The sequence below is a fragment of the Streptomyces sp. NPDC059092 genome (assembly GCF_042756365.1).
In the GTDB taxonomy this organism is placed as follows: Bacteria; Actinomycetota; Actinomycetes; order Streptomycetales; family Streptomycetaceae; genus Streptomyces.
The window spans coordinates 1-57,671 of the sequence record NZ_JBHZEJ010000003.1 but is presented as its reverse complement, the minus strand read 5'-3'; the positions used below and the strand labels follow the sequence as shown (position 1 = coordinate 57,671).

Annotated in this window: 44 protein-coding genes and 2 pseudogenes (1 of these 46 running past the window's edge); 23 read left to right on the top strand and 23 right to left on the bottom strand. The window is 72.8% G+C overall.

Annotated features, from left to right (window positions below; translation table 11 throughout):
- Positions 1–396: the 5' portion of a response regulator transcription factor gene (locus ACFXPL_RS02845; protein WP_384911389.1), read on the bottom strand. 486 nt of this gene lie to the left of the window's left edge; the window shows 396 of its 882 coding nt (coding positions 1–396); its start codon is at positions 394–396; the stop codon falls past the left edge of the window.
- Positions 397–500: 104 nt separating this feature from the next.
- On the opposite strand from ACFXPL_RS02845, the gene ACFXPL_RS02840 reads away from it, so the two are divergent.
- Positions 501–2,225, top strand: coding sequence for an AMP-binding protein (locus ACFXPL_RS02840; protein WP_384911387.1), 1,725 nt, complete (start codon positions 501–503; stop codon positions 2,223–2,225).
- Positions 2,222–3,838, top strand: a complete 1,617-nt coding sequence (locus ACFXPL_RS02835; protein ID WP_384911384.1) for an AMP-binding protein — start codon at positions 2,222–2,224, stop codon at positions 3,836–3,838. Before ACFXPL_RS02840 ends, ACFXPL_RS02835 begins: the two co-directional genes overlap by 4 nt.
- Positions 3,839–3,853: 15 nt before the next feature.
- Here ACFXPL_RS02835 and ACFXPL_RS02830 read toward each other — a convergent pair whose 3' ends face one another.
- The 3 genes from ACFXPL_RS02830 to ACFXPL_RS02820 form a co-directional block, all read right to left on the bottom strand.
- The gene (locus tag ACFXPL_RS02830; RefSeq protein ID WP_384911381.1) at positions 3,854–4,414 is read right to left on the bottom strand and encodes a GNAT family N-acetyltransferase; all 561 of its coding nucleotides are present in this window, start codon (positions 4,412–4,414) and stop codon (positions 3,854–3,856) included.
- A gap of 51 nt (positions 4,415–4,465) precedes the next feature.
- Positions 4,466–5,251: a hypothetical protein gene (locus ACFXPL_RS02825; RefSeq protein ID WP_384911379.1), complete on the bottom strand. Its 786-nt coding sequence runs from the start codon at positions 5,249–5,251 to the stop codon at positions 4,466–4,468.
- Between the two features lie 239 nt (positions 5,252–5,490).
- Entirely contained in the window at positions 5,491–6,333 is an 843-nt protein-coding gene (locus tag ACFXPL_RS02820; protein WP_384911376.1) for a TIM barrel protein, read from the bottom strand.
- Between the two features lie 90 nt (positions 6,334–6,423).
- Here ACFXPL_RS02820 and ACFXPL_RS02815 point away from each other — a divergent pair, with 90 nt between their 5' ends.
- Positions 6,424–6,954, top strand: coding sequence for an Lrp/AsnC family transcriptional regulator (locus ACFXPL_RS02815; protein WP_384911373.1), 531 nt, complete (start codon positions 6,424–6,426; stop codon positions 6,952–6,954).
- A gap of 123 nt (positions 6,955–7,077) precedes the next feature.
- Here the strand turns inward: ACFXPL_RS02815 and pcaD are convergent, their stop codons facing one another.
- The 6 genes from pcaD to ACFXPL_RS02785 all read right to left on the bottom strand — a co-directional run bounded on the left by pcaD (position 7,078) and on the right by ACFXPL_RS02785 (position 12,508).
- The gene (gene pcaD, locus ACFXPL_RS02810) at positions 7,078–8,238 is read right to left on the bottom strand and encodes a 3-oxoadipate enol-lactonase (RefSeq protein ID WP_384911370.1); all 1,161 of its coding nucleotides are present in this window, start codon (positions 8,236–8,238) and stop codon (positions 7,078–7,080) included.
- Positions 8,235–9,653 carry a 3-carboxy-cis,cis-muconate cycloisomerase gene (gene pcaB, locus ACFXPL_RS02805; protein WP_384911807.1) on the bottom strand — a complete coding sequence of 473 codons (1,419 nt, stop codon included), beginning with the start codon at positions 9,651–9,653 and terminating at the stop codon, positions 8,235–8,237. Before pcaB ends, pcaD begins: the two co-directional genes overlap by 4 nt.
- A gap of 68 nt (positions 9,654–9,721) precedes the next feature.
- Positions 9,722–10,315, bottom strand: coding sequence for a protocatechuate 3,4-dioxygenase subunit alpha (gene pcaG, locus ACFXPL_RS02800; RefSeq protein ID WP_384911367.1), 594 nt, complete (start codon positions 10,313–10,315; stop codon positions 9,722–9,724).
- Positions 10,315–11,055 carry a protocatechuate 3,4-dioxygenase subunit beta gene (gene pcaH, locus ACFXPL_RS02795; RefSeq protein ID WP_384911364.1) on the bottom strand — a complete coding sequence of 247 codons (741 nt, stop codon included), beginning with the start codon at positions 11,053–11,055 and terminating at the stop codon, positions 10,315–10,317. Before pcaH ends, pcaG begins: the two co-directional genes overlap by 1 nt.
- A gap of 38 nt (positions 11,056–11,093) precedes the next feature.
- Entirely contained in the window at positions 11,094–11,753 is a 660-nt protein-coding gene (locus ACFXPL_RS02790; RefSeq protein ID WP_384911361.1) for a CoA transferase subunit B, read from the bottom strand.
- Positions 11,750–12,508 carry a CoA transferase subunit A gene (locus ACFXPL_RS02785; RefSeq protein ID WP_384911359.1) on the bottom strand — a complete coding sequence of 253 codons (759 nt, stop codon included), beginning with the start codon at positions 12,506–12,508 and terminating at the stop codon, positions 11,750–11,752. The genes ACFXPL_RS02790 and ACFXPL_RS02785 overlap by 4 nt, the downstream gene beginning before the upstream one ends.
- 219 nt (positions 12,509–12,727) lie before the next feature.
- On the opposite strand from ACFXPL_RS02785, the gene ACFXPL_RS02780 reads away from it, so the two are divergent.
- The 4 genes and pseudogenes from ACFXPL_RS02780 to ACFXPL_RS02765 all read left to right on the top strand — a co-directional run bounded on the left by ACFXPL_RS02780 (position 12,728) and on the right by ACFXPL_RS02765 (position 14,614).
- Positions 12,728–13,186 carry a MarR family winged helix-turn-helix transcriptional regulator gene (locus ACFXPL_RS02780; protein ID WP_384911356.1) on the top strand — a complete coding sequence of 153 codons (459 nt, stop codon included), beginning with the start codon at positions 12,728–12,730 and terminating at the stop codon, positions 13,184–13,186.
- A gap of 102 nt (positions 13,187–13,288) precedes the next feature.
- Positions 13,289–13,792, top strand: a complete 504-nt coding sequence (locus ACFXPL_RS02775; RefSeq protein WP_384911353.1) for a peptidylprolyl isomerase — start codon at positions 13,289–13,291, stop codon at positions 13,790–13,792.
- 79 nt (positions 13,793–13,871) lie between these two features.
- Positions 13,872–14,114 (top strand): annotated as a pseudogene (locus ACFXPL_RS02770) (thiamine-binding protein); the annotation flags it as partial.
- Positions 14,115–14,257: 143 nt separating this feature from the next.
- Positions 14,258–14,614, top strand: a complete 357-nt coding sequence (locus ACFXPL_RS02765; protein WP_384911804.1) for a helix-turn-helix domain-containing protein — start codon at positions 14,258–14,260, stop codon at positions 14,612–14,614.
- A gap of 30 nt (positions 14,615–14,644) precedes the next feature.
- On the opposite strand, the gene ACFXPL_RS02760 is transcribed toward ACFXPL_RS02765, so the two are convergent.
- A complete protein-coding gene (locus ACFXPL_RS02760) occupies positions 14,645–16,030 on the bottom strand; it encodes a glycoside hydrolase family 43 protein (RefSeq protein WP_384911351.1) in 1,386 nt (461 codons plus the stop codon).
- A gap of 321 nt (positions 16,031–16,351) precedes the next feature.
- Between ACFXPL_RS02760 and uraD the strand changes: the two genes are divergently transcribed.
- The 3 genes from uraD (at position 16,352) to ACFXPL_RS02745 (ending at position 19,676) form a co-directional block, all read left to right on the top strand.
- Entirely contained in the window at positions 16,352–17,278 is a 927-nt protein-coding gene (gene uraD / locus ACFXPL_RS02755) for a 2-oxo-4-hydroxy-4-carboxy-5-ureidoimidazoline decarboxylase (RefSeq protein ID WP_384911348.1), read from the top strand.
- A gap of 7 nt (positions 17,279–17,285) precedes the next feature.
- The gene (gene pucL / locus ACFXPL_RS02750) at positions 17,286–18,239 is read left to right on the top strand and encodes a factor-independent urate hydroxylase (RefSeq protein WP_384911345.1); all 954 of its coding nucleotides are present in this window, start codon (positions 17,286–17,288) and stop codon (positions 18,237–18,239) included.
- 63 nt (positions 18,240–18,302) lie between these two features.
- A complete protein-coding gene (locus tag ACFXPL_RS02745) occupies positions 18,303–19,676 on the top strand; it encodes an 8-oxoguanine deaminase (RefSeq protein WP_384911342.1) in 1,374 nt (457 codons plus the stop codon).
- 77 nt (positions 19,677–19,753) lie between these two features.
- Here ACFXPL_RS02745 and ACFXPL_RS02740 read toward each other — a convergent pair whose 3' ends face one another.
- The 4 genes from ACFXPL_RS02740 to ACFXPL_RS02725 all read right to left on the bottom strand — a co-directional run bounded on the left by ACFXPL_RS02740 (position 19,754) and on the right by ACFXPL_RS02725 (position 23,881).
- Positions 19,754–20,560, bottom strand: coding sequence for a chitosanase (locus ACFXPL_RS02740; protein ID WP_384911339.1), 807 nt, complete (start codon positions 20,558–20,560; stop codon positions 19,754–19,756).
- Positions 20,561–20,731: 171 nt separating this feature from the next.
- Positions 20,732–21,328 carry a TIGR03086 family metal-binding protein gene (locus ACFXPL_RS02735; protein WP_384911336.1) on the bottom strand — a complete coding sequence of 199 codons (597 nt, stop codon included), beginning with the start codon at positions 21,326–21,328 and terminating at the stop codon, positions 20,732–20,734.
- 74 nt (positions 21,329–21,402) lie between these two features.
- A complete protein-coding gene (gene aceB / locus ACFXPL_RS02730; RefSeq protein WP_384911333.1) occupies positions 21,403–23,034 on the bottom strand; it encodes a malate synthase A in 1,632 nt (543 codons plus the stop codon).
- A gap of 148 nt (positions 23,035–23,182) precedes the next feature.
- Positions 23,183–23,881: an NTP transferase domain-containing protein gene (locus ACFXPL_RS02725; protein ID WP_384911330.1), complete on the bottom strand. Its 699-nt coding sequence runs from the start codon at positions 23,879–23,881 to the stop codon at positions 23,183–23,185.
- A 311-nt stretch (positions 23,882–24,192) separates the two neighbouring features.
- Between ACFXPL_RS02725 and ACFXPL_RS02720 the strand changes: the two genes are divergently transcribed.
- Positions 24,193–24,510, top strand: coding sequence for a DUF5955 family protein (locus tag ACFXPL_RS02720; RefSeq protein ID WP_384911327.1), 318 nt, complete (start codon positions 24,193–24,195; stop codon positions 24,508–24,510).
- 83 nt (positions 24,511–24,593) lie between these two features.
- On the opposite strand, the gene ACFXPL_RS02715 is transcribed toward ACFXPL_RS02720, so the two are convergent.
- The gene (locus ACFXPL_RS02715) at positions 24,594–25,406 is read right to left on the bottom strand and encodes an IclR family transcriptional regulator (protein ID WP_384911324.1); all 813 of its coding nucleotides are present in this window, start codon (positions 25,404–25,406) and stop codon (positions 24,594–24,596) included.
- Positions 25,407–25,700: 294 nt separating this feature from the next.
- On the opposite strand from ACFXPL_RS02715, the gene allB reads away from it, so the two are divergent.
- The 4 genes from allB to ACFXPL_RS02695 all read left to right on the top strand — a co-directional run bounded on the left by allB (position 25,701) and on the right by ACFXPL_RS02695 (position 30,277).
- Positions 25,701–27,065, top strand: a complete 1,365-nt coding sequence (allB, locus tag ACFXPL_RS02710) for an allantoinase AllB (RefSeq protein ID WP_384911321.1) — start codon at positions 25,701–25,703, stop codon at positions 27,063–27,065.
- 3 nt (positions 27,066–27,068) lie between these two features.
- A complete protein-coding gene (alc, locus tag ACFXPL_RS02705) occupies positions 27,069–28,232 on the top strand; it encodes an allantoicase (RefSeq protein ID WP_384911318.1) in 1,164 nt (387 codons plus the stop codon).
- A gap of 123 nt (positions 28,233–28,355) precedes the next feature.
- Positions 28,356–29,582 carry a sensor histidine kinase gene (locus ACFXPL_RS02700; protein ID WP_384911313.1) on the top strand — a complete coding sequence of 409 codons (1,227 nt, stop codon included), beginning with the start codon at positions 28,356–28,358 and terminating at the stop codon, positions 29,580–29,582.
- Positions 29,579–30,277: a response regulator gene (locus ACFXPL_RS02695; protein ID WP_384911310.1), complete on the top strand. Its 699-nt coding sequence runs from the start codon at positions 29,579–29,581 to the stop codon at positions 30,275–30,277. The genes ACFXPL_RS02700 and ACFXPL_RS02695 overlap by 4 nt, the downstream gene beginning before the upstream one ends.
- 46 nt (positions 30,278–30,323) lie before the next feature.
- Here ACFXPL_RS02695 and ACFXPL_RS02690 read toward each other — a convergent pair whose 3' ends face one another.
- Positions 30,324–31,328, bottom strand: a complete 1,005-nt coding sequence (locus ACFXPL_RS02690; RefSeq protein WP_384911307.1) for a Gfo/Idh/MocA family oxidoreductase — start codon at positions 31,326–31,328, stop codon at positions 30,324–30,326.
- A gap of 100 nt (positions 31,329–31,428) precedes the next feature.
- Between ACFXPL_RS02690 and ACFXPL_RS02685 the strand changes: the two genes are divergently transcribed.
- The 6 genes from ACFXPL_RS02685 (at position 31,429) to ACFXPL_RS02660 (ending at position 37,325) form a co-directional block, all read left to right on the top strand.
- Entirely contained in the window at positions 31,429–32,322 is an 894-nt protein-coding gene (locus ACFXPL_RS02685; protein WP_384911304.1) for a GntR family transcriptional regulator, read from the top strand.
- 150 nt (positions 32,323–32,472) lie between these two features.
- The gene (locus ACFXPL_RS02680; RefSeq protein ID WP_384911301.1) at positions 32,473–33,486 is read left to right on the top strand and encodes a sugar ABC transporter substrate-binding protein; all 1,014 of its coding nucleotides are present in this window, start codon (positions 32,473–32,475) and stop codon (positions 33,484–33,486) included.
- Positions 33,483–34,505, top strand: a complete 1,023-nt coding sequence (locus ACFXPL_RS02675; protein WP_384911298.1) for an ABC transporter permease — start codon at positions 33,483–33,485, stop codon at positions 34,503–34,505. The genes ACFXPL_RS02680 and ACFXPL_RS02675 overlap by 4 nt, the downstream gene beginning before the upstream one ends.
- Complete coding sequence (locus ACFXPL_RS02670; RefSeq protein ID WP_384911295.1) at positions 34,502–35,317, top strand: ATP-binding cassette domain-containing protein; 816 nt, start codon at positions 34,502–34,504, stop codon at positions 35,315–35,317. The genes ACFXPL_RS02675 and ACFXPL_RS02670 overlap by 4 nt, the downstream gene beginning before the upstream one ends.
- Positions 35,318–35,568: 251 nt before the next feature.
- Positions 35,569–36,726, top strand: a complete 1,158-nt coding sequence (locus tag ACFXPL_RS02665; protein WP_384911292.1) for an ROK family glucokinase — start codon at positions 35,569–35,571, stop codon at positions 36,724–36,726.
- Entirely contained in the window at positions 36,723–37,325 is a 603-nt protein-coding gene (locus ACFXPL_RS02660) for a hypothetical protein (protein WP_384911289.1), read from the top strand. Before ACFXPL_RS02665 ends, ACFXPL_RS02660 begins: the two co-directional genes overlap by 4 nt.
- Before the next feature lie 46 nt (positions 37,326–37,371).
- Here the strand turns inward: ACFXPL_RS02660 and ACFXPL_RS02655 are convergent, their stop codons facing one another.
- The 4 genes from ACFXPL_RS02655 to ACFXPL_RS02640 all read right to left on the bottom strand — a co-directional run bounded on the left by ACFXPL_RS02655 (position 37,372) and on the right by ACFXPL_RS02640 (position 53,776).
- A complete protein-coding gene (locus ACFXPL_RS02655) occupies positions 37,372–38,571 on the bottom strand; it encodes an FAD-dependent oxidoreductase (protein WP_384911286.1) in 1,200 nt (399 codons plus the stop codon).
- Between the two features lie 8 nt (positions 38,572–38,579).
- Positions 38,580–45,926 (bottom strand): amino acid adenylation domain-containing protein, encoded by a 7,347-nt coding sequence (locus ACFXPL_RS02650; protein ID WP_384911283.1) that lies wholly within the window; start codon positions 45,924–45,926, stop codon positions 38,580–38,582.
- Between the two features lie 111 nt (positions 45,927–46,037).
- Positions 46,038–52,343 (bottom strand): SDR family NAD(P)-dependent oxidoreductase, encoded by a 6,306-nt coding sequence (locus ACFXPL_RS02645; RefSeq protein ID WP_384911280.1) that lies wholly within the window; start codon positions 52,341–52,343, stop codon positions 46,038–46,040.
- A gap of 785 nt (positions 52,344–53,128) precedes the next feature.
- Positions 53,129–53,776 carry a TetR/AcrR family transcriptional regulator gene (locus ACFXPL_RS02640; protein ID WP_384911277.1) on the bottom strand — a complete coding sequence of 216 codons (648 nt, stop codon included), beginning with the start codon at positions 53,774–53,776 and terminating at the stop codon, positions 53,129–53,131.
- A 98-nt stretch (positions 53,777–53,874) separates the two neighbouring features.
- Here ACFXPL_RS02640 and ACFXPL_RS02635 point away from each other — a divergent pair, with 98 nt between their 5' ends.
- On the top strand, positions 53,875–54,942 hold the full coding sequence (locus ACFXPL_RS02635) for an SDR family oxidoreductase (protein ID WP_384911274.1): 1,068 nt from the start codon (positions 53,875–53,877) through the stop codon (positions 54,940–54,942).
- A gap of 21 nt (positions 54,943–54,963) precedes the next feature.
- Positions 54,964–55,635 (top strand): annotated as a pseudogene (locus ACFXPL_RS02630) (alpha/beta fold hydrolase); the annotation flags it as partial.
- Here the strand turns inward: ACFXPL_RS02630 and ACFXPL_RS02625 are convergent.
- On the bottom strand, positions 55,568–56,173 hold the full coding sequence (locus ACFXPL_RS02625) for a response regulator transcription factor (RefSeq protein ID WP_384911801.1): 606 nt from the start codon (positions 56,171–56,173) through the stop codon (positions 55,568–55,570). The pseudogene ACFXPL_RS02630 and the gene ACFXPL_RS02625 overlap by 68 nt on opposite strands.
- A 728-nt stretch (positions 56,174–56,901) precedes the next feature.
- Complete coding sequence (locus tag ACFXPL_RS02620) at positions 56,902–57,264, bottom strand: hypothetical protein (protein WP_384911271.1); 363 nt, start codon at positions 57,262–57,264, stop codon at positions 56,902–56,904.
- Positions 57,265–57,671: the final 407 nt, after the last annotated feature.

The following is a 57,671-nucleotide window of genomic DNA, read 5'->3' as shown; positions in this document are numbered from 1 at the left end:
CAGGGCCCCGTACAGGACGCCGCGCACCTTGCGCCGTACGACCACCGGCACCGCCAGCACCGAGCGCAGGCCCTCCGCCGCCACCGCCGCGTCGTACTCGTGGCTGATGTGGCGGGCCACCGCGTAGTCCGTCACCGCGCAGGGCCGCGACAGCGCCATGGACTTGCCGCCCAGGCCGTTGCCCGAGGAGATCGCCAGGGTGCGCAGCGCGCCGGTCGCCGTGCCGTTCAGCTCGGCGATCCGCAGGTGCCCCGACTCGGGCAGGAGCCCGCCGAAGGCGACGGGCAGCCCGGTCGTCCTGCGCAGCCGCCCCAGCGCGGCCCGCATCTCCACCGCCTCGGCCACCTCGGCCGCGCCGGTCGGCCGGGCAGCTCCGTCCCTGCCCTCTTCGGCCATCCCATTTCCTTCCGCCCGCGTCGCCACCCCCCCGTCCGGGGGTGGTGAGACCTGCGCCACTGGTTACACGATGTTAGTGAACGGTCCCGCGATAAGGAGGACATATGACGGCAAGGACACCGACCGGGCGCCCAGGTCCGCCCGGTGACACCGTGACCGACCGGTTCCGGGCCGCCAGGGACTTCCTCCTCGCGCACCGCGAGGACTACGCGACGGCGTACGAGGGGTTCACCTGGCCGCGCCCCGACCGCTTCAACTGGGCGCTCGACTGGTTCGACCGGATCGCCGAGGGCCCGGACGGACGGGGCAACGACCGGCTCGCCCTGCACATCGTCGAGGAGGACGGCAGCCGCACCCGCGTCACGTACGCGGAGATGGCCGCCCGCTCCAACCGGACGGCGAACTGGCTGCGTGAGCGCGGGGTGCGGGCCGAGGACCGGATCGTCGTGATGCTCGGCAACCAGGCCGAGCTGTGGGAGACCGCCCTCGCCGCGATGAAGCTGCGCGCCGTCGTCATCCCCGCCACCCCCCTCCTCGGCACCGCCGACCTGCGGGACCGGATCGAACGCGGCCGGGCCGCCCATGTGATCGTCCGAGCCGGGGACACCGGCAAGTTCGCGGACATCCCCGGCCGCTTCACCCGGATCGCCGTGGGCGGCGCCCCCGAGGGCTGGCACGCGTACGAGGACGCCCGCGACCGGTCGGCCGTCTTCGAGCCGGACGGGGTCACCCACGCGGACGACCCGCTGATGCTCTACTTCACCTCCGGGACCACCGCCCGCCCCAAGCTCGTCGAGCACACCCATGTCTCGTACCCGGTCGGCCATCTCGCGACGATGTACTGGATCGGGCTGCGGCCGGGCGACGTCCATCTCAACATCGCGTCGCCGGGCTGGGCCAAGCACGCCTGGTCGAATCTCTTCGCGCCGTGGAACGCCGAGGCCACCGTCTTCCTCCTCAACTACACCCGATTCGACCCCGCCCGGCTGATGGCGGAGATGGACGGCGCGGGCGTCACCAGCTTCTGCGCCCCGCCCACCGTCTGGCGGATGCTGATCCAGGCCGACCTCTCGCTGCTGCGCACCCCGCCGCGCGAGGCCGTCGCGGCGGGCGAACCGCTCAACCCCGAGGTGATCGAGACCGTACGCCGCGAGTGGGGGGTGACGGTCAGGGACGGCTTCGGCCAGACGGAGACGGCCGTCCAGGTCGCCAACTCGCCAGGACAGCTCCTCAAGGCGGGATCCATGGGGCGGCCGACGCCCGGCTTCAAGGTCGAGCTGCTGGACCCGGTCACCGGCGAACCGGGCGTCGCCGAGGGCGAGATCTGCCTCGACCTCGCCGCCCACCCGGTCGGCCTGATGACCGGCTACCACGGCGAGCCGGACCGTACGGCGGAGGCGATGGCCGGCGGCTACTACCGCACCGGTGACATCGGGGCGCGCGACGCCGACGGTTACATCACCTATGTCGGCCGCTCGGACGACGTCTTCAAGGCGTCCGACTACAAGATCTCGCCGTTCGAGCTGGAGAGCGCGCTGCTGGAGCACGAAGCGGTCGCCGAGGCCGCCGTAGTCCCCGCGCCCGACCCGCTGCGGCTGGCCGTGCCCAAGGCGTACGTGGTCCTCGCCGAGGGGTGGCAGCCGGGCCCGGACACGGCCAAGGTGCTCTTCGCCCACTCGCGCGCGCTGCTCGCGCCGTACAAGCGGATCCGCAAGCTGGAGTTCGCCGAGTTGCCCAAGACCGTGTCGGGGAAGATCCGCCGCATCGAGCTGCGTGAGCGGACGGCCGGGGGCTCCGGCGCCGAGTACGACGAGGGGGAGCTGCGATGACGGAGCGGCCGGCACGGTCGTACACGCACGGTACGGGGACGACGGAACTGCTGGACGACACCATCGGCGCCGGCCTGGACCGGATGGTCGCCGCCTTCCCCGACCGGGAGGCGCTGGTCGACGTGGCGTCGGGGCGGCGCTGGACCTACCGGGAGTTCGGCGTGGCGGTCGGGACGCTGGCGCGGGCGCTGCTCGGGCACGGGGTGGCCAAGGGCGACCGGGTCGGGATCTGGGCCGTCAACTGCCCCGAGTGGGTGCTCGTGCAGTACGCGACGGCGCGGATCGGCGCGATCATGGTGAACATCAACCCGGCCTACCGCGCGCACGAGACGGAGTTCGTCCTCAACCAGTCCGGGATCTCGGTGCTGTTCGCGTCCCTCGCCCACCGCACCAGCGACTACCGCGCCCTCGTCGACCAGGTGCGCGGACGCTGCCCCGAACTGCGCTCCGTGCACTACATCGGTGATCCGAGCTGGGACGAACTGCTCGACAAGGCGGGCGAGGTGACGGAGGAGCGGCTCCGGGAGCGGGAGGACGGACTCTCCTGCGACGACCCGATCAACATCCAGTACACCTCGGGCACCACCGGCTTCCCCAAGGGAGCGACGCTCTCCCACCACAACATCCTCAACAACGGCTATTTCGTGGGGGAGACGGTCGGCTACACCGAGCAGGACCGGGTCTGTCTGCCCGTGCCGTTCTACCACTGCTTCGGCATGGTGATGGGCAACCTCGGAGCCCTCTCGCACGGCGCGTGCGTCGTCATCCCCGCGCCGTCGTTCGACGCCGCCGCGACCCTCGACGCGGTCCAGCGGGAGCGCTGCACCTCGCTCTACGGCGTACCGACGATGTTCCTGGCCGAGCTGGACCTGCCCGGTTTCGCCGCGTACGACCTGTCGTCCCTGCGCACCGGGATCATGGCGGGCTCGCCCTGCCCGGTCGAGGTGATGAAGCGGGTCGTCGGCGAGATGAACATGCGGGAGGTGTCCATCTGTTACGGCATGACCGAGACCTCACCGGTCTCCCTGCAGACCCGGCGCGACGACGACCTGGAGCGCCGTACGGGCACGGTCGGGCGGGCGCTGCCGCACATCGAGGTCAAGGTGATCGACCCGGCGACCGGGGTGACGCTGCCGCGCGGCGTGCCGGGGGAGCTGTGCACCCGTGGCTACAGCGTGATGCTCGGCTACTGGAACGAGCCGGAGCGCACGGCCGAGGTGATCGACGCCGGGCGCTGGATGCACACCGGCGATCTCGCGGTGATCAGGGAGGACGGTTACGCGCAGATCGTCGGCCGGATCAAGGACCTGATCATCAGGGGCGGCGAGAACGTCTATCCGCGCGAGATCGAGGAGTTCCTGTACGGCCATCCCAAGGTCGCCGACATACAGGTGATCGGGGTCCCCGACGCGAAGTACGGCGAGGAGATCGTGGCCTGTGTGATCCCGCGCGACCCGGCGGACCCGCCGTCGCCGGACGAGATCGTGGCGTACTGCCGGGAACGGCTCGCGCACTACAAGATCCCGCGCCAGGTGGAGATGGTGGACGGCTTCCCGATGACGGTCAGCGGGAAGGTCAGGAAGAACGAGCTGCGGGAGCGCTTCTCGGCCTGAGCCCCCGCGTCCCGCTCAGGGCCGCCGGGGTGGTGCCGGGAGCGCGCGGCGCATGCAGACCCGGGGCCAGCGGTCGAGTCCGTGCGCGGCCTCCGTACGGCGGATCTCCCGTAGCCCGTCGGTGAGCTGGTCCTCGGTGAGGGCGCGGAAGCCGAGGCGCGCGTAGTACGGGGCGTTCCAGGGCACGTCGGCGAAGGCCGTGAGGGTGAGGGCCGTGAATCCGTCGCCTGCGGCCCGCCCGGCCAGGTGGTCGATCAGCGCCCGGCCGATACCGAGGCGGGCGGCGTCCGGACACACCGACACCTGCTCGACATGGGCGGCGCCGTCGACCGGGTCGTGGAGCAGGTACGCGACGGGCGGCCCGCCGCGTACGGTCTCGGCCACCCAGGCACGGCCGGTGCTCCGGTAGCGCTCCAGCGCGGCGAGGGCGGGCGGCGCGTCGTCGGCGACGGCGGCCATGCCCAGGGCGCGGAACGGCTCGCCCGCCGCCGCCTCGATGTCCTGGAGGACGGGCAGGTCGGCCAGGGTGGCGGGGCGGATGAGCGTCGGGCGCACGAACGTGGGGCGGTGGGGCATGGAGCGAGTATGACCGGCGCCCGGCCCACGCGGCGCGCGGATTTCCCGTGGTCACGCCCCGGCCGAGACCAGTTCGTCCGCCGGTCCGTTCACCGGCTTCGGGGAGCCCGTGAGGTCCATGACGAAGAGCGGCAGCCCGAGGTCGTCGGCGCGGGCGCGGGCATCGTCCGCGTACCCCGCCAGGGAGAAGTAGACGCTCACCGCCGACGCGTTGAGCCCGTTGAGCCAGAGGCATTCGACGGAGCGCACGGACGCCGGGCTCATGGTCGGGTCGACCTGGGCGATCACATCGGGGCCGCGCAGATCGATGCCGGACGCGGGCCGCTCGTCCGCCTGGACGACGCTCTTGAAGCCCAGCCAGCGCAGATAGAGCCCGGCCGCGGTCACCGCGTCGTGCGACGTACGGATCGTCAGCGGGCGGAAGACCGGGCGGGGCGAGGCGGCGGTCCTGGGCAGCGGGATATGGGCGGGCCGCCCGGGGACCCCGTCCGGAGCGGGCGGTTCGGGACGCTCGGCCCGGTCCCGCCGTTCGAAGTGACCGTCCCGCCAGGCCTGTTCGGCGGGTTCCTCGACGAGCGTGCTCCGTACGGGAATCCGCAGCACCGCACCGCACGGGCAGCCCAGCTCGGGCCGTGGCTGCTCGCACACGCTCCCGCACTCGTCGCAGCGGACCGTCACCCACTCGTCCTCCCACGTGCGGTGGGTGACGGGCTCCACCGGCGCGCCCGCGGCGAGCGGCGGCGCCACCGGAGCCCCGCACACACAGGGGTGGACCGACGCCGTGAAGGTGTGACCACTGCCGCAGGACGGACAGCGCACCGGAACGCTCTCACCCATCACGACCCCCTCCGTTCGATTGCGCTCAGTGTTCCATCGTCCACCAAGAGCGAGGCGACGGGGAGAGGCTTCGGCCATCCCTTACGTGAGGGGCGACCGTACGGGGCGGAGCGGCGCCGGGGTGAAACCGGGGCGAGGACCGGGCGGTGCGGGGTGGTGCCGGGCGGCGGCGGTGCCGGGCGCGACCGTACGAGTGTCGGCGCCGCCGCCGCCCGGGGCTCAGGGGGCCCGGTGCGGGATCAGCGGGTGAGCCAGCCGAAGGACTCGGCGCTCGGGCGGTCACCCGGCTTGTACTCCAGGCCGATCCAGCCGTCGTAACCGGCCTTGCGCAGCCGGCCGGTCAGCTCCTCCAGGGGGAGTGTCCCGGTACCCGGCGCGCCGCGCCCCGGGTTGTCCGCGATCTGTACGTGGCCGGTCCGGTCGGCGTACCGGTCGATCACCTCGGCCAGGTCCGCGCCGTTCATCGACAGGTGGTAGAGGTCCAGCAGGAAGGCGGCGTTGCCGAGGCCCGTGGCCGCGTTGACCCGGTCCGCGACCTCGACGGCGGAGGCGGCGCTGACCAGCGGGTAGTCCGGAGACTCGGGCCGGTTGAGCGCCTCGATCAGCAGCAGCGCCCCGGCATCGTGGGCCGCGCGGGCGGCCGGCACCAGATTCTCCAGGGCCAGGGCGTCCTGGACCGCCGGGTCCACACCGGGGACGCGGTTCCCGTACAGCGCGTTGAGCGCCGTGCACCCCGTGGCGGCGGCGAACTCGGCGGCGACCTCCACGTTGGCGCGGAACCGCTCGGACTCCTCACCGGGTACGGAGAGCGCGCCCCGGTCGGGTCCCGGCAGCAGCCCGGCGTAGAAGTTCAGCCCCACCAGCCGGGTGCCCGCGTCCTCCAGGGCCGCGCGCAGGTCGTCGAGGGCGGCGCGCGGCGGGGTGGGCGTGTCGGTCCACGGCCACCACAGCTCGACCGCGGTGAAGCCCGCGGCCGCGGCGGCGGCGGGCCGTTCCAGCAGGGGCAGTTCGGTGAAGAGGATGGACAGATTCACATCGAATCGCTGCTCTGAGCCGCGCCAGGGCGGGGAGACATAGGCCATGGGGAGTCCACCTCTATTTCCGCATAGTGAAAATCCTTTTCTGCTTTACGGAATATTGCCCGCTGGGCTTCCACGCTGTCAAGGAAACAGTTGTCAAGGAAACAAGAGACGGAGACCTCGGTGGCCTATCAGCAGCCGGTGCTGGACGACCTCGACCGGCAGATCCTCGCGGCGCTCGTCGCGAACGCGCGCACCAGCTTCACGGAGATCGGCCAGTCGATCGGGCTCTCGGCCCCCGCGGTGAAACGGCGCGTCGACCGGATGCGCGAGGCCGAGGTGATCACCGGCTTCACCACGATCGTGCGGCCGGCGGCCCTCGGCTGGCGTACGGAGGCGTACGTCGAGGTGTTCTGCGACGGGGCCGGACCGCCCCGGCGCCTCGCCGAGGTCGCGCGCACCTACCCCGAGGTGGTGGCCGCGGTGACCGTGACCGGCGGGGCGGACGCCCTGCTGCACATCAGGGCCGCCGACATCGACCACTTCGAGGCGGTGCTGGAGCGGATCAGGGCCGAACCGTTCGTCACCCGCACCAACAGCTTCATCGCCCTGACCCATCTGCTGCCCAACAGTCCCGAGGCCGGCAGCCCCGGCACCTCGCCCGACGAGGCGAACAGCCGCTGAAGGCCGCCCCCGCGCCGGTCGGCCTCCCCGCACTCCGCGAGGCGGGCGGCGGGGCGAAGCGCCGTACCCCGGAGCCGCGCGGCGCACCCCCGCCCCGCCGCCTACGGAGCTGGCGGCCGCCCGTCACGAGCCCGCGGGGCCGTCCTCCGCCAGCACCCGCTCGGCCACCTTGAACGCCGCGTGTGCGGCGGGGACACCGCAGTGGACCGCGGACTGGAGCAGCACCGCGCCGATCTCGTCCCGCGTCAGCCCGTTACGGCCGGCGGCCCGTACGTGCGGCGCCAGTTCGTCGTGGTGGCCGCGCGCCACCAACGCCGTCAGGGTGATCATGCTGCGTTCGCGCCGGGTGAGGGTCGGATCGGTCCAGATCTCCCCCCACGCGTAGCGGGAGACCAGGTCCTGGAAGCGCGCCGTGAACGCGGTGGTCCCGGCCTGCGCCCGCGTCACGTGCGTGTCGCCCAGCACCTCACGGCGGACCCGCGCCCCGCTCGCCGGCGCACCGTCGAGATGCGTCCGCAAGGCGGCGGTCACGGCCTCCGGCTGCTCGGCGGGCGCCAGATGCGCGGCGTGCGGCAGTTCGACCAGCGTGGCGCCCGGCACCCCGTCGGCGATCTCCCGCGAGTGCGGGGGCGGGGCCGCCGGGTCCTCCCGGCCCGCGACGACCAGGGTCGGCGCGGTGACGGTGGGGAGCAGGCCGCCGATGTCGTACGAGGCCAGCGCGTCGCAGCAGGCGGCGTACCCCGCGGGGTCGGCGCCGCGTACGTCGTCGACCAGCGCCGCCACGGTGAACCCCGGGGTGAACCAGCGGCTCGGCGACGCCTCCGCGATCCCGGCCATCCCCTCCCGGCGCGCGAGGGCGGCCCGCTCCTCCCACGGCCCCGCCGCGCCGAAGTGCGCGGAGGAGCAGATCACCGCCAGGCTCGTCACCCGCTCCGGGGCGTGCGTGGCGAGATGCAGTCCGACGGCGCCGCCGAGGGAGACCCCGGCGTACGCGAACCGGTCGAGGGAGAGCGAGTCCGCGAGCGCCAGTACGAGGCCGGCGAGATCCGCGACCGTCGCCCCGGGGCCGATCAGCGCGGCGTCGGAGCCGCCGTGGCCCGGCAGGTCCCACCGTACGACCCGGTGGGAGACGGCGAGTTCGGGCGCGACGCCGTCCCAGAGGGCCAGCGAGGTGCCGAGCGAGGGGCCCAGCAGCAGCGGGGGAGCGGAGGCGGGCCCCTCCACGAGGTGGTGCAGCGCCGCGGTGGTCGCCGCGGTCGTCCCGTTCTTGTCCGAGGTGGTCAACGTCGCTCCAGGGCGCGGTCGGTGAGGGATCCGGCGCAGCCGGTGTACCGGGTGGGATCGGTGAGTTCGTCGAGATCCAGCTCTTCGGCATCCAGCTCTTCGAGGTCCGGCTCGTCCGCGAGCACCGCGGTGAGGACGGCGGCGAGCGTCGCGGGCCCGGTACGGGTACGACGCGCGGCCTCGGTGAGCAGAGCCTTCGCACGGGCCCGGCCGACGAGCGGCGCGAGCACCGCCGACAGCCGCTCCGAGACGATCAACCCGTCGGTGAGGCAGAGGTGTTCACGCATCACCACGGCGTGGACCCGCAGCCCTTCCGCGAGTTCCGCCGCGTCCCGCGCCGCGCCGCCGGCCAGGCGGAGCAGATCGCGCAGCGGCTCCCACTCGGCGTGCCAGGCGCCCGCGGGCCGTTCGTCCTCGGCGGCCATCGAGCCGAGGAGCGTCGCTGCGAGGGCGGGGGCGCGCCGGGCGGCGGCGGCCATCAGCGTGGCCCGTACCGGGTTCGCCTTGTGCGGCATGGCGGAGGAGCCGCCTCCCGCCCCCTCGGACACCTCGCCGATCTCGGTGCGGGAGAGCGTGAGGACATCGGCGGCCGGCTTGCCGAGCGCGCCCGCCGTGAAGGCGAGGGCGGCGCCGAGATCCGCGACGGGGGTACGGAGGGTGTGCCAGGGCAACGCCGGTTCCGCCAGGCCCAGTTCACCGGCGAAGGCGGCCGGCAGTCGCAGTGCGGCCCCCGCCGCGTCCCAGGGACGCTCGCCGACCCCCGGGACGAACGCCTCCAGGGCCCGCTCGTCGAAGCCGTACGCCTCGAAGGCCGCCAACGTACCCGCCGCGCCGCCCAGTTGAGCGGGGAGGGTGGCGCGGACCGCGCGCAGCCGGTCGCGGGCGTCGAGCACCAGGCTCCGCCAGCCCGCGGCCTTCAGCCCGAAGGTCGTCGGGACCGCGTGCTGGGTCAGTGTGCGGCCAGGCATCACCGTGTCACGGTGTTCGGCCGCCAGCCGCGCCAGCGCCCGTTCGGTACGGTCCAGATCCGCCAGGACCGGCTCCAGCGTCCGCACGGCCACCAGCATCGCCGCGGTGTCCAGGATGTCCTGGCTGGTCGCGCCCCGGTGGACGTACGGCGCGAACGCGGGCGGCAGCGTGGCGGTGAGGGCGGCCACCAGCGGTATCACCGGATTGCCGCCGTCGCGGGCGCGCAGCGCGAGATCCCGGGTGTCGAGGCGCACCGCGTCGCACGCCGCGCCCACCGCACGCGCCGCCTCCGCCGGGGCCAGACCCAGCGCCGCCTGGGCGCGGGTCAGCGCGGCCTCCGCGTCCAGCATCGCCCGGAGGAAAGCCGTGTCGCCGGTGGCGGCCTCGGCGCGGCAGCCGGCCCGGCCCGGGGCGAGCAGCCCGGTGTCCAGCGGGCCGGTGTCCAGCGGGCTGCTGGACACCGGCCCGGTGCCGCCGGTGCCGGGTGTGTCGGTGCCGGGTGTGTCGTTCAGGCTCACCGGAACTCCAGAAAGACCGTCTCCCCTTCGCCCTGAAGGCGGATGTCGAAACGGTACGCGCGCGACGAGCCGGACTCGGGAGCGGCGATCAGCGTGGCGCGCCGCCCGGCGTCCAGCGAGGTCAGCAGCGCGTCGCCGGTGTCCTCCAGATAGGCGCGGGTGCAGAGGTGGTGGAGCAGGCCACGGGCGAAGACCGCGACGCTGATGTAGGGGACGCCGCCCGGCGGCAGCGTACGAACCGCCCAGTGGCCGTCGGCGTCGGTCGGGACGCGCCCGAAGCCGGTGAAGTCGACCCCGTTGCGGCCGACGACCCGGCCGGTGACCGGGTCGTGGCGCAGCGATCCCGGCTTCCCGGCGCGCGAGCCGTCGGGGGCGGGCTGCCAGGTCTCGACGATCGCGTCGGGGACGGGGTGGCCGGCGCCGTCGTACACGTGTCCGTGCAGGGTGAGGGTGTCGGGGTGACCGGCCGGGGCGATGTCGCCGCCGCCTTCGAAGGGCAGGGCGTACCCGTAGAACGGCCCGACCGTCTGGGACGGCGTCGGACCGAAGGACCCGGACCCGGACCCGGATGTGTGGGTGGACGTGGACATCAGCGGTCGCCGCCTTCCTCGAAGAGCGTGGCGGACGGGCCGTCCAGGACGATGTCCCAGCGGTAGCCGAGGGACCGTTCGGGGACCGACAGCTCATGGTCGTACGCCGCAACCAGCCGGTCCCGCGCCGACGCGTCGGCCACCGACTGGAGGACCGGGTCGTAGGGGAGGACCGGGTCGCCGGGGAAGTACATCTGGGTGACCAGGCGCTGGCTGAACGCCGTACCGAAGAGCGAGAAGTGGAGGTGCGCGGGGCGCCAGGCGTTGACGTGGTTGCGCCACGGGTACGCACCGGGCTTGACCGTGGTGAACCGGTAGCCCCCCTGGTCGTCCGTCAGGCACCGCCCGAACCCGGTGAAGTGGGGGTCCAGCGGCGCCGGGTGCTGGTCGAGCTGGTGCGCGTACCGGCCGGAGGCGTTGGCCTGCCACAGCTCCACGAGCTGACCGCGTACGGGCCGCCCCGCCCGGTCGAGCACCCGGCCCGAGACGGTGATCCGCTCGCCGAGCGGCTCGCCCGGGTGCTGCCGCGTCAGGTCGTGGTCGAGGGCGGTGATGTCGGTGACACCGAACGCCGGCCCCGTCAGCTCCACGGCCTCCGGGTCCCGCAGCGGGATCAGCGGCTGTTTCGGATGGCGCAGACGGCTGCTGCGGTACGGCGGGTAGTCGCGCGGCGGATGGTGCCCGGCGGCGGACGACGCCCGCGCCTTCGCGACCTCGGCGTCGATCTCCCGCTGGCTCATTCCGTCGGGCAGAGGACGGCTCTTCACAGGACGGCTGTTCACAGGGCGGCTCCCCGGGGGCGAGGCAGGGCGGTACGGACCGCGGCGGCGGTCTTCCGGACGATCTCGGCGGCGGTGACACCCGGCGCGCACTCCACCAGCACCAGCCCGTCGGCGGTGACGTCGAGCACCCCGAGGTCGGTGATGATCCGGTTCACACACCTCTGGCCGGTCAGCGGGAGGGAGCACTCCTCCAGGATCTTCGGGCCGCCGTCCTTGGCGGTGTGCGTCATCACGACGATGACCGTGCGCGCGCCGTGGACCAGGTCCATCGCCCCGCCGATACCCGTGATCAGCTTGCCGGGGACGGCCCAGTTGGCGAGGTCCCCCCGGGCGGAGACCTGCATCGCGCCCAGCACGGCGACATCGATGTGGCCGCCGCGGATCATGCCGAAGGAGAGCGCGGAGTCGAAGTACGAGGCGCCGGGCAGGACGGTGACGGTCTCCTTGCCCGCGTTGATCAGATCAGGGTCGACCGCGTCCTCCGTGGGGTACGGGCCGACGCCGAGGACGCCGTTCTCCGACTCCAGGACCACTTCCACGCCGTCCGGGAGATGGTCGGGGATCAGCGTCGGCAGGCCGATGCCGAGATTGACGTAGGCGCCGTCCGGGAGTTCGCGCGCCGCCCGGGCGGCCATCTGCTCCCTCGTCCAGGTCATCGGCCACGCACCGTCCTCTTCTCGATCCCCTTGTCGGCGGCCTGCTCCGGGGTGAGTGCCACGACACGCCGGACGAAGATCCCCGGGAGGTGCACCTCGTCCGGCGGGATCCCGCCGGGCTCCACCAGCTCCTCCACCTCGGCGACGGTCACCCGGCCCGCCATGGCGGCGAGCGGGTTGAAGTTGCGGCTGGACTTGCCGAAGACCAGATTTCCGTGCCGGTCGCCCTTCGCGGCGCGGACGAGCGCGAAGTCGGTACGGATGCCGCGCTCCAGCACGTACTCCGTACCGTCGAAGTCGCGCACCTCCTTGGCCGGTGACGCGAGCGCGACGCCGCCCCGGCCGTCGTACCGCCAGGGCAGTCCGCCCTCGGCGACCTGGGTGCCGACGCCGGCCGGGGTGTAGAAGGCGGGGATGCCGCAGCCGCCGGCCCGCAGCCGCTCGGCGAGGGTGCCCTGCGGGATCATCTCGACCTCGATCTCACCGGCCAGGTACTGCCGGGCGAACTCCTGGTTCGCCCCGATGTACGAACCGGTCACCCGCGCGATACGGCCCGCGGCCAGCAGCACGGCCAGCCCCGAGTCCAGCGCGCCGCAGTTGTTGGAGACCACGGCGAGATCGCGTACACCGCGTGCGTACACCGCCTTGATCAGTTCGTTCGGCACACCGCTCAGACCGAAGCCGCCCACGGCGAGCGACGCCCCGTCCGGAATGTCGGCCACAGCCTCCGCGGCGGTGGCGACCACCTTGTCCATTCGTGCGGCCCCTTCTCGTCGGGCGCTCCGTACCCGGCACAGCCGAACCCATCAAATGCTCAGGGCACTGACTATCTCTGCGAGATTTCACTCAAGCTGCCATCCGGCTCCACATCCGTCAAGAGCGGCGGCGGAGCGCCGATGGGCCGCGTATCGTTCAGTGCTCAGACGAAATCTCGCCGGGGGAGTGCCCGGCATCGCGCAGCCCGAGGAGCGCACATGGCCGCGGTGGATCTGACCACGCACCCCGGGCATCTCGCCCGCCGGCTCCAGCAGGCGCACTACCTGCTGTGGAACACGATGGTCTCCGAGGAGACCACCTCACCGCAGTTCGCCGTGCTCAACGCCCTCGTCGCCGAACCGGGCCTCGACCAGCGCACCGCCGGGGAACGGGTGGGCCTGGACCGCTCCACCATCGCCGAGGTGGTCACCCGGCTGAGCCGCCGCGGCCTCGTCGACAAGACGCGCGACCCGCGGGACGGCCGCCGCTTCATGCTGCGCCCCACCGACGAGGGGGAGCGGGCCCACCGCAAGCTGGCGCTCCGCGCGGCCCGGATGAACCAGGTCTTCCTCGGCCCCCTCTCACCCGCCGAGCAGGCCGTCTTCTTCGATCTGCTCCGGCGGGTCTCCGAGGCGGCGGAGAGCCTGCGCGACCCCGCGGAGCCCGTGGCGCGCTGAAGCCACCCCCCCCGTTCGGGGGACCGATCGAGGGTATGTCGGCTCCGTACCTGGTCGGAGCCCGTCGGGCCGCGCGCGAACCCTCCTGACAGAATGTCTCCCATGACTACCGAGAACGTATTCTTCGACATCACGATCAACGACGAGCCAGCCGGCCGGATCACCTTCCGCCTCTTCGACGACGTCGTCCCCAAGACCGCCCAGAACTTCCGCGAGCTGGCCACCGGTGAGCAGGGCTTCGGCTACGCCGGTTCCAGCTTCCACCGGGTCATCCCGGACTTCATGCTCCAGGGCGGCGACTTCACCGCCGGCAACGGCACCGGCGGCAAGAGCATCTACGGGAACAAGTTCGACGACGAGAACTTCAAGCTGAAGCACGACCGGCCGTTCCTGCTCTCCATGGCGAACGCGGGCCCGAACTCCAACGGCTCGCAGTTCTTCGTCACCACCGTGGTGACGTCGTGGCTGGACGGCAAGCACGTCGTCTTCGGCGAGGTCGTCGAGGGCCAGGACCTGGTCAGGAAGATCGAGTCCCTGGGCTCGCGCACCGGCTCGACCTCGGCGAAGATCACCATCTCCGCGTCCGGTGCCGTGCAGGGCGCGTAACGACTAAGGTCGTGTCCCAGTGCCTGGGGCACCCGAACGGCCGCAGCGACCCTCCAGGCTTTCCGGCGGTGGAGGCACGGTGCGCTTGAGAGTGGAGTTCACGACCGAACCCTTCGACCTCGACGAGGCGCCCGCCCACGCGGTGGTGGCCCGCGAGGTCGTCCAGGGGGCGCAGCTCGACGCGGTCGATGTCGGGCCGTTCGGCAACACCGTGGAGGGCCGCGCCGACACCGTGCTGGCGGCCGTGGACGCCCTCCTGCGCGAGTCGCTGGCGGCCGGTGCGACCCGGGTCTCGCTCCAGGTCAGTGTGATCGGGAGCGGTCCCGGGACCGCCGACCGCCCCGGAACCGGTCCCGGCCCTGGACCCGGGACCGGCCCTGGACCCGGGACCGCCGGGGAGCGCGACCGGTGAGCGGGCCGCTCGACCATCCCTTCGTCGCGGCGGTCAAACCGCTGGTCGACGCCATGGGCGGACAGCTTCTGGCGCCCGAGGAGGCGCAGCCGGACGATGTCGTCCTCGCCTGGGAGGGCGCGGACCTGCTGGCCGTACGGCTGCCCCAGCTCTCGGAGTCCCTGGACCACATCCTGGCGGCGCTGGAGCGCGGCCACGGCAGGCCCCTCGCCGAGCTGGACCGCAAGGCCAAGCAGTCCGTCGTACGGACCCTGGAGGCGCGCGGCGCCTTCGCCGTACGGCACGGAGTGGAGACGGTGGCGACCGCGCTCGGCGTCAGCCGCTTCACCGTCTACAACTACCTGAACTACGCCGATGAACAGCGGGCCGAGGCGCGCCGCGGAGCCCAGCGCCCGGCGTCGGACGGCTGACCCGGATACGGACGGCTGACCCCGCGTCCGTCAGTGGCCGACGCGGAAGGTGGCGTCCTGCCGCTCGGTGGTGGTGGAGACCGGGTCGATCCGCAGCACGTAGTCCGCGTGGCGGAGGTAGCGGGTCGGGTTGTTGTACGAGCGGAAGGACGACCAGCCGGCGTCCGCGAGACCCGCCGTACGGTAGAAGGTCGCGTCCGCCGCGAACGTCGACGTGCCGTCGCCCGCGTCCAGTTGGAGCTGGTAGTTGTAGTGCCGCAGGTAGTGGGCCGGGTAGTTGACCGACTGGAAGGAGACCCCGGCGCTGTCCGCGAGGCCGGGGACCAGCCTCCACTGGGAATCCGCGTACGGGTCGAAGGGATAGGCGTCGATACGGCCCACGTTGTTCGCGTGGCGGACGTAACGGGCCGGGAAGTTGTACGACTTGAGCCGGTTCCAGGCCGGGGCGCCCCACCGGGCCAGCAGGTTGTCGTACTCGGCCGCCGTGATCGTCGTGATGCCGCAGTGCTTGGAGTTGAGCGGCTGCGTATAGCTCTTCTGGTCGAGCGCGGTCCAGGTGCCGGCCGACAGGTTGGTGGACTGCCAGGCGTAGAAGACCCCGTTGGGGGTGTACGTGTCTCCCCAGAGGTACCAGGTGTTCGACGTCAGGGACGTGACGAGGGTCGGCGCCTCGGTGCCGCCCTGGGCGACGCCCGTGCTGAACTCGGTGAAGCTGCCCGGGTCGAGCGAGGTGGACCGCGCCCCCACCAGCGCCTGGTTCTTCTTGAAGTAGAGGTAGTTGACGCCGCCCACGCCGACGGCCATGTCCCCGTCGATCACGTCGTAGCCCGGGTCGAAGAAGACCTGCGGGGCCGAGGCGGTCAGGAAGTCGCTCGTGTAATTCACCATGATCACGTTGTGGCCGGTGCCGTTGACGGCGGAGTGGATGAGCGCGTACTGGCCGCGTCCGGCGTCCCAGAACGCCTCCGGCGCCCAGGAGTGCGTGTTCATGTCGTGCAGCTTGAGACGGTGGTACCCGGTGAAGGTGCGCAGATCGGTGGAGTTCCACACGTGCACGTACTGGCTGACGTAGCTCCAGTCGGTGCCCTTGAGGTCGGTGGCGAGGACGACGAAGGTGCCGTCCCGCTTGCGCAGGATGAACGGGTCGCGCAGGCCGAGCGCGCCCGAGGTGGGGGTGACCACGGGGTTGTTCTGGTTCAGCGGGATCCAGTTGAGCGAGTCCGTGCTGACGGCGAGATGGAGTCCGTAGTCGGTGCCGTCGCCGTTCGGGGACTCCGTGAAGTAGCACATCACGTACGCCGCGTCGGCGGCGTGGGCGGTGCCGGCGCCGAGGGTCAGCGCGCCGGTCATGGCCAGCGGGGTGGCGGCGGCCACGCCGAGGAAGAGACGGCGGGACGGGTGGGGGCTTGCGCTCATCGTGGTCTCCAGGTGGCGTACGGGAGCGGGGTGAGCGGCTGCGGCGTGCGGGGCCGTCGGGAGGTGAACCCGCGCAGCCGGGTCACTGGGTTGGCCGATATGTCGAACCTGGTTCGGGAAATCGGTCAGAAGGTAGAGGGTGGCCGTGTCCACGTCAATCGTTACGGCGGGGTGGCGCCGGACGCGGCGCCGGGCGCGGAACCGGCCGCAGCGTCGGACGCGCCGCCACGCGATATTTCAACAAAGTGTTGACGTTCTGTCGCGGAAAGCGTTAGCTGGGCGCAGCCCGCCCAGCACCGCGCACTGCCACGGAGGCTCCCCGTGACATCGGCACCACCCCCTGCCCCGGGCCTCACCCGGTTCAACAACACCCCCGACGGCATGGCGCTGGCCGCGCTGCGCGAGGTGTGCGCCGGCCCGGCATGGGGCGCGGCACTGCTCGCCCGGCGCCCGTACGCCACCGAGGGTGAACTGCTCGCCGCCGCCGACACCGCGACGGCGGAACTCACCGACGCGGAGCTGGCCGAGGCCATCGCCGGGCACCCGCCCATCGGCCGGCCGAAGCCGGGCGACCCCGTCTCGGCCCGGGAACAGCGCGCCATGGCCGGCGCCTCCGCGCCGCTCAAGGCCGAGCTGACCGAGCTGAACCTCGCCTACCAGGAGCGGTTCGGCCATGTCTTCCTGATCTGCGCGACCGGCGCCACCGCCGAGGAGATGCGGGACGCGCTGAAGACGAGGCTCGGCCACACACCGGAGCGGGAACGGGAGATCGCGCGCACCGAACTCGGCAGGATCAACCGCCTCCGCCTCTCCCGACTGGTGGCGGACCCGCAGGCACCGGACCCGGCTCCGGCCCCCGCGTCGGTCTCCACGCACATCCTGGACACCAGCGCCGGGCGCCCCGCCGCGGGAGTCGCCGTCACCCTCGCGGCCCGCACGGGTGACGAGACGGGCTCCGACGGTACGTGGATCGCCCTCGGCACCTCGGTGACCGGCCCCGACGGCCGCTGCGCGGACCTTCCGGCGCTGCCGCCGGGCACCACCCGCGTACGGCTCACCTTCGGGACCGGGCCGTACCTCGACCACGGGAAACAGGCCGAGGTGCAGCAGGACGCCCCCGCGCCACGGGACAGCGGTACGCCGTTCTTCCCGGAGGTGACGGTCACGTTCACCGTCACCCCGGGCGAGCACTATCACGTACCGCTGCTGCTCAATCCGTTCGGCTACTCCGTATACCGAGGGAGCTAGTGGCCACATGACCGACCTCTCCCGCCCGACGGGCCAGGCCCGCCCGGCGGTACTCGGCCAGAACCAGTACGGCAAGGCGGAGAACCGCGTCGTCCGGATCACCCGGGACGGCGCCACCCACCACATCAAGGACCTGAACGTCTCCGTCGCGCTCGAAGGCGACATGGACGACGTCCACTACTCGGGCTCCAACGCCCATGTCCTGCCGACCGACACCACCAAGAACACGGTGTACGCGTTCGCCAAGGAGTACGGCATCGAGTCGGCCGAGCGGTTCGGCATCCATCTCGCCCGGCACTTCGTGACCAGCCAGGAGCCGATCCACCGGGCGTGTGTCCGGATCGAGGAGTACGCCTGGGAGCGCATCGGGGCGGCCGAGGACGGTCCGGGCGACGAGCCCCGGCACTCGTTCGTCCGCCGGGGCCAGGAGACACGCGTCGCCCGGATCACCTTCGACGGCGAGAGCTGGCAGGTCGTCTCGGGCCTCAAGGACCTGACCGTGCTGAACTCGACCCACTCCGAGTTCCGGGGTTACGCCAAGGACAAGTACACGACGCTCAAGGAGTCCTACGACCGGATCCTCGCCACCGACGTCTCCGCGCGGTGGCGTTACGGCTGGACGGGCGGCGAGGAGTCCATGCCGGAGTGGGACACCTCGTACGCGCGGGCCAAGGAGCACATCCTCCGGGCCTTCGCCGAGACGTACTCCCTCTCCCTCCAGCAGACCCTGTACCAGATGGGCGCGCGGGTCATCGACCACCGTGCCGAGATCGACGAGATCCGCTTCGCGCTGCCGAACAAGCACCACTTCCTGGCCGATCTGTCGCCCTTCGGGCTGACCAACGACACCGGCGACGGGGCGGTCTACCTCGCGGCGGACCGGCCGTACGGCCTGATCGAGGCCACCGTTCTGCGGGACGGGGCGGAGCCGGGCATACCGGCGGAGCTGACCCACCTGTGAGCCCGTGCGCGCGTCCGCTCCCAGCCCGTCAGCCCCACCCATGAGCCCGTGAGAGGAACCGCCGTGGCCACGTCACGCATCGTCATCGAGAACTGCGCCATCGCGACCGTGGACGCGCACGACACCGAGTACGCCTCGGGCCATGTCGTCGTCGCCGGCAACCGGATCGAGTCGGTCGGCGCCGGCCCCGCCCCCTCCGGGCTGGAAGGCGTCGTCCGCCGTGTCGACGGCACCGGCCACCTGCTCACCCCCGGCCTGGTCAACACCCACCACCACTTCTACCAGTGGATCACCCGCGGCCTCGCCACCGACCACAACCTCTTCGACTGGCTCGTCGCCCTCTACCCGACCTGGGCGCGGATCGACGAGCCGATGGTCCGCGCCGCGGCGGGCGGCTCCCTCGCGATGATGGCCCGCGGCGGGGTCACCACAGCGATGGACCACCACTACGTCCACCCGCGCGGCTCCGGCGATCTGTCCGGCGCGATCATCGGCGCCGCTACGGAGACGGGCGTACGGTTCACACTCGCCCGCGGCTCGATGGACCGCGGCGCGTCGGACGGCGGACTGCCCCCGGACTTCGCGGTCGAGTCCCTGGACGGCGCGCTCGCCGCGACCGAGGAGACCATCGACGCCCACCACGACGCGTCCTTCGACGCGATGACCCAGGTCGCCGTCGCGCCGTGCTCGCCCTTCTCCGTCTCCACCGAACTGATGCGGCAGGGAGCGGAGTTGGCCCGCCGCAAGGGGGTAAGGCTGCACACCCACGGCAGTGAGACGGTCGAGGAGGAGCAGTTCTGCAAGGAGCGGTTCGGGATGGGGCCGACGGAGTACTTCGAGTCGACCGGCTGGCTCGGCCCCGACGTGTGGATGGCCCACTGCGTCCACATGAACGACTCCGACATCGCCGCCTTCGCGCGCACGGGCACCGGAGTCGCCCACTGTCCGTCCTCCAACGCCCGCCTGGCGGCGGGGATCGCCCGGGTCCCCGACCTGCTCGCCGCCGGGGTCCCGGTCGGCCTCGGTGTCGACGGCACCGCCTCCAACGAATCCGGCGAACTCCACACCGAGTTGCGCAACGCACTGCTCGTCAACCGCCTCGGCGCCCACGGCGAACGGGCCATGACGGCCCGTCAGGCACTGCGCCTCGGCACGTACGGTGGCGCCCAAGTGCTGGGCCGCGAAAGGCAGATCGGCTCGATCGAGGTGGGCAAGCTCGCCGACCTGGTGCTCTGGAGGATGGACACCCTGGCCCACGCGTCCATCGCAGACCCGGTGACCGCGCTGGTCCTCGGGGCCGCCGCTCCCGTCACCCTCTCCCTGGTCGACGGCAGGGCCGTCGTCGAGGACAACCACCTGACCACCGTGGACGAGGTCGAACTCGCCCGGGCCACCAGGAGCGAGGCCCGGCGCCTCGCCCGGATCGCCGCCGGCTGATCCCACCGGAACGCCCGGTCGAGGGGGACGGCCCCGGCCCCGACCGGACCCCCGGGCCGGGTGCGTCGTCCGGGGCGCTACCCGTCGACGCGGTACGCGTCCCCGTACACCTTCCAGGCGAGCGGGGTGCGCAGAGCGAGGTTGCCGTCGTCCAGGAAGACACGCTGGGCCGTGTCGACGCGGCTGGTGTCGCTGTGGCCCCTCTCGCCGCGCATCGCGGTGACCCGCGCGTCCAGGAACGCGTCGAGATACTCCGTCTCGTCGCCCCCGCGCGCCGGGCTGTCGGCCTCCGCGAGCGCGTTCGCGCGGATCGTACGGAAACCGACCGTGCCCTTCGCGTCGGCGTAACCGTGCATCACATACGCGTCGTAGTAGATGAACTGCCCCAGCGCCCCGAGCCCGTCCGCCTTCGCCCGCGCCACGGCCGGGTCGAAGTAGATCCGGTCGCGCTCCTCGTCCTGGGCCGTCCGCATCCGGGGGTCCTCGGCCGCCTTCCGCCACGCGGTGGTGAAGGCGGAGCCGAGCCCGTCGTGCGAGTCACTGCCCTTCACCTCACGGAGCGCCGGCAGAAAACGCGCCAGCGCGTTGTCCGGCCGCGCCCGGGTGTAGCGCTCGACGACCCGCAGCAGATCGCCGCAGCCGGTGCAGAACCCGACCAGGCCGGCGGTGTAACCCCGGCCGTCGTCGATGTCCTCGATGTAGCGGTACTGGTCCTTCCAGTCGAGGGAGGAGTTCTCCGCGCTGGAGACCAGCCGCATGGCGATCTCCTTCTTCGCGGGATCGTCCAGCCCCGCCGAGGCCCCTTCGGCGGGGGTGCACGCGACACAGAGGGCCAGGACCGGCAGCAGGAGACGGAGCAGCGTGCGGCGGAGCGCGTGGATCACGTGACGGACCTTTCCCCCTGGTGTGCCCTGCGCGCACCGGCCTGCCACCGAGATTACGTGAAGGTCCTGGATGTTCCGGTATGGGTGCCGGACGGTGTACGCACCCTGCTGTACGGGGCGTTGCCGGACCCCCGTGGCAGGTTCGCGGCCATGGCCATGGCCAAGGCCCGGTCAGGCCCCCGGCCGCCAGTCGGGGTGCCGGCCGCTGAGGCCGATCACCCGGTCCAGCAGCGGGGCGTCCTCGGCCGTCGGCACCGGCGGGCCGAACACGGCGGACGCCCGGGGCCCGGCCTGCGACAGCATCCCGTACGACGCCCGCAGCCCCGCCTCGGCGGGGGCGTACGGCTGCCCGGTGGACCGCGCCAGGTCCCAGCCGTGGATCAGCACCTCGTCGAGCGCCACCAGACCGGCCACCGCGCCCGGCAGATCGACCCCGCCGACCCGGGTGTCCCCCTCCCACGCCCCGGGGGACCGCCACGCGGCGGCCATCGCGTCGAGCCGCCGGGGCAGTACCTCCCGCCAGTCCTCCGCCAGCACGAGCGGGGCGTCACCGGGCGCCGTGTCGGTCGTCGCCCCCAGCTCCTTGCGCGCGGCGTCCCCGAACGACACGGTCAGCCCCATGAGATGCGCCAGCACCTCCCGTACCGCGTACGCGGGGCACGGCGTGGGCCCGGACAACTGCTCCTCGGTGACACCGTCCACGACCCGGGCCGTCTCCTGGCAGACGGGTCCGAGATCGAGCGGCTCCCGCGTTCTGTCTCTGTCCATACCTGATGAGACCCCGCGAGCCGCCCGAACTCATCGCGGAAACGCCGTGCGTACGCTCCTGTCCCCTTCCCGGGTCAGCCGCGGAGCTGCTCGTACGCCGGGAGGGTGAGGAAGTCCGCGTAGTCGTCGTCGAGCGCGACCGTCAGCAGCAGGTCGTGGGCCTGCTGCCAGCGGCCCGCCGCGAAGGCATCCTCGCCGGTCTCGGCACGGATCGCGGCCAGTTCCTCGGCGGCGAGGGCGCGGGCCAGCTCCGGGGTGGCGCGGAGCGTCGTGCCCTCGTGGTCGAATTCCACCCCCGCGTTGATCCACTGCCAGATCTGCGAGCGGGAGATCTCCGCCGTGGCCGCGTCCTCCATCAGGTTGAAGATCGCGACCGCGCCCATGCCGCGCAGCCACGCCTCGATGTAGCGGATGCCGACCTGGACGGCGTTGCGCAGGCCCTCGTACGTGGGGCGGGCGTCCAGCGAGTCGATGGCGATCAGATCCCCGGCGGCCACGGAGACGTCTTCGCGCAGGCGGTCCTTCTGGTTCGGGCGGTCGCCCAGGACCGCGTCGAAGGAGGCCATGGCGATCGGCACCAGGTCCGGGTGGGCGACCCACGAGCCGTCGAAGCCGTCGGCCGCCTCGCGGTCCTTGTCGGCCCTGACCTTCTCGAAGGCGACCTTGTTGACCTCGGCGTCGTGCCGGGACGGGATGAACGCCGCCATACCGCCGATGGCGTGCGCGCCGCGCTTGTGGCAGGTGCGGACGAGGAGTTCGGTGTAGGCGCGCATGAACGGCGCCGTCATGGTGACCGCGTTGCGGTCCGGCAGGACGAACTTGGCGCCGCCGTCGCGGAAGTTCTTCACGATCGAGAAGAGATAGTCCCAGCGGCCCGCGTTGAGCCCGGAGGCGTGGTCGCGCAGCTCGTACAGGATCTCCTCCATCTCGTACGCCGCGGTGATCGTCTCGATCAGCACCGTCGCGCGGACCGTGCCCCGCGGAACGCCCACGTACTCCTGGGCGAAGACGAAGACGTCGTTCCAGAGGCGTGCCTCCAGGTGCGACTCCGTCTTCGGGAGGTAGAAGTACGGGCCCTTGCCCAGCTCGATCAGCCGCTCGGCGTTGTGGAAGAAGTACAGCCCGAAGTCGACCAGCGCGCCCGGCACCGGCTCGCCGTCCAGCACGAGATGACGCTCGGCGAGGTGCCAGCCGCGCGGGCGCATCACGACCGTCGCGAGGTCCGCCGCGTCCTTGAGGGCGTACGACTTGCCCGTGCGCGGGTCGGTGAAGTCGATGGAGCGCCGGTAGGCGTCGATCAGGTTGAGCTGACCGAGGACCACGTTCTCCCAGGTGGGCGCGGAGGCGTCCTCGAAGTCCGCGAGCCAGATCTTCGCGCCCGAGTTCAGCGCGTTGATCGTCATCTTGCGGTCGGTCGGGCCGGTGATCTCCACCCGGCGGTCGTTCAGCGCCTCGGGCGTCGGCGCGACCCGCCAGGAGTCGTCCTCGCGTACGGACGCGGTCTCCGGCAGGAAGTCCAGGCTGGAGGTACGGGCGATCCCGGCGCGGCGCTCGGCGCGGCGGGCGAGCAGCTCGTCCCGGCGGGGGGTGAACCGCCGGTGCAGCTCCGCCACGAACGCGAGGGCCGCGTCGGTCAGTACCTCGTCCTGGCGGGGCAGGGGTTCGGCATCGACGAGGGCCAGCGGGGAGGGCGCTGGTGCGGACATGAGCTGTCACTCCTTCACGAGCGGCGCGGGCGGCGGGGGCGCCGTGGCGGCCGGCGTACGGTCGAGCGCACCGTTCGAAGTGTCGGGCGCTTCTGACCTGTGGATAATAGTTTCCTCATGGTGGAACTTCAATGCTTTGTTGATGTTCTCACTCCGTTTCGGGTGCCCTCCCTTTCCCGATGCCGCCGCTCTCCGGGGCGACACCTGTTTCAAGGTGCGACAGATCCTCCTCCGTGTCGATGTCGTACGGCAGGGCGACATCCCCGCACTCGACCAGAACGATGTCGCGCTCGCGCGCCTTCAGATAGGCGCGTGCCCCGCGGTCGCCCGTCGCATCCGCCGAGATCTCCGCCCAGCGGTCCGCGCCGAACAGCACGGGATGGCCGCGCCTCCCGCCGTACGCCGCCGACACCAGCGACCCGGGCCCCCGGTACGCGGCCACCACCCGGGCCACCGCCGCCGCGCCGATCCCCGGCTGGTCCACCAGCAGCACCAGAGCCGCCCGCGCGTCCGTGCCGGCCAGTGAGGCCAGCCCCGCGCGCAGCGAGGACCCCATTCCGCCGGCCCATCCGGGGTTGTCGACGAGGACGGCACCCGGCAGCACCGCCCGCTCCCGTACCTCCGGCGCGGACGCCCCCAGCACTACGTGCACCGGCGTGCACCCTCCCGCGCGCAAGGCGCGCGCCGCATGCTCCACCAGCGGCCGGCCCCGGTGCTCCAGCAGCGCCTTCGGCCGTCCGCCCAGCCGGCGGCCACCGCCCGCGGCGAGCAGCAGCCCGGCGACCGGCGGATCCGTGGCCTCGTACGCGTCCCCCTCGGGCGCGTCCGCGCCGTGTGTGTCTGGCATGGTCCCTGCTTACCGCACCGCGCGCCCGCGCGTCCCCTCCCGTACCGCGCCATCGCGCGCCCCCTCGCGCCTCTTCGCGCGGTGAATGTTCCGCGTGCGCCGGTGATCACCGGGAATTCCTTTCGCATTCCGGCCGTCTTCCCGCCGTATTCGGTCCGTGGAGTGGCGCCTGCCCTGCGTGATGGCGTTAACTTGCCCGCGAACCTCGGCGATTGACCACCGCCGAAGGGGAATCGTCCTATCAGGACGATGTCGCGTCCCGGCACGCGAGGAGTGCCGCGGAGCACGCGGCGAAAGCACGAGGGGGAGCTTTGTTGCGGAGCGTGGGGAAGTCGCCGGTGGTGGAGAACGGCGAGGACCCGAGAATTACCGGGCTGCACACGGCCGTGTCCCGGCTCCGGCGCGAACTGGCGGTCTATCCGTCGGAGTTCAAGGACCGCGCGATAGCCGAGGACGAACTGGCCGCGCTCGCCGCGATGGTGGCGAGCGGCGCGCCCGAGACCGCCCGGATGCGCCGCTCCCTGCTGCTGATCGTCGGTTCGATCGGCTCGGTCAGCGCCCTGGGCCCCGCGCTGATGGGCGTACGGAGCGCCGTCGACCTCTTCGGGGGCGTGCCGCGCCCCCGCTGACCGGCCAGGCCTCCGTCGGCCCTACGGCGCCGCTGACCGGCCAGGTCCGGTCTCCCCGGCGCCCTCGCCGGCCGTCCCCGCGGTCAGCCCTGTGACTGCTGCGCCGCCGTGTTCGCCAGCGCCGCCGAGAGATCGCGCGCGACCTCCAGCAGTACGGGCACGATCCGCTCCGTGGCCTCCTCCGTCACCCGGCCCGCCGGGCCCGAGATGGAGATGGCGGCGGCGGTGGGGGAGTCGGGCACCGGGACCGCCAGGCAGCGCACCCCGATCTCCTGCTCGTTGTCGTCGATCGCGTACCCCGCGCCGCGCACCGTCTCCAGCGCCGCCAGGAACGCGTCGGGCGTGGTGATCGTCTTCTCGGTGGCGGCCGGCATGCCCGTACGGGCCAGCAGGGCACGGACCTCCTCCGGCGGGACGTGCGAGAGCAGCGCCTTGCCCACGCCGGTGGAGTGCGGCAGCACCCGGCGGCCCACCTCGGTGAACATCCGCATCGAGTGCTTGGACGGCACCTGCGCGACGTACACGATCTCGTCGCCGTCGAGGAGCGCCATGTTCGCGGTCTCGCCGGTCTCCTCGACCAGCCGCGCCAGATAGGGCCTGGCCCAGGTCCCGAGCAGCCGGGACGCCGACTCGCCGAGCCGGATCAGGCGCGGGCCGAGCGCGTACCGCCGGTTGGCCTGCTGGCGTACGTAGCCACAGGCCACCAGCGTCCGCATCAGCCGGTGGATGGTGGGCAGCGGCAGGCCGCTGGTCGCGGAGAGCTCGCTGAGTCCGACCTCGCCGCCCGCGTCCGCCATCCGTTCGAGCAGGTCGAAGGCGCGCTCAAGGGACTGGACGCCACCGTTGCCGGAGGCGGATCTGGCGGCGTCGGGGCTGCTGGCGCTGGACGACGGCACGTCAACGGTCCTTTCGGGACGGGCGGACAAGCAAGCAGCCTATACCTGCCCCGGCGATCGGGCGGGTGGCCGGGGATGAGACGTCTCTGCCGGTCAGGGGGTGTTTGTCCGGGGTGTGCGCGGTCGCTTCGGATGGGTAGGGTGTTCTGGCTGGTGAAATCATTATTTCACGTTACGGAAACAACGGTGCGGGAAGTGGCCTTGACGAGGTGCGGTACGGAGTGAAGACTTCTTCAACAGTTCGTTGAAACGTGCCTCGTGGGGGCAGTCTCCCGGGGCCGGTGAGGAGTACGGGTGTCCGAGGTGAGCCTGCTGCTGCGGTCGACGCGCGTCATCACCCCCGAGGGCACACGGCCCGCCACGATCGCCGTCGCCGACGGCCGGATCACGGCCGTACTGCCGTACGGCGCGGGCGCTCCGTACGGTGCGGACACCCCGTACCGGGACCGGGCGACACCGGTCGAGGACGTCGGGGACGATGTCGTACTCCCCGGCCTCGTCGACACCCACGTCCATGTGAACGACCCGGGCCGCACCGCCTGGGAGGGGTTCTGGACCGCCACCCGCGCCGCCGCGGCCGGCGGCGTCACCACCCTGCTCGACATGCCGCTCAACTCGCTGCCGCCCACCACGACCGTCGCGCACCTGGGCGTCAAGCGGGACGTGGCCCGCGCCAAGGCCCATGTCGACGTCGGTTTCTGGGGCGGCGCAGTGCCGGACAACGTCAAGGACCTGCGCCCGCTCCACGACGCCGGGGTCTTCGGCTTCAAGTGCTTCCTGTCGCCGTCCGGCGTCGAGGAGTTCCCCGAGCTGGACCAGGAGCGCCTGGGCCGGGCCCTCACCGAGATCGCGGGCTTCGGCGGGCTGCTGATCGCGCACGCCGAGGACCCGCGTGAACTGGCCGCGGCGCCCGTGCGCGGTGGCCCCGCGTACGCCGACTTCCTCGCCTCCCGCCCGCGCGCCGCGGAGAACGCGGCCGTCACCCACCTGATCGCCGAGGCGAAACGGCTCGACGCCCGGGTGCACGTCCTGCACCTCTCGTCCTCGGACGTCCTGCCGCGGATCGCCGCCGCCCGGAGCGAGGGCGTCCGGATCACCGTCGAGTCCTGCCCGCACTTCCTCACCCTCACCGCGGAGGAGGTCCCCGACGGGGCCACCGAGTTCAAGTGCTGCCCGCCGATCCGCGAGGCCGCGAACCAGGACGCGCTCTGGCGGGGGCTGGCCGACGGCGTGATCGACTGCGTCGTCTCCGACCACTCGCCCTGCACCTCCGATCTCAAGACCCCCGACTTCGCCACCGCGTGGGGCGGCATCTCCTCGCTCCAGCTCGGCCTCCCGGCGGTCTGGACCGAGGCCCGCCGGCGCGGCCACACCCTGGAGGAGGTCGCGCGCTGGATGTCCGCGGCCCCCGCAGCGCTCGCGGGCCTGTCCGGGAAGGGCGCCGTCGAGGCGGGCCGCGACGCCGACTTCACGGTCCTCGCACCGGAGCGGACCTTCACCGTCGACCCGGCCGGACTGCACCACCGCAACCGGGTGACGGCGTACGCGGGCCGGACCCTGTACGGCGTGGTCACCTCGACCTGGCTGCGCGGCACCCGGATCTTCCACGACGGCGTCCTCGCCGAACCCTCAGGCCGACTGCTCGAAAGGAACCACTGAACCGTGTCCGACGCTCCGCCCCCCGCCGTGCCCGAAGCCCGCTTCACCGGTGACGCCCGCCCGTACGCCGGCGGCGACCCGTACGCCGACTACCGCACCGCCGGCCTCCCCTTCACACACCTCACCGATCTCGCCGACCGGCGGCTCGGCGCCGGGGTGCTCGCCGCCAACGACGAGTTCTTCGCCGAGCGCGAGAACCTGCTCAAGCCAGGCCCCGCCGTGTTCGACCCCGAGCACTTCGGCCACAAGGGCAAGATCATGGACGGCTGGGAGACCCGGCGCCGCCGCGGCGTTGCCGCCGGACGTCCGCACCCCGCCCCCGGGGACCACGACTGGGCGCTGGTCCGGCTCGGCGCGCCCGGGGTGATCCGCGGGATCGTCGTCGACACCGCGCACTTCCGCGGCAACTACCCGCAGTCCGTCTCCGTCGACGCCGTCTCGCTGCCCGGCACCCCGTCCCCGGAGGAACTGCTCGACCCCACCGTCGACTGGACGGTGCTCGTGCCCCGTACCGCCGTCGGCGGCCACGCCGCCAACGGCTTCGCGGTCGACGCCGGGCGGCGCTTCACCCACCTGCGCGTCAACCAGCACCCCGACGGCGGGATCGCCCGGCTGCGGGTGTACGGAGAGGTCGCGCCCGACCCTGCGTGGCTCGCCGCGCTCGGTACGTTCGACCTGCTCGCGCTGGAGAACGGCGGCACCGCCGAGGACGCCTCCGACCGCTTCTACTCGCCGCCGGCCAACACCATCGGCCCCGGCCGCTCCCGCCAGATGGACGACGGCTGGGAGACCAGGCGCCGCCGCGACCTCGACAACGACTGGATCCGCTACCGGCCGGCCGAACAGGGCGAGATCCGGGCCGTCGAGATCGACACGGCGTACCTCAAGGGGAACGCGGCGGGCTGGGCCGCCCTCTCCGTACGCGACACCGACACCGACGCGGGTGCGGCGGACGCGGACGCCGACGGCTGGACGGAGATCCTGCCCAGGACCCGGCTCCAGCCCGACACCAACCACCGCTTCGTGCTCCCGGTTCCCGCCGTCGCGACCGACGTACGCATCGACATCTACCCCGACGGCGGGATCTCGCGGCTCCGGCTCTTCGGCTCCCTCACGGAGCGCGGCGCGGCCCGGCTCGCCGCCCGCCACCGGGAACTGGGCGGCTGACCACGGCGCCGGGACCGGCGAAAGACGGGGGGCGCGCGACGAAAGCCGTCAGTCGCGCGACTTTGGTAGCTTCCGCGGCGCACCGGCGGCCGTACCGCCCGCCACCTCCGTAAGTTGGGTGGCATGACACGTACGGACTACCCCTGGCTGCTCCCCTCGGAGATGGTCGATCCCCGAGGCCCCGAGCTGCCGGGCGACCGCGGCCGGGCGCGGCCGCGCCGTACCGTGCGCGACTGGATCATCGACACCCTGATGTTCGTCATCGCCTCGGGCGTCGGTCTGCTCGCCGTCGAGACGGTCCAGAAGGCCGGCAACTCCGAGCTGGTCGACGCCTTCGACCTGACCGCGGGCCTCCTGGCCTGCTGCGCACTGTGGCTGCGACGGCGCCGGCCGGTGGAAGTCGCCGTCGCGCTCGCGGTCCTGGGCACGGTGGCCCCGCTCGCCGGGGGAGCCTCGCTCGTCGCGCTGTTCTGCGTCGCCGTGCACCGGACCTTCCGCCCCGTGCTGATCGTCAGCATGGTGGCCCTGGTGAGCGGAGTCGCCGCGGCGTACCTCCGCCCGGACCCGACCACCTCCTTCACCACCGCGCTCATCGCCACCGTGGTCCTGCTCCTGCTGGCGGTCGGCTGGGGCATGCTCGTACGGGCCAGACGCCAGCTCGTCGTCGCGCTGCGCGAGCGGGCGCTCCGCGCCGAGGCCGAGGCCGAACTCCGTGCCGAGCAGGCGCAGCGGCTCGCCAGGGAGGCCATCGCCCGCGAGATGCACGACGTGCTCGCGCACCGCCTGACACTGCTCAGCGTCCACGCGGGCGCCCTGGAGTTCCGGCCGAACGCCCCGGCCGCCGAGATCGCCGGGGCGGCCGGAGTGATCCGGGACAGCGCGCACGACGCCCTCCAGGACCTGCGCATGATCATCGGCGTGCTGCGGGCGCCCGACGGCGACGAGACCGAGCGCCCCCAGCCCACCCTGGCCACGCTCGACGCGCTGGTCGCCGAATCCCGCAGCGCCGGTATGGACGTCGACCTCGACAACCGGGTCACCGATCCCGCCGCCGTGCCCGCCGCCGTCGGCCGCACCGCCTACCGCATCGCACAGGAGGCGCTGACCAACGCCCGTAAACACGCGCCGGGCACCGGCTCCACCGTCGAGGTCAGCGGCGGCCCGGGGGACGGGCTCACCGTCGCGGTCCGCAACGCGGCGCCCACCGGCGAGGTGGAGAAGGTGCCCGGCTCGGGTCAGGGACTGATCGGGCTGACGGAGCGGGCCGCCCTGGCCGGTGGCCGGTTCGAGCACGGACCGACGGGGGACGGCGGATTCGCCGTCCGCGCTTGGCTACCGTGGGCCGCATGACCATCAGGCTGATCATCGTCGACGACGACCCGCTGGTCCGCGCCGGACTGACCTTCATGCTCGGCGGCGCCGACGACATCGAGATCGTGGGGGAGGGGGCGGATGGCACCGAGGTCGCCGCGCTGGTCGAACGGACCGCGCCCGACGTGGTGCTCATGGACATCCGGATGCCCGTCATGGACGGGCTGGCCGCCACGGAGGCGTTGCGCGGAGTTCCCGAAGCCCCCGAAGTTCTCGTCCTGACCACCTTCCACGCCGACGAACAGGTGGTGCGCGCGCTGCGCGCCGGGGCCGCCGGGTTCGTCCTCAAGGACACCCCGCCCGTCGAGATCGTCACCGCGGTGCGGCGGGTGGCGGCCGGCGACCCGGTGCTCTCACCCGCCGTCACCCGCCAGTTGATGACCCATGTGGCGGGCGCGGTTCCGGGCCCGGGCGCGGAACAGGCCGCCACCAGCCGCCGGGAGGGCGCCGCGGGCCGGCTCGCCACGCTCGGGGAACGGGAGAGGGAGGTCGCGCTCGCCGTCGGCCTCGGCCGGTCCAACGCGGAGATCGCCGCCGGTCTCTACATGAGCGTCCCCACCGTCAAGGCCCATGTCTCGCGCATCCTGGCCAAGCTCGGCCTCAACAACCGGGTTCAGATCGCCCTGCTGGTGCACGACGCGGACCTGGCGCCGGACGGTGGCGGCCCGTCCTGACGGAACCGGGCAGGGGGCTCGTCCTTGAGCCCCCTGCCCCACGCTCTCAGCCCCCGGCGATCTCCGTCAGCGCCACCGGACGGTGCTCGCCGCGCGACAGCTCGCACGCCTCCGCGATCCGCAGCGCGTGCAGAGCCTCCCGGCCGTCGCACGGATTGGCCAGCTCACCGTTGACGACCTTCACGAACGCGTCCAGCTCCGCCTCGTACGCGGGCGCGAACCGCTCCAGGAAGCCCGGCCACGGGTTGTCGCAGGCCGGCGGGCCCTTCGGCTCGGTCGAGGTGATCGGCGTACGGTCGTCGAGACCGACCGCGAACTGGTCCAGCTCGCCCGCGAGTTCCATCCGTACGTCGTAGCCCGCCCCGTTGCAGCGGGTGGAGGTCGCGGTCGCGAGCGTCCCGTCGTCCAGGGTCAGCACCGCCGCCGCCGTGTCGATGTCCCCCGCCTCGGCGAAGATCGCGGGACCCGCGTCCGAGCCCGTCGCGTACACCTCCACCACCTCGCGCCCGGTGACCCACCGCAGGATGTCGAAGTCATGGACCAGACAGTCCCGGTACAGGCCGCCGGAGAGCGGCAGGAACGAGGCGGGCGGCGGCGCCGGGTCCGAGGTGATCGCCCGTACGGTGTGCAGCCGGCCGAGCCGCCCCGACCGTACGAGCTCACGCGCCGCGCCGTACCCCGCGTCGAAGCGGCGCATGAAGCCGAGCTGGAGCACCGTGCCCGCCGACTCCACCTCGCGCAGCGCGGCCAGCGTGCCCGCCAGGTCCAGGGCGATGGGCTTCTCGCAGAAACACGGCAGTCCGGCCCGCGCGGCCCGGCTGATCAGTTCGGCGTGGGCCGAGGTCGCCGAGGTGATCACCACGGCGTCCACGCCCCACGCGAAGATCTCGTCCACGGAGGGCGCGGCCGTGGCGCCGATCCGCTCGGCGACCCGCGCCGCCCGTGCCGCGTCCATGTCCGCGACGACCAGGGAACCGACATCGCGATGGCGGTTGAGCACGTCCGCGTGGAAGGTGCCGATTCGGCCGGTGCCGATGAGTCCGATGCGCATGGCCCCAAGGTGGCCGGAGCCGATCACGGTGTCAAGGCTTTGTCCTGACAACCGGACTTCTCTACTTCCCGTCAACAGGGCATGGGGCTACGCTCGGCCCGTGCCCCATCAGCCGAGATCAGTCCCAACCGGACAGGATACGACCGGCCCGGCCGACCCCACAGGACCGGCCGACCCCACAGGCCCGGCCGACCCCACAGGCCCGGCCGACCCCACAGGCCCGGAGCCGGACCAGGCTCCGCCGCTCCGGCTCCGCGTCGACCGCACCAGTCCCGTACCGCTCTACTTCCAGCTCGCTCAGCAGCTGGAGGGGGCCATCGAGCGCGGCAGGCTCGCGCCCGGCAGCCTGCTCGGCAACGAGATCGAACTCGCGGCCCGGCTCGGACTCTCCCGCCCGACCGTCCGCCAGGCCATCCAGTCCCTCGTCGACAAGGGACTGCTCGTACGCCGCCGGGGCGTCGGCACCCAGGTCGTGCACAGCCAGGTCAAACGCCCGCTGGAGCTGAGCAGCCTCTACGACGACCTGGAGGCGGCCGGCCAGCGCCCCGCCACCCGCGTCCTGCGCAACACCCCGTACCCCGCCACCGCCGAGGTCGCCGCGGCGCTCGGGGTACCGGAGGGCACGGAGGTGCTCCTCGTGGAGCGGCTGCGGTACGCGCACGACGAGCCGATGGCCCATCTCCGCAACTACCTGCCCGCCGGCCTCCTCGGCGGCGACGGCCACGGTGACGGCGGCACGGAACGCCTCGAAGCCACCGGCCTCTACCGGATGCTGCGCTCCGCCGGGATCACCCTGCACAGCGCGCGCCAGACGGTCGGGGCGCGGGCCGCCACCGCCGAGGAGGCCGAGCTGCTGACCGAGCCGGCCGGGGCGCCGCTGCTCACCATGGAGCGGACCGCCTTCGACGACACGGGGCGGGCGGTGGAGTTCGGCTCGCACATCTACCGGGCCTCGCGGTACTCCTTCGAGTTCCAGCTCCTCGTCCGTACGTAGCCGCCCCGCCACCGCCCCGCCACGGCCCTGTCATCGCTGCGCGGTACCCGCCGACCACCCCCCGACCGGCCATGACCGATACTTGGGCGGCCGGGTTCCAGGGACGAGCCCCGGCCGCACCGAGGAGTACCGCGAGAAGGGCACGGCGTCGTGGCAAGGGTTCGGACAGGGGTACGCGCACTGAGCGCCGTACTGGCGGCGGTGCTCGGGGCCACGGCCCTCGCCGGATGCAGCAGTACGGGCGGCAAGCGCGCGGAGGAGCGGGCCCAGCAGGCCGCCCAGGGGCGGTCCGCGGTGGACACGCCCCGGTGGACCGTGGCCATGGTCACCCACTCGGGCAGCGGCGACACCTTCTGGGACATCGTGCAGAACGGTGCCAAGCAGGCCGCGGTCAAGGACAACATCAAGTTCCTCTACGCCAACAGCGACGAGGGCCAGCAGCAGGCGCAGCTCGTGCAGTCCTACATCGACAAGAAGGTCGACGGGCTGATCGTCACGCTCGCCAAGCCCGACGCCATGAAGGCCGTCGTCGACCGGGCCGTCCGGGCCGGCATCCCGGTGATCACCGTGAACTCCGGCGCAGCCGAGTCCAAGAAGTTCGGCGCGCTCACCCACGTCGGCCAGGACGAGACCATCGCCGGCGAGGCCGTCGGCGAGGAACTCGACCGGCGCGGCAAGAAGAAGGCGCTCTGCGTCATCCACGAACAGGGCAACGTCGGCCACGAGCAGCGCTGCGCCGGGGCGCGGAAGACCTTCGACGGGCAGTTGCAGAACCTGTACGTCGACGGCACCAACATGCCCGACGTCCAGGCGTCCATCGAGGCCAAGCTCCAGACCGACCGGTCCGTCGACGCCGTCGTCACCCTGGGCGCGCCCTTCGCGGACGCCGCCGTCAAGGCCAAGGAGACCGCGGGCAGCAAGGCCGAGGTCGACACCTTCGACCTCAACGCCAAGGTCGCCTCCTCGCTGACCTCCGGCGCCCTCGGCTTCGCCGTCGACCAGCAGCCCTACCTCCAGGGGTACGAGGCGGTCGACCTGCTCTGGCTCTACCGCTACAACGCCGATGTCCTCGGCGGTGGACGCCCGGTCCTCACCGGACCGCAGATCATCACCAAGAAGGACGCGGGCGCGCTGGAGAAGTACGCGGAGCGGGGCACCCGGTGAGCACCGACGAACGCCTGCTCCACACCTCCCCGCTCCGTAAGCTCCTCGGCCGGCCCGAGCTGGGCTCGGTCGTCGGCGCGGCGGCCGTCTTCCTCTTCTTCGCCTTCGTCGCGGACTCGTTCCTCCAGCTCTCCAGCTTCGGCACGGTCCTGTACGCGGCGTCCACGATCGGCATCATGGCCGTCCCGGTGGCGCTGCTGATGATCGGCGGCGAGTTCGACCTCTCGGCCGGCGTGATGGTGACCAGCTCCGCGCTGGTCTCCTCGATGTTCAGCTACCAGATGACGGCGAACGTCTGGGTCGGCGTCCTGGTGTCGCTGCTGGTCACGCTGGCGTTCGGAGTCTTCAACGGGGTCATGCTGACCCGGACGAAACTCCCGAGCTTCATCATCACCCTCGGCACGTTCCTGATGCTCACCGGCCTCAACCTCGGTGTGACGAAGCTGGTCAGCGGCACCGTCTCGACCAAGACGATCAGCAACATGGAGGGCTTCCCCTCGGCCCGCAAGGTCTTCGCCTCCCAGCTCACCATCGGTGACATCGACCTGAAGGTCACCATCCTGTGGTGGGCCGGGCTGGTCGCGCTCGCCACCTGGATCCTGCTGCGCACCCGCCTCGGCAACTGGATCTTCGCGGTGGGCGGCAACGCGGACGCCGCCCGCGCCGTCGGCGTACCGGTGGAGCGGACCAAGATCCTGCTCTACATGGGCGTGGCCTTCTGCGCCTGGGTCGCCGGGCAGCACCTGCTCTTCTCGTTCGACGTCGTCCAGTCCGGTGAGGGCGTCGGCAACGAGCTGATCTACATCATCGCGGCCGTCATCGGCGGCTGTCTGATCACCGGCGGCTACGGCTCGGCGATCGGCTCCGCCGTCGGCGCGTTCATCTTCGGCATGACGAGCAAGGGCATCGTGTACGCCGAGTGGAACCCGGACTGGTTCAAGTTCTTCCTCGGAGCGATGCTCCTTCTGGCCACCCTGCTCAACGCGTGGGTGCGCAAGCGCGCGGAGGCGTCACGATGACCGCACTCGTCGAACTGGACGACGTCAGCAAGCACTACGGCAACATCCGCGCCCTGGAGGGCGTCTCGCTGGAGGTGCACGCCGGGGAGATCACCTGTGTGCTGGGCGACAACGGCGCGGGGAAGTCCACCCTCATCAAGATCATCTCCGGGCTGCACGGCCATGACGCCGGCGACTTCCTGATCGACGGCGAGAAGGCGGCGCTCTCCTCCCCGCGCGACGCGCTGGACCGGGGCATCGCCACCGTCTACCAGGACCTCGCCGTCGTCCCCCTGATGCCGGTCTGGCGGAACTTCTTCCTCGGCTCGGAGCCGAGGAAGGGGTTCGGGCCCTTCAAACGGCTCGACGTGGCGCGGATGCGCGAGACCACCCGCGCCGAGCTGCTGCGGATGGGCATCGACCTGCGCGACGTCGACCAGCCGATCGGCACCCTCTCCGGCGGCGAGCGCCAGTGCGTGGCCATCGCCCGAGCCGTCCACTTCGGCGCGAAGGTCCTCGTCCTGGACGAGCCGACCGCCGCCCTCGGGGTCAAACAGTCCGGCGTGGTCCTCAAGTACGTGGCCGCCGCCCGCGACGCGGGGCTCGGCGTGGTCCTCATCACGCACAACCCGCACCACGCGTATCTGGTGGGCGACCGTTTCGTCCTGCTCAAGCGCGGCGTCATGGCGGGCAGCCACACCAAGGACTCGATCACCCTGGACGAGCTGACCCGGCAGATGGCGGGCGGCTCCGAGCTGGCCGAACTGAGCCACGAGCTGGAACGCGCCCCCGCTCCCGAGCCGCCGCACCCGCCGGCGACGGACGAGGACTGATCCGGGGCGGCGCCGTACCCCCGTGCCGCGGCCGGGCGACGGCTACGGCGCCCCGCGCCGGGCCGCACAGCGACCCCGCCCGCCCCGGATGGCACAATCTGGCAGGGCGGACACCCGTCCGCCGCCGCTGCCCACCCGGGCCTGGCGGTCCCCGACCCCGCAGGGACGACACGACTCGTGCGAGCACCCAGCCGCCGCCCCACTCGGTACGGCACGACCGATCCGACGGACGACACACGAGGAGCGGGCCGATGAGTACGTACCGTGACCTCACGCACCGAGGCACCGCCCGCGCCACCGTCCTGCGGACCGTCGGCACCCGGGAGCGCCGCTCCCTGCTGACCGCGCCCCGCGTCCCGACCGTCGGCATCGACATCGGCGGTACGAAGGTGATGGCCGGGGTCGTCGACCCCGACGGCAACATCCTGGAGAAGATCAGGACCGAGACGCCGGACAAGTCGAAGAGCCCCCGCGTCGTCGAGGACACCATCGTCGAGCTGGTCCTCGACCTCTCCGACCGCCACGACGTGCACGCCGTCGGCATCGGCGCGGCCGGCTGGGTCGACGCCGACCGCTCCAAGGTGCTCTTCGCACCCCACCTCGCCTGGCGCGACGAACCCCTCAGGGACGCGCTCTCCTCCCGCCTCGCCGTCCCCGTCATGGTCGACAACGACGCCAACACCGCCGCCTGGGCCGAGTGGCGCTTCGGCGCGGGACGCGGCGAGGACCACCTCGTCATGATCACCCTGGGCACCGGCATCGGCGGCGCGATCCTGGAGGACGGCCGGGTCAAGCGCGGCAAGTTCGGCGTCGCGGGCGAGTTCGGCCACATGCAGGTCGTGCCCGGCGGCCACCGCTGCGCGTGCGGCAACCGCGGCTGCTGGGAGCAGTACAGCTCCGGCAACGCCCTCGTCCGCGAGGCCAGGGAGCTGGCCGCCGCCGACTCACCGGTCGCGTACAACATCATCGAACGCGTCAAGGGCAACGTCCAGGAGATCACGGGCCCCCTCATCACCGAGCTGGCCCGCGAGGGCGACGCCATGTGCGTCGAACTGTTCCAGGACATCGGCCAGTGGCTCGGCGTCGGCATCGCCAACCTCGCCGCCGCCCTCGACCCGTCCTGCTTCGTCATCGGCGGCGGCGTCAGCGCCGCGGACGACCTGCTCATCAACCCGGCCCGCGACGCCTTCCGCCGTAACCTCACCGGCCGCGGCTACCGCCCCGAGGCCAGGATCACCAAGGCGGAGCTGGGCCCCGAGGCGGGCATGGTCGGCGCCGCCGACCTCTCCCGGCTCGTCGCCCGGCGCTTCCGCCGCGCCAACCGCCGCCGCGTGGAGCGCCACGAGCGGTACGAGCGGTACGCGCAGGCCATCCGCACCGCCCGCCCCGGCCAGGAGCCGCCGGCATGACCGGGGACCAGCCGGGTACGGGCTCCGTGCCGGACCCGGAGGAGGCGGCCGTGATCGGACCCAAGCCGCCCGAGGACCGCCGCCACCGCAACCGCCGCCGCTGGCTGACGGCGATCGTCATCGTGCTGCTCATCGGTATCCCGGCCGGCTACCTCGCGATCTCGGCCGGCCAGAGCCGGGACAGCGGCCGGAACAAGGAGATCGAGTCCTCGGCCACCGGCCTCCAGGACCTGCGCCCGTCCAAGATGAAGAGGCGCGTCTTCGAGGTGCCGATCCCGTCGGGCGCCTCCCGGGTGCGCTACTTCGAGACGAGCAACTGGAAGACCAGCCGTCTCTACGTCCAGTTCGACGTGACCTCCGTACGGCTCGACACCTTCCTCTCGGAGATGGGGACCAGCCGCTCCGCGCTCAAGGACGGCACGATCACCATCACCCCCCGCGACCGGCACACCGTCGGCTGGGACTTCGACCTCCCCGGCCACGATCTGGCGGGCACCCACCACAGTCAGAGGAGCCCGCGCCCCAGCCAGGACGTCGTCGTGGACCTGACCGACCCGGGATTCCCCCGGGTGTACGTGGTCTCCACCACCACCCCGTGACCGGTCCGCCCCGGCCGGCGGCCGGGGCGGGAGCCGGGCGGGAGGCTCAGCCGTCCGCGCCGAAGCGGGGCGGCGTGTACGTCATCGCCTTCTCGAAGGGGCGCATCAGCAGGGACGACGGCGCGTAGCGCATCAGGGTGTTGCGCACCGCCATGGCCAGCGGGCGCTCCTCCTGCTCGTTCCTGCTGAGGGAGTACGAGTTGTCGACCAGCCACTTGGTACGGGCGCGGCGGGCCTCCTCGTACGCGCGCAGCCCGGCCACCGGGTCGGAGGCCGCCGCGCAGCACTTGGCCAGCACCACGGCGTCCTCGACCGCCGTGCTCCCGCCCTGGGCGAGCGCGGTCAGCATGGGGTGGGCGGCGTCCCCCAGCAGCGTCACAGGACCCTCGCCCCAGCGCTCCAGGAACGGCCGGTCCTGCGCGGGGACGGCGTGGACGGCCTCCTCGGGGGTGGCCCTGATCACCTCGCCGACCTCGGCCGCCCAGCCGTCGAAGGCACGGGCGACCTCGTCCTTGCCGCCCTTCCACTCGCGGGCCGACTCGGCGGACATGTTCCGCGTACCCCACCAGTAGGCGTGGCCCTGACCGATGTCGTGCAGCCCGAAGCGCTGCCCCCGGCCCCAGTAGTGGCCGTTGAAGCCAGGGGTGAGCCGCGGGTGGTCGAACGGGGTGACGGCGAGCCAGCACAGGTAGCCGGCCTCCCGGAGCGTCTCAGGGCCCGCCAGTTGCCGGCGGACGGCCGAGTGGATGCCGTCCGCGCCGATGAGCAGGTCGGCGCGGGCCTCCCGCCCGTCGGCGAAACGGACCCGTACCCCGTCCCCGTCGAGGGTGTAGCCCGTGGCGGCCGAGCCCAGGTGGACCGGGCAGTCCCCGGCCGCCTCCAGCAGGGCCGCCTGTAGCTCGCTGCGGGAGACGCACACGCTCGGGGCGCCCAGGCGCTCGGTGAGGTCCCGGTAGGGCAGGGTGGTGATCCGGCCGCCCGTGCTCGTCATCAGTTCGGCGGTCTCGATGGCCCGGCCGCGCTCCTCCAGGCGCAGATCGATGCCGAGGGAGGCCAGCGCCGTCATGGAGTTGGTCATGACGGACAGGGCGGTGCCCGCCGGGCGCAGCTCGGCCGCCCGCTCGTGGACCTCGACGTCGATGCCGACGCGGCGCAGGGTGACGGCGGCCGCGAGGCCGCCGATCCCGGCGCCCACGACGACCGCCGTTCTGCGACGGGTACCGCTCGTTCCGTTTCCGCTGCTCATGTGTGTCGTCACCGCTTTCCTCGGGTTCGGTCACCGGCGCCCGGCAGGCTCGCCGTCACCAGGTGGGTGATCTGCTCCGCCACGTACTTCACGTACGGCTCCTCGACGACCTGCAGATGGTCGCCGGGGACGTCGATGACCTCGATGGACCCGGTGGTCCTGGTCCGCCAGCCGTTGGTGGGGTCGCCGTGCAGGGAGCCCGCCCCGTCGTGCAGGGGCCTCAGGACGTCCGGCAGGTCGCCCTGGGCGTGGAGGAGGGTGAGGTCGAGATCGCCGATCTCGGACCGCTCGTCCATCAGCGCCTGGTAGTTCGCCTGGAAGACGGCGTGCAGGCGGCGTACCGCGTCCTGGGAGTCGCCGGCCGGCAGGATCCCGTTCCGCTCGGCGACCTCGGCCACGCGCCGGAACACCTCCTCCTCCGAGCCGACCTCGCGGGACAGCTCCTCCACGGGGGTGTCGCTCCCGCTGTCCGCCCAGAGGAGTTCCCAGAAGAAGAAGTGGAGCAGGGACCGGTCGCTCACGTCCCGGGGGGCGTCCGGGCTGAGCGCGACCGTGTCGAGAAGGATCGGCGGCAGCACCTCCTCACCGGCCCGCCGCAGCAGCCGCGCCATCTCGAAGGCGACGAAGCCGCCGAACGACCAGCCGCCGATGACGTAAGGACCGTGCGGTCGCACCCGGCGTACGGCCTCGACGTAGGTGGCGGCCATCTCCGGGATCGAGCGGTCCGGCTCGGCGCCCGGCAGGAACCCGGCCGACTGGAGCCCGTAGAAGGGCTGGTCGTCGGGGAGGTGCCGGGACAGCGCCAGATAGCAGAGCACGTTGCCGCCCAGCGGGTGGACGAAGAAGACCGGCGGCCGGTCGCCCTCCCGGCGGAAGGGCACCAGCACGTCGCGGGGGCCCGGCGCGGCGGCCGAGGTGCGCAGGTGCTCCGCGACGGCGGCGGGGGTGGGGGCCGCGACGAGGGCGGAGAGCGGCAGGCGCACGCCGAGGCGCTGCTCGATCAGCATGACCAGGCGCATGGCGGTGAGGGAGGTGCCGCCCTGCTCGAAGAGGCTGTCGTGGACGCCCGGCGCGGGGAGGTCCAGCAGCTCGGCGAAGATCTCCAGGAGGGTCCGCTCGTACGTGTCCCGCGCCGGCCGGCCGGGACGGGGCGCCGCCGCCGTCAGCGCGACGCCGCGCAGCGCGGCGTCGTCCCGCTTGCCGCTGGGCGTGAGCGGCATGCGGGGCAGCCACGCGTAGTGGGAGGGGACCAGGTACTCCGGGAGGGCCGCCCGCAGATCGTCCTTGAGCCGCCCGAGATCGGTCAGCTCCGGATCCCCCACGAGGAAGGCGGCGAGGAAGGCGTCCGTCCCGCGCCGCCGGTCCACGACCGCGACCTCGCGGATGCCGGAGCCCCGCGCGGCGTGCCGGGCGACGGCGAGTTCCACCTCGGCGGGCTCGACACGGAAGCCCCGGATCTTGACCTGGGTGTCGGCGCGTCCCGTGTGGACGAGGTCGCCGCTCGGCAGGACGTAGCCGAGGTCGCCGGTCCGGTACAGCCGCCGGTCGCCGCCGTCCGGATGCGGTACGAACCGCTCGGCGGTCAGCTCGGGCGCTCCGGTGTACCCGTCGGCCAGGCAGGCGCCGCCGAGGTGGATCTCCCCCCGGACACCGACCGGGACCGGCCGCATCCGCGCGTCCAGCACCTGGACCTCCGCCCCGTCCACCGGGGTGCCGATCGGCGGCAGCGGCGGGAAGGCGGCCGGGTCGCCGGTCATGGTGAAGCTGGTGACGACATGCGACTCGGTGGGGCCGTACTGGTTCTCCAGGATCGCGCCCGGCAGCAGGGCGCACAGCCGGCGGATCTCCTCGCTCACCCGGAGCTGTTCGCCCGAGGAGACCAGCGTCCGCAGCCGGCGGGGCACCGGGCCGAGCGCGCACGCGGCCTCGGCGAGCTGCTGGAGGGCCACGTACGGCAGGAAGATCCGCTCGACGCCGTGCCGGTCGAGGAGGCGCAGCAGCGCCGGCATGTCGCGCCGTTCGGCCTCGGTGACGAGGACGAGGGTGCCGCCGGAGCAGAGCGTGGAGAAGATCTCCTGGAACGAGACGTCGAAGCTGAGCGGCGCGTAACTCAGGGTGGTGCCCCCGGCCGCGCCGCTGGGCCGGCGGTTCTGCCAGGTCACCATGGCGGCGAGCGAGCGGTGGGGCATCACCACGCCCTTGGGCCGGCCCGTGGAGCCGGAGGTGAACAGGAGGTAGGCGGTGCTGTCGGGATCAGCCCCGGGAAGGCCGGGACCGCTCTCCGACTGCTGGTCCGGTGTGTCCCGTACGAGGTCCTCCGCGAGCAGCAGCACGTCCTCGTCGCCGACCAGACGGGCATGGGCGCGGTGTGCGACGACGCGTACCGGCCGCGCCTGTTCCAGCATCGCGGCGATCCGCTCAGCCGGGTAGCCGGTGTCCAGCGGCACGCACGCGGCGCCCGCCCTCGCGACCGCCAGGATCACCGCCACCGTCTCCGGCGCGCGGTCCATGGCGACGCCGATACGGGATCCGGCGCCCGCGCCGAGGCCGGTCAGCCGCCGGGCGATCCGGTCCGCGGCCCGGTCGAGCTCCCGGTAGGTCCACCGCCGCGTCCCCTGGACCAGGGCGACGGAGTCCGGGGTGCGGGCGGCCTGGCGCGCGAAGAGGCGTACGACGTCCACGGCCGCCGCGGGCGCCTGGGCACGTGCCGCGGGCGGGGCGAGGGCGCCCGTGGTGGCGAGGAAGCCGAGGTCGGCGTGGTCGTGCGGGCGGTCGAGGACGCGGGTGAGGATCTCCGTGTAGGCACGGGCGACCAGTTCGGCCTGCTCGGGGGTGAAGGTGCGGCCGTCCCCGTCGATCCGCAGCCAGAGACCGCCGTCGCCCGGGTCGGTGACGGCGTTGACGAGGAGCTGGAAGTCGGTCTCCTCGAAGGTGCGCACCGAGAGCAGTTCGACATCGGGGCGGTCCAGCACCGGTGCCAGGACATGGAAGTTGACGTAGTTGAACGCCGTCCGCACGGCGGGCCCGTGCGGGGAGTCCTCCTGGATGGCGCTGAGCGGGTAGTGGCGGTGCGGATGGCCGCGCCGCTCCTCCCGGTGCGCCTCGCGGACGGCGGCGAGCCAGGTGGAGGCGGCGTCGTTCATCCGGACGGGCATGGTGTGGACGAACAGACCGGCGGTGCGGTCTCCGTCGGCGCGCTCGGGACGGCCGTGCGTGAGCAGCCCCGTGGTCAGGTCGTGCTGCCCGGAGAACAGCCGCAGCGTCAGGCAGTGCGCCGCGAAGAGCACGGACTTCGCGGAGACCGCGTGTGCGCGGGAGAAGGCGGTGACCCGGTGTTCCAGCCCTGCGGGCAGGGTGGCCCGGTGGCTGACGAAGCCGGGCTCCCCGGTCACCGGCGCGGCGGTCCTGAACCCGTCGAGGGCGACTCCCCGCGCACCGTCCAGCCGTTCCTTCCAGTACCGCCGGTCGTCCGCGGACTCCAGCGCCGTGCGCTCGGCGAGGACATGGTGGGCGGGGGAGGGCGGCGGGCCGGCGGGGGCCGGGTCCGTCACCTCGCCCAGGGCGCGCAGATGCTCCTCCAGCAGTTCCCGCAGCAGGCTCGCCACGCTGCCGCCGTCGAGCAGCACATGGTGGAAGCTGAGCACCAGCTCCACGGTGTGCTCGCGGACATGGACCCGGAAGTGGCAGAGCGGCGCGGCCGACAGGTCGTAGCCGTGGTGGCGCTGTCGCTCGATGTGCGCGTCGAGGGCCGCGTCGGCCTCCGCCTCCGGCGTGCCGCGCTGGTCGACGACGGTGAGGCCGCCCGCCACCCGCCGGTGGACGATCTGGAGCGGTTCGGCGTGCCCGCCGAGGTCGATCGAGGACCGCAGCGCGGGATGGCGGGCGACCAGCCGGTCGAAGGAGTGCTGGAAGGCGGACGCGGACCAGGGCAGCCGGAAGGAGTAGTGGAAGACGTCGTGGTAGACGGCGGACCCCTCCCTGGCCGAGCTGTGGTAGATCATCCCGAGCTGGAGGCGGGTCAGCGGGAACGCGTCCTCGACCTCGCCCGATCGCGACAGCCGTGCCCGTGACTCCTCGGGGACCAGCGCGAACGGGGCCGGATCAGGGCCCTGTTCGCGCGGACCGGTGGTGCAGTGGGCGGCCAGGGCCGCCACGGTCGGGTGCTGGACCAGGTCGTTCGGGGCGAAGTGGACGCCGAGCCTGGCGGCCCGCGCCTGGATCCTGATGGTCAGCAGGGAGTCGCCGCCCAGCGCGTAGTAGTCGTCGTGGACGCCGACGTCCTCCTGCCCCAGCACCTCGGACCATACGGAGACGAGCGTGGCCTCGGTCCCGTCGCGGGGCGCGGCGGCCTCCTTCCCGGACGTGTCGTTCGCGGTCCGGGGCGCGGGCAGGGCGCGGCGGTCGGCCTTGCCGTTGGGGGTGAGCGGGACACGGTCGATCCGCACCAGATACGCCGGGATCATGAACTCCGGCAGATGCAGGGCGAGATGCGCGCGCAACGCGCCGTCCTCGGCGGGTTCGTCGGCCACGTAGTAGCCGACGAGTTGGGTGCCGCGTTCCGACGTCACGCTGTCGACGACGGCGCCCCGCACCCCCGGCGCGGTCGACAGACGGTGCTCCACCTCGCCCATCTCGACCCGGTTGCCGCGGATCTTCACCTGCCCGTCGATCCTGCCGAGGTACTCGATCGTGCCGTCGGCGAGCACCCGCGCGAGGTCCCCCGTGCGGTAGAGGCGTTCGCCGGGTGCCGACGGGTGCGCGGTGAACTTCTCCCGGGTCAGCTCGGGACGGCCGAGATAGCCGCGGGCGACGCCGGCCCCCGCGATGCACAGCTCGCCGGGCGCTCCGAACGGCTGTGGCTCGTCCCGGTGTTCACCGAGCACGTACAGACCGGTGTTGTCGATCGGAGTGCCGATCGGCACCCGGGCCACGGGACGGGTGGGGTCCGCCGGGCACGCGAACCAGGAGACGTCGACGGTCGCCTCGGTCGGCCCGTAGAGGTTCACCAGCTTCGGCGCCGGCCGGCCGGCGCCGGCCGTGCCGAAGATCCGGTTGAACTGGTCGACGCGGGCGGGCGGCAGGGCCTCGCCGCTGCAGAAGACGTACCGCAGCGGGCGGACGTCCGCCCGCGCCCGCGGCGACTCCTCCAGCAGATCGAGGAACGGGCCGAGCATCGAGGGCACGAAGTGCGCGACCGTCACCCGCCGCTCGGCGACGGTACGGGCCAGCGCCCGCGGGTCCTTCTCGGCGCCCACCGGGGCCGGTGCGACCGCGGCCCCTTCGACGGCCCACCAGAACAGCTCCCACACCGAGACGTCGAACGAGATCGGTGTCTTGTGCAGGATCACGTCGTCCGCGCCGAGGGGATGGGCGCGCTGCATCCAGGCCAGGCGGTTGACGACCGAGTGGTGCTCGACCATGACGCCCTTCGGCCGGCCGGTCGAGCCCGAGGTGTAGATGACGTAGGCGAGGTCGCGCGAGGTGGCGGTGGGTTCCGGCGGCGTGGCCGGTCCGTGCAGCAGATCGCCGACGCGCAGCACCGCCGCGTCCCCCGTCACCGCCGTGCCTCCCGCCGCCTCCGCGCCCGTTGCCGCCTCCGTACCGTCGACGCCGGGCCGACCGGGCCCCACCAGGACGACCTTGGCGCGGCTGTCCTCCAGCACGTACGCGATCCGCGCGGGCGGATGCCCCGGGTCCACCGGTACGTAGGCGCCTCCGGCCTTGAGCACGCCGAGGACCGCCACGAGCGTCAGCGGGCCCCGCTCCAGCAGCACGGCGACCCGGTCGTCGGGACGGACCCCGGCCGCCCGCAGGGCGTGGGCCACCTGGTTCGCCGCCGCGTCGAGCTCCCCGAAGGTCAGCGGGGCGTCGCCGGGCGCACCGGTCGCCGGACCCGACAGCACCGCGGGCCGGTCGGGGGTGCGCGCGGCCTGCTCCTCGAAGAGGCTGTGCAGGGTGCGCCGGTCCGCGTACGGCACCCGGGGCCCGCGCGCGACGGCCGCCAGCTTCCGGCGCTCGGCCGCGCCCAGCATGGGCAGCGCCCCGATCGGCCGGTCCGGCTCCTCGACCGCGCCCCGGATCAGGGCGGTGAGGTGGCCGGCCAGCGCCCCGACGGGAAAGTCCTCGTCGAGGACGTCACGCCCGTAGGTGAGGGTGATCCGCACGTCGTCGGTGCCCCGGGTGTGCAGGACGTGCACGGCGATGGCGTCCTGCGCGTGCGCGGGGGCGGACCCGTCGGTCTCGCGGGTGAGTCCGGCGACGCCGGGGCTGGGCGGCATCGGCAGGTACGACAGCGTCACGTCGAACAGCCGCGGCGCGCTCCCGCTGCCGCGGGGCAGCGCCCTGAGCACATCGCCGAGCGCCAGGCGTTCATGGCGCCGCAGCTCCTCGCCGCCGGTCTCGACGGCCGCGCCGATCTCGCGCATGGTCGCCGTGCCGGGGGTCCGTACCCGTAAGGGGAGGATGTTGGCGAAGTGGCCGACGGTCGCCAGCTCCTCGCCGGTCCTGCGGTTGAGATGAGGGATGCCGAGCACGACCTCCGGGGCGCGGTGGATCCGGCCGAGATACGTGGCGAACGCCGCGGCCACGACGGGGAACACCAGCCGCTGCTGCTCGCGCAGGCGCCGGACGAGGGCGCTGTCGACGGTGAAGGAGAACCGGCCCGTCGAGGAGTGCGCTCCGGCCGAGGAGCCGGTGGCCGCAGTGGCGCGGGTGAACAGGGCGGGCACCACATCGGCGTGCGCCCGGCGGTGGAAGTCCTGGTCCCGCCGGAACTGGGGCGAGGCGGTGTAACGGGCCTCCTCGCGGACGGAGTCCAGGTACGAGGGGGCGTCCTCGGGTGACGGGGCGGCGCCCGCCTTCACCCGCCCGTAGTCCTCGAAGACCTGCTCGGTGAAGAGGAAGATGCCGTAGCCGTCGGTGATGATGTGGTGGGCCTTGACGACCAGGTGGACGGCGCCGGGCCCCTCCCTGAGCAGCGTCAGCTCGAACATCCGGCCGCGGCGCAGCGGGAACGGGCGGGCCAGCGACCGTTCCACCCAGGTGGCGCACGCGGCGCGCGGATCGGGTTCGTCGGAGAGGTCCACGACCGCGACGAGCGCGCTGTCAGGGGCGGCGCCGACTTCGGGGTCCTTCCACTGGCGGGGTATCTCGTCCCGCGCGTCGAAGGAGAGCGAGAAGGCGTCGTTGCGCCGGACCGCGCGGGCCAGGCAGGCGCGCAGGGCACGGACGTCGACCCGTCCCGTCAGGCGTTCGTGCACGACGCAGTTGAACTGCGGATGGGTCTCGTCGAGGGCGCTCGCGACCCAGATGTCCCGCTGGTAGGCGGTCAGCGGCAGGCTCAAGGGCTCGGACATGTCTCCTCCTTGGAAGGGCGGGCCGGTGCGGTCGGCCGCCGGCCGGACGGTGCCGGGGCGGCCGGTGACACCTGCGGGACCCGGGGGCGGCCGTGGCCGCCCCCGGTCCGGTCAGCGCGGGGGCGGCTCCGTGGCGACCAGTTCCTCGACCAGCGCCCCGGACAGCGCCCTCACGGTGCCGTGGGTCCACAGCAGGGTCGGGGAGAGCGTGGTGCCGAACGCGGCCTCCAGCCGGTTGCGCAGCTCCAGGCTCATCAGCGAATCGAGGCCGAGCGTCTTGAACGGCGTCTCAGGACCGACGCGTTCCGGCGGGAGCCGCAGCACCCGCCCCGCCAGCTCGCGCACCGTGGCCTCGCCGAGGGACGCCCTGGCGTCCGGGGAAGCGGTGCGCAGGCGCTCGCGCAGCCCGCCCGCGGCCGGAGCGGTGACGCCGTCGTCGGCCGCCGCGCGCAGCAGCTCCCAGCTCGGCAGCGCGGCCGTGTCGGGGTACGCGTCGAACCACTGCCGCGGGTCGAGGGGTACGTAACCGACCACCGGCTCGTCGCGCTCCAGCATCCGCGTCAGCGCCGGCCAGGCCTCGTGCGCGGGGAAGCCGCCCATGCCCCGTTCCGTCAGCCGGGCACCGCGCCGCTCGTCCGAGGCCGCGAGACCGATGTCGGAGAACGGCCCCCACTGCACGCTCAGGGCGGGCAGGCCCTGGGCGCGGCGGGTCTCGGCCAGGGCGTCGAGAAAGGCGTTGGCGGCGGCGTACGCGGCCTGCCCGGCGTTGCCGACCAGCGCGGCGGCCGACGAGAACAGCACGAACAGGTCGAGCGGGTCCCGCGCGGTCGCCGCGTCCAGGTTGCGGGCGCCCAGGGCCTTGGGCGCCAGGACGGCGGCGGCCTGGGACGGTGTCATGGTGTCGATCGTGGCGTCGGCGAGGACGCCCGCCGCGTGGAAGACGCCCCGCAGCGGCGGCATCTCCTCCCGTACACGGTGCAGCGCCTCGCCCAGGGCCCGCTCGTCGGCGACGTCGCACCGTACGGTCTCGACCCGCGTTCCGGTCTCCCGCAGCGCCGCCAGCCGCCGTTCGGCGTCGGCGGTGGGGGCCGACCGGCCCAGGAGCGCCAGCGCGCCCGCTCCCCGGTCGGCCAGGAACTCCGCGAGGGAGAGGCCGAGCGCGCCGAGGCCGCCCGTGACGAGATAGGTGGCGTCGGCCCGGAAGCGGCCGTCCGGCAGCGGTACGGGCGCCACGGCCGCGACGCTCCCCGGGTCGGTGAGGACGAACTTGCCGATGTGGTCGCCGTGGGACATCTCGCGCAGCGCGGTCGCCGCCTCGGCGAAGGGACGGGTGCGTACGGGCAGCGGGGCCAGCCGGCCCTCGGTGATGTGGGCCCAGACGTCGGCGAACGTCCGGGCGAACCGCTGTGGTCTGCGCTCCATCAGCCCGGCCAGGTCCACGGCGGAGAAGCTGACGCCCTTGCGGAAGGCGTCCAGGGGGATCCGGTGGCCGCCGTGGATGTCCTTCTTGCCCAGTTCGACGAAGCGCCCGTCCTCGGCGAGCACCCCGAGTCCGGCCTCGATGGCCGCCCCGGTCAGGGAGTTGAGCACGACGTCCACGCCGCGCCCGCCGGTGGCGGCGCGCACCGCCGACGCCCAGCCGAGGTCCCGGGAGTCGAACACGTCGGTGACGCCGAGACCGGTGAGGTACCGGCGTTTGGCCGCGCTCCCCGCGGTGGCGACGACCCGGGCGCCGAGGAGCCGGGCGACCCGCAGGGCGGCGAGCCCGACGCCTCCGGCGGCCGAGTGGATCAGGACGGTCTCGTCCCGCTCCAGGCGGGCGAGTTCGGCGAGTCCGTACCAGGCGGTGGCCATCGCGAGCGGCAGGGCCGCAGCCTCCGGGTCGCCGAGCCCGTCAGGGACCGGCCGTACGTGGTCGGCGCGTACCGTCACCTGGCTGGCGAGGGAGCCGAACACACAGGCCACCACACGGTCCCCGGGGCGGTACCCGGTCACGTCAGGGCCGACGGAGACGACGCGGCCCGCGCACTCTCCGCCGAGGAGCCGGGCGCCGCCCGTGGGGTCGGGGTAGGTGCCGAGCGCCTTCATCACGTCGATGAAGTTGAGCGCGGCGGCGGTGACCTCGACGCCGATCTCCCCGGGGCCCGGCGGCCGTCCGGCCAGCGGCAGACACACCACGCCCTCCCACCGTCCGGGCCGTGTGGAGGCGACCCGGAACGGGCGGCGCGAGGCGCGCAGGGGCGGGCGCGCGGCGTCCTCCTCCCCGAAGACGTCCGCCCGGGTGAGCCGGGCGGCCAGGCGGGTCCGTCCGCGCAGGGCGACCTGGTCCTCACGGTCCGCGCCGAGGACTTCCACGGCGCAGGCGCCGGCCCAGCCGGCGTCCGCCGGGTCCACGTCGACGAGGCGCGGCGCCAACTCCCCGTGCTCGCGCCGCAGGACCCGGGTGTAGCCCCCGTAGAGGGCGGCCCCGGAGTCGGGGCGGTCTCCGGCGGTGGCCGCCTGGCCCAGGGGTGTGACCACGGTCAGCCGTGGCGGGGCGGGCAGGGCGGCGCAGGCGCGCACGACATCGGTGAGCGCGTCGAGTCCCCGCCGCTGGGCCGTGAGGCCCGCGTCGGCCGGGGGAGCGGCGAAGACGACACCCGCGGCCCCGGCCACGCCACCGAGCGCGTCACCGCCGGCTCCCGTGGGTACGCGGGTCACCTCGGCGCCCTCGGCCGCCAGCGCCTCGGCGAGCGGTTCCGCGAGGCCGCCCGGGTCGCCGCAGACGAGCCACGCCCCGGACGGGGCCCGGTCACCCCGGGGCGCCCCGGCCACCTCGGTCCACCGCAGCCGGTGCAGCCGGGCCGCGTCCGCCGCGTCCGGTGCCTCTGCCCCGGCCAGCGTCTCCAGCCGTAACCCCTCCATGGCCAGCACCAGGCGGCCCTCGCCGTCGAAGACCCGTACGTCCACGGTGCCGTCCTCGTGGCGGACGGCATGGGACCAGACCCGGTCGACCGGCGGCCCGTCGGGGCGTACGGGCACCCGGATCCGGCGCAGCGCGGTCGGCACCATCGCCGCTTCGGCCGCGTCCTCCTCGAAGAGCGCGAGCGAGACCTGGAGGGCGCCGTCCCACAGCGCGGGGTGCAGCAGATACGGTCGCGCGCCGGGCAGCAGGGTCGCCGCGAGCACGACCTCGCCCACCGCCTCGCGTCCGTCGGACGCCCGGTACAGCGCGCGCACACAGCGGAAGGCGGGCCCGTAGTCGAGCCCCCGTCCGGCGCACGCGTCGTAGAACGGCCCCGACTCCGTGGCCGGCGCCGTGTCGAGCCACTCGGGAAGAGCGGGCAGGGCCTCGCCGGTGTCCCGGTAGTCGGCGCGTGCCGTGGCGTGCTCGGTCCAGGCCGTCGCGCCCTCCGGCAGGGACAGCAGGCGGAAGCTGCCGCCTTCGCTGATGTCGTCACGCCACTCGACGGCCAGCCGCTCGGGCCCCTCACCGAACGCGACCGCCGCGCTCAGTGTGATGTCGTGCAGCGCGCGCGGCGCCGAACCGGTCCTGGCCCGCGCCGTGTTGACCGCAAGTGCCAGGGTCGCCGCGCCGGGCAGCACGGCGGTGTCGTACACCTGGTGATCGGCGAGCCACGGCAGGTCGGCGACCGCGAGTTCCGTGGTCCCGTGCCACACGTCCCGCTCGCCGGGCGAGGGGGTGAGAAGCACGTCGAGCCCGCGGGCCGCCCCGGCGCGCGCCGCCACCGTACGGTCCGGGAGCCAGTGGCGCTCAGGCCGCATCGGGTGTGCGGGCAGCGGGACCTGGCGGCACCGGGGCAGGTCGCCGAAGGGTTCGAGGCCGGCCGTGTAGCCGCGCGCCAGCGCGCGGGCGAACGCGTCGGGGCCGCCGTCGCCCCGGCGTACGGTGGTCAACGCGGCGGCGGTCCGCCCGTGTTCGGCGATCAGCTGCTCGACGGCCGGGGTCAGGACCGGATGCGGGCTGATCTCCACGACATGGCTGACATCGTTGTCCAGCGCACGGGTCAGGGTATCGGCGAACAGCACGGGGCCGCACAGGTTCTCCACCCAGTAGGCCGCGTCCAGCACACCGCCGTCCAGCGGCTCCCCGCGTACCGTGGAGCGCAGTTCGACGGTGCCCCGCCCGGGAGCGGCCGGCGCCAGCTCGACCAGCAGGTCCTCGCGCAGCTCGGCCATCTGGGGGCTGTGCGAGGCGTAGTCGACCTGGACGAGCCGGCAGTACGTACCGTCCTCCTCCAGCGTCTCCTTCAGCGCGAGGACGGCGTCGCCGTCGCCGGACAGGACGCAGGAGGTCGGCCCGTTGTGCGCGGCCAGCGCGATCCTGCCCCCGAAGGGTCCGACGGCCGCCAGGGCCGCTTCACGGTCGAGGTCCACCGCCAGCATCCGCCCGCGCCCACAGGTCCGGCGGACGATCGCGCTGCGCCGTGCCACGACCAGCGCGGCGTCCTCGTACGACAGGATCCCCGCGACCGTGGCGGCGGCGATCTCGCCCTGGCTGTGGCCGATGACCACGTCGGGCTCCACACCGGACGCCCGCCACAGCTCGGCCAGCCCCACCGACATGGCCCACAGGACGGGCTGGAGGGTGTCGACCCGGTCCAGCCAGGCGTCGCCGGACTTCCCCGTGAAGACGTCCAGCGGGTCCCACGTCAGATGCGGACGCAGCGCCCGCGCACAGCGCCCCACGACCTCGGCGAACCACGGACTGTCCCGGTACAGCTCCTGCCCCATACCGCTCCACTGGGAGCCCTGCCCGGGGAAGACGAACGCGGTGCGGCCCCGGGGGACGGCCCGCCCCGTCACCACCGCGGGGTGGTCGCCGTCCTCGGGGCGTTCGGCCACCTCGGCGAGCGCGGCGCCGAGGGCCTCCGGCGCGGTGGCGAGCAGCGCCGCCCGCACCGGGAGGTGGCCCCGGCGCCAGGCGAGCGTCCCGGCCAGCTCGCGGACGGCCGCCTCGCTCTCCGGCGTCCGGTCCCGGAGCTGCGCGGCCCGCTCGGCGAGCACCGGGGGCGACTGGGCGGACAGCGGTACGAACGTGGGCAGCCCGGTCGACGGACGGCCGGACGTCCCGGTTCCGATTCCGGCCCGGGTCCCGGTCCCGGCGGAGAGGGAGCCGCCCGTGCTCTCCGTCGCCTCGGGCGGGGCGGCCACGACGACATGCGCGTTGGTGCCGCCCCAGCCGAAGGAGCTGACCCCGAGCCGGACGGGCCCGGTCCGCGGCAGCTCAAGCGGCTCGCGCAGCACCCGTACGTTCAGGTCGTCGAAGGGTATGTCCGGATTCAGCACCTCGGCGTGCAGGCTCGGCGGTACGACCCGGTGCCGCAGCGCGAGAAGCACCTTGAACAGCGAGCCCATGCCCGCGGCGGCCTCCAGATGCCCGATGTTCGTCTTGACCGAACCGATCGGGACGGGCCCGCAGGTACGGTGCCTGCCCACGGCCCGGCCGATCGCGCTGGCCTCCGCGGGGTCGCCGCGCCTGGTCCCCGTACCGTGGGCCTCGATGTAGGCGACGGAATCCACCGGGACGGCGCCGGGCCCGTCCCCGTAGACGCCGCTCAGCAACTCCTCCTGGGCGTACGGGTCGGGCGTGACCAGGCTGTCGCCGCCGCCGTCGTTGTTCACCGCCGTACGCTCGACGACCCCGTGGATCCGGTCCCCGTCCGCCAGCGCGCGTTCCAGGGTCTTGAGGCAGAGGGCGGCCACGCCCTCGCCCCGGACGAAGCCGTCGGCGGAGGCGGCGAAGGCGGCGCAGCGTCCCTGGGGCGAGAGTCCGCCGAAGTGGGTGAGCCCGACGGACACGTCGGGGGCCAGGATCAGGTTGGCCGCACCGACGATCGCGGCGCCGACCTCGCCCTGACGCAGCGCCTGTACGGCTACGTGGAGGGCGACGAGGGAGGAGGAGCAGCCCGATTCGACCGTGAGGCTCGGGCCGCGCAGCTTCAGGAGGTAGCTGATCCGGGCGGCGAGCACATCCAGAGCGCCGCCGACGAGGCTGTGCTGCGTGGGCGGGGCGCCGCGTTCCTTGCGGAGGATCTCGTAGTCGTGCCAGGAGGCCCCGATGTAGACACCGGTCCTGGAGCCTTCGAGATCCGCGGGGCGCAGCCCCGCGTCCTCCACGGCGCGCCAGGCGGCCTCCACGAGTAAGCGCTGCTGGGGGTCCATGTCGGCGGCTTCCCTCGGGGAGATCCCGAAGAAGCCGGCGTCGAACTGGTCCACGCCGTCGAGAAATCCGCCGACGGCCTGCACGTCCTTGCCCGGGTCGAGGGGACGGGCGGCGTCCCAGCGGTCGGCGGGGACGGGGCGGATGGACTCCCCGCGCTCGGTCAGAAGGGTCCACAGACTCTCGGTATCGGGGGCTCCGGGGAACCGGCCCGACATTCCGACAACGGCGATGGCGTTCGCATTATCCTGCATAAGATAATTCGTCCTTTGCCTACTGTCGCACGGCGGAGGAATATGCGGAGTGTAATGCCGCAGGGGGATTTCGTGTATGGGGCCTGACCTGGCCGTTCTTCGAACGACGGTCCGCCGTATCCGGGTCGTCCGCTTTTACGGCGGCCCGTCACCGTTCACCCCTGACTGCATGCGTTCCTTCCGCCGGTGGGACGGAGAGGCGCTGGTCGGCGGTGCGGGAGACGAGGGCGTGCCCGGTGGCGGCTCGGGACCCGCAGGTGGCTGTCCGCGTGAGGAATTCCACATCGGGGTCCGGACCGAGGTTCCGGCCGGCAAGCCTTGAGGGACTTTCCTGGCTATCCAGATCATCCAGATCATCCCGGTTATTCAGGTGATTCAGGTTGTCCCCGGGTATCCCGGGTGTCCGCGGGGTGAATTCTCCGCGCCGGGTAATTAATCCCCGCGGCCCGGAACCGCCGGGTGGCCTTTCGCCGGAAAGGGGGTAAGGGGTCAGCCGCGGCAGGGCCGCTCCACCGCGCTGTTCACCCTCGCGACCGAAGTCCCGCGATCCTCGCCCGGATGCCCGGGGTCCGCGTCAAGGGTGCCGTGGCCAGCGGCGGGTGAAGTGGTGGCCGGCGTGGTGCGGGCCGCCGTCCTGAAATTCGCCGAAGGCCCGGAAGGCCAGGTCGTCGAGGCAGTCGATGTCGAGGACCTCGCCGTTCCGCTTGCGGGGTTCGCCGTTGATGAGGGCGGCGCCGATGTCGCGGGCGTCCGAGTCCGGCTCGACGGTGCCGACGGCTCTTCTGTCAGCCGTCGGTTCCCGCGGTCCGTGCTCCGGCGGACATCATGCTTTCCAGCATGGCGGCGATGCGCGCGGTCAGTTGTTCGGGGGTGGTGCCGAGTTGGACGCAGCGGTTTTCGAGGGGGCCGTCGAGCCAGAGGGTGACGATGCCGACGCCCAGGGCCCAGACCATGCCGACCAGGGTGTTGGGGTCTCCGGGTGGGGCGCTTCCTTCTCGCTGGCAGTCTTCGACGGCTTCGGTCAGGATCCGGAGCGCTCCCGCGCCGGCGTTGTGGGCCTCAGGGTTCTTGTCCGGTTCTGACAGCTCGGAGCGGAGCATCAGGTGCATGTGCGCCGGGTGGTTCCGGGCGAACTCGACGTAGGCATGGATGATCGCGCCGAGCGCCCGTGCTCCGGTCGGGGCCTGTTCGCGTGCCTGGCGCAACTGTGGTTCGAGGAGTTCGTGGCCTTGGACGCAGATCGCGGCGAGCAGCGTCGAGCGGTCGGGAAAGTGGTGGTAGGGCGCTCTGGGGCTGACTCCGGCCTGGCGCGCGACGCGACGCAGGCTCACCGCGCCGATGCCTTCGTCCTCGATGAGGGCCACGCACGCGCTGATGAGCTCTTCGCGCAGGGAGCCGTGGTGATAGCTCTCCCGCGCCTCCTTGGTCGGCACCTCGCCAGGGTAGCTGGTTGACAGTTCGATCTCCCCAAGTCTATACAGTGCATACATTCTATGCGGTGTATAGATCCAATGAGGAGAGGGCGGGCGGCATGACCGACGTCAGGGTTCTGGTGACCGGGGCCACAGGCTTCATCGCGGGCCACTGCATCAACGAACTGCTCCAGCACGGGTACGCCGTACGCGGCACGGTCCGTGATCTCGCGACCGCGGACGTCGCCCACCTCCGCGCGATCGCCGAACGCACCGGCGGTTCCCTGGAGTTCGTCCAGGCCGGCCTCGGCGCCGATGCGGGCTGGGCCGAGGCGGTCGACGGCTGCGAACACGTCTGGCACCTCGCCTCCCCCAACCCGGCCGGTCTGCCCGCCGACGAGGACGAGCTGATCCGGCCCGCCGTCGACGGCACCCTGCGGGTACTGCGCGCCGCGGCCGCCGCGGGGACGGTCCGCCGCGTCGTGATGACCTCCTCGTCGGACGCGATCGTGCACGGTCACGAGCGGACCGATGTCCTGCGCACCGAAGCCGACTGGTCGAACGTGGAACGAGCGGCCGCCTATCCCAAGAGCAAGGTGTACGCCGAGCGTGCGGCGTGGGCGTTCGTCGCCGACCAGCGGCTCGAACTGGTGACGATCAATCCCGGCCTCGTGCTCGGTCCCCTGCTGCACGCCGAGCAGAAGGCATCGATGGAGGTCGTCCGCCAGCTCTTGGCCGGCGGGCTCCCCGCCGTCCCACGTCTCAACTACGCCGTCGTCGACGTCCGCGACGTCGCCACCGCTCACCTGCTCGCCATGGAGACCCCCCACGCCGCCGGGAACCGGTACATCTGCGCCACCCCATCCCTGTGGATGGGCGAGATCGCCACGGTCCTGAAGGCGGAATTCGGCGCGCGCGGCTACCGGATCCCGACCCGCAGGCTGCCGTACTGGCTGATGTGGCTGGCGGCTCGACGCGACCCCGCCGTCCGTCTGGCACTCGGCTACTACGGAGTCCCCGCCCTGGTCACCGCCGAGAAAGCCCAACGCGAACTCGGCTGGACGCCACGTCCGGCGACAGAGTCCATCATCGCGGCGGGCGACACCCTCATCCGATACGGCATCGTGCCGGACAAGGGGCGCAGCGGGAATCCCACGCCGACCCAGGCCCGCGGCACAACAGTCTGACACCGACCCGGAGAGATATCGATGACCCGGAACCACAGCCGTCAGCGCGTCCTCGTCCACGGAGTCCCCGAGACCTCGGCGATCTGGACACCCCTGATCAAGGAACTGGAGCGCCTCGGTCACCATGACGTCGTCCGGCTCTCACCTCCGGCGTTCGGTGCCCCCCGAGCGGGGGATTTCGGTGCCACCGTCGACGAGTACCGTGACTGGCTGATCAGCGAACTGAGCACGTTCGACGAGCCCGTCGACCTGGTGGGCCATGACTTCGGTGGCGGGCACGTCCTCGGCGCGGTGTGGACACGCCCCGACCTCGTCCACAGCTGGGTGAGCGACGTCATCGGAACGCTCGAACCCGACTACGTGTGGCACCCGGTCGCCCAGATCTGGCAGACACCGGGCGGTGGAGAACGATTCATCGAGGAGCTTTTCGGCGGAACCACCGCCGATCGGGCGGAACGCATGCAGAGCTGGGGAATGCTCGCGCCCGCGGTGCGGGAGGTCGCGGCCGAGCAGGGACCCGAGATGGCCACCGCGATCCTCTCACTGTACCGATCCGCTGCTCAGCCGGCTTTGGCGCAGCGGGGTGAGAACCTGCCCCAGGCCGCTCAGCGGCCCGGGCTGGCCGTCATCGCGACTGAAGACGGCGACGTGGGGTCGATCGAGCAGCGTCGGCGGGCCGCGAGCCGCGCCGGCGCCCAGATCCACGTGCTGGAGGGCCTCGGTCACTGGTGGATGCTTCAGGACCCGGCCCAGGGCGCACGCATGCTCGCCGACTTCTGGGACCGCGTCTGACGTGCCACGGCCGGTCGTCCAGCCGGGCGAACTCGGCGATCAGCCGCCGGGTGATGCCCGGCGCGAGCAGGGCGTCCCCGGCCGCGATCACCCGGACCGCCTCGGCGAGCTGGTCCGCGGAGGCGTCCTTGAGCCGGAACCCGGAGGCGCCCGCGCGCAGGGCTTCGTACACGTACTCGTCGAGGTCGAAGGTGGTCGACACCAGCACCCTGATCCCGGGGGTGGTGGCGGTGATGCGGCGGGTCGCCTCGATACCGTCCAGCTCCGGCACGCGGATGTCCGTCAGGACCACGTCCGGGGCGAGTTCGGCGGTCCTGGCGATGGCGTCCAGTCCGTCCACCTCCTGGCCGGTCACCTCGATGTCGGGCTGGGTGTTGAGCAGGACCGTGAAGCCCTGCCGGACCATCTGCCGGTCGTCGGCGATCAGTACCCGGATCACTGGGCTCCCTCGGAGCCGGTCGGTCAAGTCGGGCGTCGGGGACGGGACTTCGGCCTGGGCCGCACCGGCGAGGGGGACAACGACAGCGCCGGTGACCAGGGCGGCGAGTGCGGCCCGGAGCCAGCGTCCCGCGCCTCTTCTCGGACGGCCCATGGCTGTGCCCTCTCCTCACCGGCCCGGCCATCGGGCTTCTACGGCAAGGAAGTTACGGAGGGGCACTCGTAGTCCACGTCACGCTGAGGAACTCACCTGGCCAGTGACTCTCAGGTGTGACGTGTATGACCCGGCCCACCCCGAAGGGAGGGTTTCATCAGCCCAGTCGCGTGGACTCTCCGCCCAGGCCCGGTACTTCACCGGCCGGCCCAGGGAACGGGGCCTGTACATCTGTCGCTTCCCAGGACGACGGGGAGTCCCGCGAGAGAGAAAGTACCGGCGCGGACCGTTCAGCGACGAGATCCTTCGAGGCCGCGAGAACCTTGATCTCGGCGGCGGGGCTTTCCATCCCGCGACGTGGCCACGGCGAACCGTGACGGATCCGAGAGGGCGAAGGACGGATGCAGGCCAGTTGTTCCCGCCACTCCCAAGGCCGGAACAAGCCCCTGCGGGGCAAACGGGCGCCCCGTGCCGGCTCGGGCGGACCCGGAGCCGCCACGGGGCGGGGCGTGCCGGTCGTCAACGGATCGGCGCGGTTCCCGGCCTGCGTGACCGGGGTGGTGGGAGAGCGGTGCTCAGTTGAAGACCAGGACATCGGTGCGCATCGGCAGCGGGCTGCTCCAGCCGATGTTGATTTTGAACGTCACCACTCCGTTGCCCGGGGCGATGCTCGACACCTGGAAGGGTGCCCCGCCGACGAACCGGTTCCCGTTGCCGTCGATCTCGGAGGCAGTGATGACGACCGTCGAGTTGATCCCGATGACGTTCCAGGGGAGTTGGAGGTTGAACGTCCCGTTTCCCGGGGTCCACGTCCACCACGCCCGCCAGATGGCGCCGACGTTGCCGCCGATCGCCGCGAGGCCCTGGTCCTGGTCGGCGGCTTGTGAACTGCTCGCGATCCGCGGCACCTCGGTGGCGGAGGATTCGGTTGTGGCCATGACGGCTCCCTTCGCGTCGGGAGGGCTCCCACGAGCTCCCCGAATACGTTGAGTGTCCGACAGTGCGCACAGCGTCACAATCACTCGTGCGAGTGAACCTCCGGCGCGTCGCCGTGCCGCCCGCGCGAACACCGTCCACGGCCGCCGTCCACGCGGCGGCGCGTTGACGAACGCTCAATCCGGGACACCACCAGGGGCCACTGGACGGTCAACCTTGAGCAGACCGGCCCGAACGCGAAGTAGGTGTGCGGCGAGATGCTGCGCGCCGGCAGACGCGTCGAACATCACTGCGTCAGCATCTGATATACGGCGCACGTCAGCAGTCGCGGCGATCGCCGGTCGACGACCGTACTGAACCGAGCGGCATCGCTGCGCGAAAACACGTCGCGGCGGGACCGGGTTACCGG

Excerpts from the sequence above, each read along its gene's own strand:
- ACFXPL_RS02735 (WP_384911336.1), bottom strand. The coding sequence starts at position 21,328 with ATGGACAGAGACAGAACGCGGGAGCCGCTCGATCTCGGACCCGTCTGC.
- ACFXPL_RS02670 (WP_384911295.1), top strand. The coding sequence starts at position 34,502 with ATGACCGCACTCGTCGAACTGGACGACGTCAGCAAGCACTACGGCAAC.
- aceB (WP_384911333.1), bottom strand. The coding sequence starts at position 23,034 with ATGTCCGCACCAGCGCCCTCCCCGCTGGCCCTCGTCGATGCCGAACCC.
- pucL (WP_384911345.1), top strand. The coding sequence starts at position 17,286 with ATGACCGACCTCTCCCGCCCGACGGGCCAGGCCCGCCCGGCGGTACTC.
- ACFXPL_RS02725 (WP_384911330.1), bottom strand. The coding sequence starts at position 23,881 with ATGCCAGACACACACGGCGCGGACGCGCCCGAGGGGGACGCGTACGAG.
- ACFXPL_RS02830 (WP_384911381.1), bottom strand. The coding sequence starts at position 4,414 with ATGCCCCACCGCCCCACGTTCGTGCGCCCGACGCTCATCCGCCCCGCC.
- ACFXPL_RS02695 (WP_384911310.1), top strand. The coding sequence starts at position 29,579 with ATGACCATCAGGCTGATCATCGTCGACGACGACCCGCTGGTCCGCGCC.
- ACFXPL_RS02835 (WP_384911384.1), top strand. The coding sequence starts at position 2,222 with ATGACGGAGCGGCCGGCACGGTCGTACACGCACGGTACGGGGACGACG.
- ACFXPL_RS02660 (WP_384911289.1), top strand. The coding sequence starts at position 36,723 with ATGACCGGGGACCAGCCGGGTACGGGCTCCGTGCCGGACCCGGAGGAG.
- ACFXPL_RS02790 (WP_384911361.1), bottom strand. The coding sequence starts at position 11,753 with ATGACCTGGACGAGGGAGCAGATGGCCGCCCGGGCGGCGCGCGAACTC.
- ACFXPL_RS02820 (WP_384911376.1), bottom strand. The coding sequence starts at position 6,333 with ATGGCCTATGTCTCCCCGCCCTGGCGCGGCTCAGAGCAGCGATTCGAT.
- ACFXPL_RS02775 (WP_384911353.1), top strand. The coding sequence starts at position 13,289 with ATGACTACCGAGAACGTATTCTTCGACATCACGATCAACGACGAGCCA.
- ACFXPL_RS02665 (WP_384911292.1), top strand. The coding sequence starts at position 35,569 with ATGAGTACGTACCGTGACCTCACGCACCGAGGCACCGCCCGCGCCACC.
- ACFXPL_RS02635 (WP_384911274.1), top strand. The coding sequence starts at position 53,875 with ATGACCGACGTCAGGGTTCTGGTGACCGGGGCCACAGGCTTCATCGCG.
- ACFXPL_RS02690 (WP_384911307.1), bottom strand. The coding sequence starts at position 31,328 with ATGCGCATCGGACTCATCGGCACCGGCCGAATCGGCACCTTCCACGCG.
- ACFXPL_RS02840 (WP_384911387.1), top strand. The coding sequence starts at position 501 with ATGACGGCAAGGACACCGACCGGGCGCCCAGGTCCGCCCGGTGACACC.
- pcaH (WP_384911364.1), bottom strand. The coding sequence starts at position 11,055 with ATGAGCCAGCGGGAGATCGACGCCGAGGTCGCGAAGGCGCGGGCGTCG.
- ACFXPL_RS02765 (WP_384911804.1), top strand. The coding sequence starts at position 14,258 with ATGGGCGGACAGCTTCTGGCGCCCGAGGAGGCGCAGCCGGACGATGTC.
- ACFXPL_RS02785 (WP_384911359.1), bottom strand. The coding sequence starts at position 12,508 with ATGGACAAGGTGGTCGCCACCGCCGCGGAGGCTGTGGCCGACATTCCG.
- ACFXPL_RS02650 (WP_384911283.1), bottom strand. The coding sequence starts at position 45,926 with ATGTCCGAGCCCTTGAGCCTGCCGCTGACCGCCTACCAGCGGGACATC.
- ACFXPL_RS02620 (WP_384911271.1), bottom strand. The coding sequence starts at position 57,264 with ATGGCCACAACCGAATCCTCCGCCACCGAGGTGCCGCGGATCGCGAGC.
- pcaG (WP_384911367.1), bottom strand. The coding sequence starts at position 10,315 with ATGTCCACGTCCACCCACACATCCGGGTCCGGGTCCGGGTCCTTCGGT.
- ACFXPL_RS02700 (WP_384911313.1), top strand. The coding sequence starts at position 28,356 with ATGACACGTACGGACTACCCCTGGCTGCTCCCCTCGGAGATGGTCGAT.
- ACFXPL_RS02645 (WP_384911280.1), bottom strand. The coding sequence starts at position 52,343 with ATGCAGGATAATGCGAACGCCATCGCCGTTGTCGGAATGTCGGGCCGG.
- ACFXPL_RS02760 (WP_384911351.1), bottom strand. The coding sequence starts at position 16,030 with ATGAGCGCAAGCCCCCACCCGTCCCGCCGTCTCTTCCTCGGCGTGGCC.
- ACFXPL_RS02780 (WP_384911356.1), top strand. The coding sequence starts at position 12,728 with ATGGCCGCGGTGGATCTGACCACGCACCCCGGGCATCTCGCCCGCCGG.
- ACFXPL_RS02655 (WP_384911286.1), bottom strand. The coding sequence starts at position 38,571 with ATGAGCAGCGGAAACGGAACGAGCGGTACCCGTCGCAGAACGGCGGTC.
- ACFXPL_RS02825 (WP_384911379.1), bottom strand. The coding sequence starts at position 5,251 with ATGGGTGAGAGCGTTCCGGTGCGCTGTCCGTCCTGCGGCAGTGGTCAC.